Origin of the sequence: Streptomyces sp. NPDC058145, assembly GCF_042884245.1 — a bacterium.
GTDB lineage: Bacteria > Actinomycetota > Actinomycetes > Streptomycetales > Streptomycetaceae > Streptomyces.
In genome coordinates this window covers 1-54,892 of the sequence record NZ_JBHVUH010000007.1, presented here as the reverse complement: position 1 = coordinate 54,892, position 54,892 = coordinate 1, and the positions used below count along the sequence as shown (strand labels likewise).

Annotated in this window: 56 protein-coding genes (1 of these 56 cut by a window edge); 23 read left to right on the top strand and 33 right to left on the bottom strand. The window is 73.8% G+C overall.

What is annotated here, in order from left to right:
• Both ACFVVO_RS17130 and ACFVVO_RS17125 read right to left on the bottom strand, forming a co-directional pair.
• Positions 1-56, bottom strand: the 5' portion of a protein-coding gene (locus ACFVVO_RS17130; protein ID WP_390055689.1) for a hypothetical protein. 862 nt of this gene lie to the left of the window's left edge; 56 of the gene's 918 nt are visible here — the first part of the coding sequence; it begins with the start codon at positions 54-56; the stop codon falls past the left edge of the window.
• The gene (locus tag ACFVVO_RS17125) at positions 53-448 is read right to left on the bottom strand and encodes a hypothetical protein (protein ID WP_390055687.1); all 396 of its coding nucleotides are present in this window, start codon (positions 446-448) and stop codon (positions 53-55) included. Before ACFVVO_RS17125 ends, ACFVVO_RS17130 begins: the two co-directional genes overlap by 4 nt.
• Positions 449-593: 145 nt before the next feature.
• Between ACFVVO_RS17125 and ACFVVO_RS17120 the strand changes: the two genes are divergently transcribed.
• On the top strand, positions 594-4,439 hold the full coding sequence (locus ACFVVO_RS17120) for a CHAT domain-containing protein (RefSeq protein ID WP_390055685.1): 3,846 nt from the start codon (positions 594-596) through the stop codon (positions 4,437-4,439).
• Positions 4,440-4,529: 90 nt separating this feature from the next.
• Here ACFVVO_RS17120 and ACFVVO_RS17115 read toward each other — a convergent pair whose 3' ends face one another.
• Positions 4,530-5,414: a LysR family transcriptional regulator gene (locus ACFVVO_RS17115; protein ID WP_390055683.1), complete on the bottom strand. Its 885-nt coding sequence runs from the start codon at positions 5,412-5,414 to the stop codon at positions 4,530-4,532.
• Positions 5,415-5,534: 120 nt separating this feature from the next.
• Between ACFVVO_RS17115 and ACFVVO_RS17110 the strand changes: the two genes are divergently transcribed.
• The 7 genes from ACFVVO_RS17110 to ACFVVO_RS17080 all read left to right on the top strand — a co-directional run bounded on the left by ACFVVO_RS17110 (position 5,535) and on the right by ACFVVO_RS17080 (position 12,058).
• A complete protein-coding gene (locus ACFVVO_RS17110; protein ID WP_390056252.1) occupies positions 5,535-6,206 on the top strand; it encodes a succinate dehydrogenase in 672 nt (223 codons plus the stop codon).
• A 2-nt stretch (positions 6,207-6,208) separates the two neighbouring features.
• Positions 6,209-8,158 (top strand): fumarate reductase/succinate dehydrogenase flavoprotein subunit, encoded by a 1,950-nt coding sequence (locus tag ACFVVO_RS17105; protein ID WP_390055681.1) that lies wholly within the window; start codon positions 6,209-6,211, stop codon positions 8,156-8,158.
• Complete coding sequence (locus ACFVVO_RS17100) at positions 8,155-8,904, top strand: succinate dehydrogenase/fumarate reductase iron-sulfur subunit (RefSeq protein WP_390055680.1); 750 nt, start codon at positions 8,155-8,157, stop codon at positions 8,902-8,904. Before ACFVVO_RS17105 ends, ACFVVO_RS17100 begins: the two co-directional genes overlap by 4 nt.
• Positions 8,905-9,139: 235 nt before the next feature.
• Positions 9,140-9,910 (top strand): GNAT family N-acetyltransferase, encoded by a 771-nt coding sequence (locus ACFVVO_RS17095; protein ID WP_390055678.1) that lies wholly within the window; start codon positions 9,140-9,142, stop codon positions 9,908-9,910.
• Positions 9,910-10,785, top strand: a complete 876-nt coding sequence (locus ACFVVO_RS17090; RefSeq protein ID WP_390055676.1) for a lysophospholipid acyltransferase family protein — start codon at positions 9,910-9,912, stop codon at positions 10,783-10,785. Before ACFVVO_RS17095 ends, ACFVVO_RS17090 begins: the two co-directional genes overlap by 1 nt.
• A gap of 97 nt (positions 10,786-10,882) precedes the next feature.
• Positions 10,883-11,446: a hypothetical protein gene (locus ACFVVO_RS17085; protein WP_390056250.1), complete on the top strand. Its 564-nt coding sequence runs from the start codon at positions 10,883-10,885 to the stop codon at positions 11,444-11,446.
• Positions 11,447-11,476: 30 nt separating this feature from the next.
• Positions 11,477-12,058, top strand: a complete 582-nt coding sequence (locus tag ACFVVO_RS17080) for a hypothetical protein (protein ID WP_390055675.1) — start codon at positions 11,477-11,479, stop codon at positions 12,056-12,058.
• Positions 12,059-12,106: 48 nt separating this feature from the next.
• Here ACFVVO_RS17080 and ACFVVO_RS17075 read toward each other — a convergent pair whose 3' ends face one another.
• Positions 12,107-14,452, bottom strand: coding sequence for an ATP-binding cassette domain-containing protein (locus tag ACFVVO_RS17075; protein ID WP_390055673.1), 2,346 nt, complete (start codon positions 14,450-14,452; stop codon positions 12,107-12,109).
• A gap of 27 nt (positions 14,453-14,479) precedes the next feature.
• A complete protein-coding gene (locus ACFVVO_RS17070) occupies positions 14,480-14,668 on the bottom strand; it encodes an antitoxin (protein WP_390055671.1) in 189 nt (62 codons plus the stop codon).
• A gap of 152 nt (positions 14,669-14,820) precedes the next feature.
• Here ACFVVO_RS17070 and ACFVVO_RS17065 point away from each other — a divergent pair, with 152 nt between their 5' ends.
• On the top strand, positions 14,821-17,298 hold the full coding sequence (locus ACFVVO_RS17065; RefSeq protein WP_390055670.1) for an ATP-dependent Clp protease ATP-binding subunit: 2,478 nt from the start codon (positions 14,821-14,823) through the stop codon (positions 17,296-17,298).
• A 4-nt stretch (positions 17,299-17,302) separates the two neighbouring features.
• Here ACFVVO_RS17065 and ACFVVO_RS17060 read toward each other — a convergent pair whose 3' ends face one another.
• Together ACFVVO_RS17060 and ACFVVO_RS17055 are read right to left on the bottom strand one after the other, a co-directional pair.
• Positions 17,303-18,307, bottom strand: coding sequence for an MsnO8 family LLM class oxidoreductase (locus ACFVVO_RS17060; protein ID WP_390055668.1), 1,005 nt, complete (start codon positions 18,305-18,307; stop codon positions 17,303-17,305).
• Between the two features lie 45 nt (positions 18,308-18,352).
• Positions 18,353-18,748 (bottom strand): (2Fe-2S) ferredoxin domain-containing protein, encoded by a 396-nt coding sequence (locus ACFVVO_RS17055; protein WP_390055666.1) that lies wholly within the window; start codon positions 18,746-18,748, stop codon positions 18,353-18,355.
• Positions 18,749-18,808: 60 nt separating this feature from the next.
• Here ACFVVO_RS17055 and ACFVVO_RS17050 point away from each other — a divergent pair, with 60 nt between their 5' ends.
• Positions 18,809-19,300 (top strand): hypothetical protein, encoded by a 492-nt coding sequence (locus tag ACFVVO_RS17050; RefSeq protein WP_390055665.1) that lies wholly within the window; start codon positions 18,809-18,811, stop codon positions 19,298-19,300.
• A gap of 36 nt (positions 19,301-19,336) precedes the next feature.
• Here the strand turns inward: ACFVVO_RS17050 and ACFVVO_RS17045 are convergent, their stop codons facing one another.
• On the bottom strand, positions 19,337-19,555 hold the full coding sequence (locus ACFVVO_RS17045) for a dodecin (RefSeq protein WP_390055663.1): 219 nt from the start codon (positions 19,553-19,555) through the stop codon (positions 19,337-19,339).
• Positions 19,556-19,816: 261 nt separating this feature from the next.
• Between ACFVVO_RS17045 and ACFVVO_RS17040 the strand changes: the two genes are divergently transcribed.
• Positions 19,817-21,070, top strand: coding sequence for an extracellular solute-binding protein (locus ACFVVO_RS17040; protein ID WP_390055661.1), 1,254 nt, complete (start codon positions 19,817-19,819; stop codon positions 21,068-21,070).
• A gap of 1 nt (position 21,071) precedes the next feature.
• On the opposite strand, the gene egtD is transcribed toward ACFVVO_RS17040, so the two are convergent.
• From egtD to egtA, 4 genes are read right to left on the bottom strand one after another with little or no spacing between them, the layout of a single operon-like run.
• Positions 21,072-22,034 carry an L-histidine N(alpha)-methyltransferase gene (gene egtD, locus ACFVVO_RS17035; protein WP_390055659.1) on the bottom strand — a complete coding sequence of 321 codons (963 nt, stop codon included), beginning with the start codon at positions 22,032-22,034 and terminating at the stop codon, positions 21,072-21,074.
• Positions 22,031-22,846 carry an ergothioneine biosynthesis protein EgtC gene (gene egtC, locus ACFVVO_RS17030; protein ID WP_390055658.1) on the bottom strand — a complete coding sequence of 272 codons (816 nt, stop codon included), beginning with the start codon at positions 22,844-22,846 and terminating at the stop codon, positions 22,031-22,033. Before egtC ends, egtD begins: the two co-directional genes overlap by 4 nt.
• On the bottom strand, positions 22,846-24,183 hold the full coding sequence (gene egtB, locus ACFVVO_RS17025; protein WP_390055656.1) for an ergothioneine biosynthesis protein EgtB: 1,338 nt from the start codon (positions 24,181-24,183) through the stop codon (positions 22,846-22,848). The genes egtC and egtB overlap by 1 nt, the downstream gene beginning before the upstream one ends.
• Positions 24,180-25,496, bottom strand: a complete 1,317-nt coding sequence (gene egtA, locus ACFVVO_RS17020; RefSeq protein WP_390055654.1) for an ergothioneine biosynthesis glutamate--cysteine ligase EgtA — start codon at positions 25,494-25,496, stop codon at positions 24,180-24,182. The genes egtB and egtA overlap by 4 nt, the downstream gene beginning before the upstream one ends.
• 274 nt (positions 25,497-25,770) lie before the next feature.
• Here egtA and ACFVVO_RS17015 point away from each other — a divergent pair, with 274 nt between their 5' ends.
• Complete coding sequence (locus ACFVVO_RS17015) at positions 25,771-26,625, top strand: TIGR02452 family protein (protein ID WP_390055653.1); 855 nt, start codon at positions 25,771-25,773, stop codon at positions 26,623-26,625.
• Positions 26,626-26,675: 50 nt separating this feature from the next.
• Here ACFVVO_RS17015 and ACFVVO_RS17010 read toward each other — a convergent pair whose 3' ends face one another.
• Both ACFVVO_RS17010 and ACFVVO_RS17005 read right to left on the bottom strand, forming a co-directional pair.
• Entirely contained in the window at positions 26,676-27,122 is a 447-nt protein-coding gene (locus ACFVVO_RS17010; protein WP_390055652.1) for a type II toxin-antitoxin system PemK/MazF family toxin, read from the bottom strand.
• A gap of 156 nt (positions 27,123-27,278) precedes the next feature.
• The gene (locus ACFVVO_RS17005) at positions 27,279-27,692 is read right to left on the bottom strand and encodes a cupin domain-containing protein (protein WP_390055650.1); all 414 of its coding nucleotides are present in this window, start codon (positions 27,690-27,692) and stop codon (positions 27,279-27,281) included.
• 97 nt (positions 27,693-27,789) lie between these two features.
• Here ACFVVO_RS17005 and ACFVVO_RS17000 point away from each other — a divergent pair, with 97 nt between their 5' ends.
• The gene (locus ACFVVO_RS17000) at positions 27,790-28,485 is read left to right on the top strand and encodes a helix-turn-helix transcriptional regulator (RefSeq protein WP_390055648.1); all 696 of its coding nucleotides are present in this window, start codon (positions 27,790-27,792) and stop codon (positions 28,483-28,485) included.
• Positions 28,482-28,910, top strand: a complete 429-nt coding sequence (locus tag ACFVVO_RS16995) for a hypothetical protein (protein WP_390055646.1) — start codon at positions 28,482-28,484, stop codon at positions 28,908-28,910. The genes ACFVVO_RS17000 and ACFVVO_RS16995 overlap by 4 nt, the downstream gene beginning before the upstream one ends.
• 68 nt (positions 28,911-28,978) lie before the next feature.
• Here ACFVVO_RS16995 and ACFVVO_RS16990 read toward each other — a convergent pair whose 3' ends face one another.
• From ACFVVO_RS16990 to ACFVVO_RS16970, 5 genes are all read right to left on the bottom strand, one after another.
• The gene (locus ACFVVO_RS16990; RefSeq protein ID WP_390055644.1) at positions 28,979-30,466 is read right to left on the bottom strand and encodes a flotillin family protein; all 1,488 of its coding nucleotides are present in this window, start codon (positions 30,464-30,466) and stop codon (positions 28,979-28,981) included.
• Positions 30,467-30,599: 133 nt separating this feature from the next.
• Positions 30,600-30,818 carry a hypothetical protein gene (locus tag ACFVVO_RS16985; protein ID WP_199212964.1) on the bottom strand — a complete coding sequence of 73 codons (219 nt, stop codon included), beginning with the start codon at positions 30,816-30,818 and terminating at the stop codon, positions 30,600-30,602.
• 82 nt (positions 30,819-30,900) lie between these two features.
• Positions 30,901-32,322: an amidase gene (locus ACFVVO_RS16980; protein ID WP_390055642.1), complete on the bottom strand. Its 1,422-nt coding sequence runs from the start codon at positions 32,320-32,322 to the stop codon at positions 30,901-30,903.
• A 142-nt stretch (positions 32,323-32,464) separates the two neighbouring features.
• The gene (locus tag ACFVVO_RS16975) at positions 32,465-33,451 is read right to left on the bottom strand and encodes an alpha/beta hydrolase (RefSeq protein ID WP_390055640.1); all 987 of its coding nucleotides are present in this window, start codon (positions 33,449-33,451) and stop codon (positions 32,465-32,467) included.
• Positions 33,452-33,629: 178 nt separating this feature from the next.
• Positions 33,630-34,193, bottom strand: coding sequence for an NAD(P)H-dependent oxidoreductase (locus ACFVVO_RS16970; protein WP_390055638.1), 564 nt, complete (start codon positions 34,191-34,193; stop codon positions 33,630-33,632).
• A 104-nt stretch (positions 34,194-34,297) separates the two neighbouring features.
• On the opposite strand from ACFVVO_RS16970, the gene ACFVVO_RS16965 reads away from it, so the two are divergent.
• Positions 34,298-34,978, top strand: a complete 681-nt coding sequence (locus ACFVVO_RS16965) for a TetR/AcrR family transcriptional regulator (RefSeq protein WP_390055636.1) — start codon at positions 34,298-34,300, stop codon at positions 34,976-34,978.
• Between the two features lie 32 nt (positions 34,979-35,010).
• On the opposite strand, the gene ACFVVO_RS16960 is transcribed toward ACFVVO_RS16965, so the two are convergent.
• Positions 35,011-36,150, bottom strand: a complete 1,140-nt coding sequence (locus tag ACFVVO_RS16960) for an FAD-dependent oxidoreductase (RefSeq protein ID WP_390055634.1) — start codon at positions 36,148-36,150, stop codon at positions 35,011-35,013.
• 24 nt (positions 36,151-36,174) lie between these two features.
• Complete coding sequence (locus ACFVVO_RS16955) at positions 36,175-36,837, bottom strand: TetR/AcrR family transcriptional regulator (RefSeq protein ID WP_390055633.1); 663 nt, start codon at positions 36,835-36,837, stop codon at positions 36,175-36,177.
• Positions 36,838-36,979: 142 nt separating this feature from the next.
• Between ACFVVO_RS16955 and ACFVVO_RS16950 the strand changes: the two genes are divergently transcribed.
• Positions 36,980-38,026, top strand: a complete 1,047-nt coding sequence (locus ACFVVO_RS16950; RefSeq protein WP_390055631.1) for a LacI family DNA-binding transcriptional regulator — start codon at positions 36,980-36,982, stop codon at positions 38,024-38,026.
• 93 nt (positions 38,027-38,119) lie between these two features.
• Here the strand turns inward: ACFVVO_RS16950 and trxA are convergent, their stop codons facing one another.
• Positions 38,120-38,494 (bottom strand): thioredoxin, encoded by a 375-nt coding sequence (trxA, locus tag ACFVVO_RS16945; RefSeq protein WP_390055630.1) that lies wholly within the window; start codon positions 38,492-38,494, stop codon positions 38,120-38,122.
• A gap of 151 nt (positions 38,495-38,645) precedes the next feature.
• Here trxA and ACFVVO_RS16940 point away from each other — a divergent pair, with 151 nt between their 5' ends.
• A complete protein-coding gene (locus tag ACFVVO_RS16940; protein WP_390055628.1) occupies positions 38,646-40,076 on the top strand; it encodes a dihydrolipoyl dehydrogenase family protein in 1,431 nt (476 codons plus the stop codon).
• A gap of 8 nt (positions 40,077-40,084) precedes the next feature.
• Here the strand turns inward: ACFVVO_RS16940 and ACFVVO_RS16935 are convergent, their stop codons facing one another.
• Positions 40,085-40,729 (bottom strand): peptide deformylase, encoded by a 645-nt coding sequence (locus ACFVVO_RS16935; RefSeq protein ID WP_390055626.1) that lies wholly within the window; start codon positions 40,727-40,729, stop codon positions 40,085-40,087.
• A 133-nt stretch (positions 40,730-40,862) separates the two neighbouring features.
• Between ACFVVO_RS16935 and ACFVVO_RS16930 the strand changes: the two genes are divergently transcribed.
• A complete protein-coding gene (locus ACFVVO_RS16930; protein WP_390055624.1) occupies positions 40,863-42,266 on the top strand; it encodes a PepSY-associated TM helix domain-containing protein in 1,404 nt (467 codons plus the stop codon).
• Positions 42,267-42,479: 213 nt separating this feature from the next.
• On the opposite strand, the gene ACFVVO_RS16925 is transcribed toward ACFVVO_RS16930, so the two are convergent.
• From ACFVVO_RS16925 to ACFVVO_RS16890, 8 genes are all read right to left on the bottom strand, one after another.
• Entirely contained in the window at positions 42,480-42,827 is a 348-nt protein-coding gene (locus tag ACFVVO_RS16925; RefSeq protein WP_390056248.1) for a tetratricopeptide repeat protein, read from the bottom strand.
• Between the two features lie 252 nt (positions 42,828-43,079).
• A complete protein-coding gene (locus tag ACFVVO_RS16920) occupies positions 43,080-43,967 on the bottom strand; it encodes a universal stress protein (RefSeq protein WP_390055622.1) in 888 nt (295 codons plus the stop codon).
• A gap of 58 nt (positions 43,968-44,025) precedes the next feature.
• Positions 44,026-44,322 (bottom strand): hypothetical protein, encoded by a 297-nt coding sequence (locus tag ACFVVO_RS16915; RefSeq protein ID WP_143634692.1) that lies wholly within the window; start codon positions 44,320-44,322, stop codon positions 44,026-44,028.
• 108 nt (positions 44,323-44,430) lie between these two features.
• Positions 44,431-45,300 carry a carbohydrate ABC transporter permease gene (locus tag ACFVVO_RS16910; RefSeq protein ID WP_390055620.1) on the bottom strand — a complete coding sequence of 290 codons (870 nt, stop codon included), beginning with the start codon at positions 45,298-45,300 and terminating at the stop codon, positions 44,431-44,433.
• On the bottom strand, positions 45,297-46,262 hold the full coding sequence (locus tag ACFVVO_RS16905) for a carbohydrate ABC transporter permease (protein WP_390055618.1): 966 nt from the start codon (positions 46,260-46,262) through the stop codon (positions 45,297-45,299). The genes ACFVVO_RS16910 and ACFVVO_RS16905 overlap by 4 nt, the downstream gene beginning before the upstream one ends.
• Entirely contained in the window at positions 46,256-47,605 is a 1,350-nt protein-coding gene (locus tag ACFVVO_RS16900) for an ABC transporter substrate-binding protein (RefSeq protein ID WP_390055616.1), read from the bottom strand. Before ACFVVO_RS16900 ends, ACFVVO_RS16905 begins: the two co-directional genes overlap by 7 nt.
• Positions 47,602-48,582, bottom strand: coding sequence for a GNAT family N-acetyltransferase (locus tag ACFVVO_RS16895; protein ID WP_390055614.1), 981 nt, complete (start codon positions 48,580-48,582; stop codon positions 47,602-47,604). Before ACFVVO_RS16895 ends, ACFVVO_RS16900 begins: the two co-directional genes overlap by 4 nt.
• A gap of 22 nt (positions 48,583-48,604) precedes the next feature.
• Complete coding sequence (locus ACFVVO_RS16890) at positions 48,605-49,801, bottom strand: exo-beta-N-acetylmuramidase NamZ domain-containing protein (RefSeq protein WP_390055612.1); 1,197 nt, start codon at positions 49,799-49,801, stop codon at positions 48,605-48,607.
• 208 nt (positions 49,802-50,009) lie between these two features.
• Here ACFVVO_RS16890 and ACFVVO_RS16885 point away from each other — a divergent pair, with 208 nt between their 5' ends.
• Both ACFVVO_RS16885 and ACFVVO_RS16880 read left to right on the top strand, forming a co-directional pair.
• Complete coding sequence (locus ACFVVO_RS16885) at positions 50,010-50,384, top strand: sensor histidine kinase (RefSeq protein WP_390055610.1); 375 nt, start codon at positions 50,010-50,012, stop codon at positions 50,382-50,384.
• Between the two features lie 323 nt (positions 50,385-50,707).
• Complete coding sequence (locus ACFVVO_RS16880; RefSeq protein WP_390055609.1) at positions 50,708-51,568, top strand: universal stress protein; 861 nt, start codon at positions 50,708-50,710, stop codon at positions 51,566-51,568.
• Between the two features lie 83 nt (positions 51,569-51,651).
• On the opposite strand, the gene ACFVVO_RS16875 is transcribed toward ACFVVO_RS16880, so the two are convergent.
• Complete coding sequence (locus tag ACFVVO_RS16875; RefSeq protein ID WP_390055607.1) at positions 51,652-52,194, bottom strand: pyridoxamine 5'-phosphate oxidase family protein; 543 nt, start codon at positions 52,192-52,194, stop codon at positions 51,652-51,654.
• Between the two features lie 402 nt (positions 52,195-52,596).
• Between ACFVVO_RS16875 and ACFVVO_RS16870 the strand changes: the two genes are divergently transcribed.
• The 3 genes from ACFVVO_RS16870 (at position 52,597) to ACFVVO_RS16860 (ending at position 54,426) form a co-directional block, all read left to right on the top strand.
• Positions 52,597-53,289 carry a response regulator gene (locus tag ACFVVO_RS16870; protein ID WP_390055606.1) on the top strand — a complete coding sequence of 231 codons (693 nt, stop codon included), beginning with the start codon at positions 52,597-52,599 and terminating at the stop codon, positions 53,287-53,289.
• A gap of 138 nt (positions 53,290-53,427) precedes the next feature.
• Positions 53,428-54,060, top strand: coding sequence for a hypothetical protein (locus ACFVVO_RS16865; protein WP_390055604.1), 633 nt, complete (start codon positions 53,428-53,430; stop codon positions 54,058-54,060).
• A gap of 135 nt (positions 54,061-54,195) precedes the next feature.
• Complete coding sequence (locus ACFVVO_RS16860; protein WP_390056246.1) at positions 54,196-54,426, top strand: universal stress protein; 231 nt, start codon at positions 54,196-54,198, stop codon at positions 54,424-54,426.
• A gap of 46 nt (positions 54,427-54,472) precedes the next feature.
• On the opposite strand, the gene ACFVVO_RS16855 is transcribed toward ACFVVO_RS16860, so the two are convergent.
• A partial coding sequence (locus tag ACFVVO_RS16855) for a C40 family peptidase (protein ID WP_390055602.1) occupies positions 54,473-54,892 on the bottom strand: 420 nt, incomplete at its 5' end.

Genomic DNA, 54,892 nt, shown 5'->3' with positions numbered 1-54,892 from the left:
AGCGCCGCCCAGCGGCCCGCCACCTGCTTGCCCAGCTCGGCGAGGATCGTGATCACAGCCGGATCTTCCGGGAGACCAGCGGGATGCCGGTCAGTCCGCAGGAAGGCGGCGGGGTCCGCGACGCACGCCGCCGCTCCTGCGGTTCGAGACGCGAGCAGGCGGCCTCGGCGGGGCAGCCCCAGACGGTGACCACGGGATGCGCACGCCCGCCCCGCAGCGGATCCAGGCCGCGCGGTCCCACCGTGAGCCCGTCGATGCCGTGCCGGGCGAAGGCGTCGTCCAGGGCGTCCAGGTCCGCCGTGACCGTGGGAGCGCGGCTGCCGGACCGGGCGGCCTCACCCAGCCGGGTCAGCGCGTCGCCCACCCCGTAGCGTTCGGCCCGCTCCCGCAGCCCGTCGTCCCCCGCCTGTGCGCACAGCCGCGCCAGCCGCTCCGCGATCTCGTCCATCGACGGCTCCTCGAACTCCCTCGCGCCACAGCCGTTCCCGTGGCCGGCGGGGTTCAACGTACCCGTCACCCGATGTGGTGGGCACGGGACGGACGGGAACCACGGGGGGAGCCGAGTCGTTGGGCGGGTGTACGGGGGTGATGTGATGGACGATCTGGAGCGGTACCTGCGGACCGGGGACGGCCGGGACCTGCCGCACCTGCCCCCCGCCGAGCTACCGCCGCCGCCCGGCGCGGACGCGGCGGACACCGCCCGCCTCGCCCTGCTCCGCTGGTTCCGCCATCTCCATCTGCCGGGCGTGCGCGGCCTGATGGAGTACCGCGCCGCGCTCCTGCTGGCCGGCACGCTGGACCACGTGCCGGAGGGTCTGCCCCCGCTGCCCGCCGCACTGCGCGAGAGCATGCGGAAGCCGGTTCCGGCGCGCCGTGGCCGGCGGTGGCCGCGGCGCGGCGACCGGGTGGCGCCCGGCGGCGACCGGAGGGCGCCCGGCGGCGACCGGAGGGCGCCGGGCGGCGAGGAGGAGCCGGTCGCCCTCGGCCCGGCCCGCATCGACCAACTTCTCTTCCTCATGGCCAGGTTCGAGGAGGAGCACGACTTCTCCGCCCTCGACACCGCACTGGACCTCCAGCGGCGCTGGCTCAAGGAGAAGGGCACGTCGGCGCGCGAGCGGGCCGCTCTGCTCACCGACCATGCCCACCTGCTCCTGCTCGTCGGCGAACTCGGCGCCCACCCCACCTGGCCGGCGGAGGGCGAGCTGGCCGCCGGCCTCGCCGTGGAGACCACGGCCCGGCACCAGGCGCGGCACGATCCGCACCTGGCCAACCGGCTGACGATCAAAGCCCGTTGCGCGATCACACGGTTCGACCTCGAAGCCGACCCATCCGGGCTGGAGCGCGCCGTGCACGACCTGCGCCGGGCCGTCGAGGCGGCCGGCCGCTGCGCCCCCGTGCCCCTGCACCCCGCACGCCACCTGGTGACCACGCTGACCCGGTGGTACGAGGTCACCGGCTCGCCGCAGACCCTCACCGAGGCGCTGACGGCGGCCCGCGACCTGGTGCGGGCCACGCACCCGGACGACCGCCGGGGCCCGGAGCACCGGGAGTGGCTGGGACAGTTGGAGGCGAAGGCGGTGCCCCGGCTCGGCGCGCAGGCGGTCGCCGCCGTGCTGGGTGAGCCTCCGGTGCCGTACGCACCCGACACCGAGCGGCACCACCGTGCCTGGTGGAGCACCGCCGAGGACGCGGACGCCCCGTGGACCGAGCGGCGAACGGCGGCGCTCGCCCTGGTCGCGGCGGTGCCCGGCCATGACCAGGACCGTCCCGGCGCCCTGCTGCTGGCAGCCCAGACCGAGATGCACGTCTGGCTGGACGGCGGCGACGAGGCTTCGCCCGGCCGGGCGCACCTGTGGGCCGTGTGGGCGGCCGACGCCATACCGCCGGAGCACCGGCTGGCCGGGCGGGCGCTGACCGTGCTGGCCGAGTCCACCCTCTACCGGGCGATCGAAGCGTCCTCCGAGAGCGACGAGCGACTCGTCGAGGAGGCGCTGGCGCACGCCCGGCGGGCCAGATCCGTGCTCCTGTCCGACGAACCGGACACCCCCCTCCTGCTGGAGCGGCTGGCGGTGCTGCTGGTCCGGGTGGCGAACCTGCTGTCGGACGGCACCCTCCTGGCGGAGTCGGTGGACATGCGCAGGCAGGCCCTGTCCCTGACCCCACGGACGGAGCCCTTCCGCCCGTTCCGCATGTCCAACCTGGCGGGCGCGCTGCGTGAACTGGCCGAGTACGAGGAGGACGCGGAGCTGGCCGACGAGGCACTCGTCGTCGCCCGCGAGGCCGCCGACGCGCTGGCCGAGGACCACCCGCGCAAACACGAGCTGCTGCTGAACCTGGCCGATCACCACATGCACGGGCGGGGCCGCGGGGAGCGTGCCGTCGGCCGGCTGACCGAGGCCGAGCGGCTCTACCGCGACGGCCTGGCCCGGTTGCCCGCGGACCACCCCGACCTGCCCCGCTTCACCAGCTCCATCAGCCAGGTGCGGCACATGCTGCACCGGGAGACGGGTGAGAGGGCGATCCTCGAGGACGCGGTCGGCCTGGCCCGGGACGCGGCGGCCCGTACCCCGGCCGACGACCGGTTCCACAGCGAGCGCCTCCTCCTGTTCGCCCGCGCCGCGACGGCGCTGTACGACCTGATCGAGGCGGACGGGCACCTGGACGCTGAGCTGCGCGCCGAAGCACTCGCCGCCTGGGACGGGGTCGCGGCGGACGCGCAACTGTCGACCATGCTGCTGTTCGAGGCCCAGGAGCAGCGCGCCCGTCTCGCCCGGGCCCTGGGCGACCCCCAGCACGCCCTGCGGGCACTGGAGGCCGCTCTCGCCGAGGTCCCCGGACTGGCCCGGCGCGCCTACGCCGGTCCGGTCCGCAAGAGCATCGCCCGCAGAGCACCCGAACTGGCCGTGCAGGCCGCGGTGGCGGCCATCGAGGCCGGCCGCCCCGGACACGCGGTCGAACTGCTGGAGAACGGCCGCGCGATCCTGTACGGGCAGGCGATCACGTCCTGGCGGCACCGGGCGGAACTGCGCGCGATCGACGTGAAGGCCGCCGATCGCCTGGAGGAGATCGACCGGCGCCTGGCCAACGCGGACTTCTTCGCGAACGTCGGGCGGATCGAGGTCAACGCGGTCACCCAGCACCGCTTCGGCCGCACCACGACGGACTCGACACGCAGCTGGGACCCGCGCCCCGGTTACGCGGCGCAGACCCGCGGACTCGCCGCCGAACGGGACCGCATCGTCGACGGCCTGGCCGCGGACCCACGATTCGCCGAGCTGACGGGCCGACGGCCACTGACCGCCCTGCGCGCCGCGACCGCCGGAGCCACCGTCGTGCTCGTCCTGGCCCACGAGTCCCGGGGCGAAGCCCTGCTCGTGCCGGCCGACCCCGCGGAACCCGTCGAGCACATCGCGCTGCCGGGCCTGACCGACGCGGCGGCATACGAGCACATCGCCGCGCTGACCACGGCCCTGCGGGACGCGGTGGACCCGACCGCCGGACCCGACCTCCGCGAGGCCGCGCAGTCCGAACTGCACGACGTCCTGGGCTGGTTGTGGGACGAGGTGACCTCGCCCGTCCTGGCCCGGCTGGACACGGCCGGGCCGGGACGGGCGAAGCCGCGGCTGTGGTGGTGCCCGGTGGGACCGGTGGTGCGGCTTCCCCTTCACGCGGCGGGCCGTCACCCGCGCTCGGCCGCCGAGGTCGAGGGCCGTGCCCGGAACCCCGCGGCCGGCGCCCCGCTCACCGTCATCGACCGGGTGATCCCCTCCTACGCCCCCACCCTCGGGGCGCTGGCCCACTCCCTGCGGGACACGCCCGGCCCACCGGCCGACGGACTGGGCCCGAGCTCCCTCGTCGTCGCCGTGCCGAACAGCCGGCACGGCCCACCGCTGCCCCTGGCCGAACGGGAGGCCCGCACCGTCCTCGCCGCGCTTCCCGGCGCGCGGCTGCTGATCGGCGAGGAGGCCGACCTGGCCACGGTGACGGCCGCGCTGCGCGACCACACCCTGGTCCACTTCGCCTGCCACGGGGACAACGACATCTCCCTCGGCCTGCTGCGCGGTGGCGGCCTGCACCTCGGGCGCGGGGAGACCCTGACCGCCGGCCAGATCCAGGACACCCCCCTGGAGCACGGCGCGCTGGCGATCCTCTCCGCGTGCAGCACGGCCCAGGCACACCCCCGGCTTCCGGACGAGCCGATGCATCTGGCGGCGGCCTTCCAACTGGCCGGATTCCGGGGGGTCATCGGCACCCTGTGGCACGCCCCGGACACCCCCGGGATGTCCCGGGAGCTCTACGCCGCCCTCACCGCGGGCGGCACCGCCCCGCCGGACACCGCGGCCTCGGCCCGGGCGCTCAACCGGGCCCAGCTCACCGTCCGCGACGCCTACCCGGCCGCCCCGACGCGCTGGGCGGCCTATCTGCACTCCGGCGCCTGAGCACCCGCTACCGAGCGGCGGCACCCGAGGCACCGGCGACCGAGCGCCGGCACCTGATCAACGGCACCCTGCCACCGGCGGCCCCCGGACTCACCGCTCCAGCAGCATCCGCTGGAGCTCCCGGGCCGCCCGGGGCGGGGCGACGTCGCTGCGGTGGGCCAGCGCGATGGTCCGGTGCAGTCCCGGCCGCGCCAGCGGGGTGACCCGCAGCCCCCGTCCGGCCCGGGTGGCGACCATCCGGGGCACCACGGCCACCCCCAGCCCGGCCCGCACGAAACCCAGTACCGCGTCCATCTCGCCGCCCTCCACGGCGAAGTCCGGCTCGAACCCGGCCGAGCGGCACGCCGCGACGGTCAGCTCCCGCAGGTCGTACCCGTGCCGGAACATCACCAGCCGCTCGCCCTCCAGACCGGCGACGTCGACGACCCGCCCGCCCCGGCCGGGCGCCCGCGCGTCCGGCGACGACACCACCACCAGGTCCTCCCGCAACAGCTCCACCGTGGTCAGGGCGGGCGACGGCGTGGGCAGCGGCAGCACGACCAGGGCGAGGTCCAGGGCGCCACGAGCGAGCTGCCGCACCAGGTCGTGCGAGCCGCCCTCCTCGATCAGCAGCTGAATCCCGGGGTACCGGTCGTGGAAGGCGCGCAGCACGTCCGGCAGCAGTCCGGTGCACAGGCTCGGCGTCGCGCCCAGCCGCACCCGCCCCCGGCGCAGCTGCACCAGCTCCTGCACCTCGTGCCGGGCCGTGTCCGCGTCGGCGAGGATCCGCCGGGCCAGCGGCAGCAACGCCTCGCCGGCGTCGGTCAGCGTGATGTTGCCCCGGGCGCGCAGGAACAGGTCCGCGCCCAGCTCCCGCTCCAGTGCCTTGATCTGCTGGGACAGCGACGGCTGGGCGACGTGGACCAGATCGGCGGCCCGGGTGAAGTGCCGGGTCTCGGCGACGGCCACGAAGTACTGGAGTTGCTGGAACTGCATGGCTCCAGGATAGCTGTTGCCTATGGAATCAAGCCGGACCATGTCTTGGACCGATCGGTCCCTTCGGCCCTAGCGTTTCGGAACATGGCTCTGGCAACGCGGACGGACCGACGGCCGTCCATGGCGCGCACGATGTGGGACAGCACGGTCGGCAAGAAGACGGTCATGGCCGTCAGCGGGCTGATCATGCTGCTCTACCTGGTCACGCACATGATCGGGAACCTGAAGATCTACTTCGGGGCGGGCGAGTTCAACCACTACGCCCACTGGCTGCGCACCGTCGGCGAACCCTTCATGCACTACGAGTGGACCCTCTGGCTCGTCCGGATCGTCCTGGTCGTCGCCGTGGTCGCCCACGCCACCTCCGCCTACCAGCTCAGCCGCCGGGACATCAGGGCGCGGCCCAGGAAGTACGTGCACAGCAGGCCGCGGGCCAGTTACGCCACCCGCACGATGCGCTGGGGCGGCGTCATCCTCGGCCTGTTCATCGTCTGGCACCTGCTGGACCTGACCACCGGCACCGTGCACTCCGGCGGCTTCCAGCAGGGGCACCCGTACCAGAACGTCGTGGACACCTTCTCCACCTGGTACGGCGACGTCGTCTACATCGTCGCGATGCTCGCGCTCGGCCTGCACATCCGGCACGGCTTCTGGAGCGCGGCCCAGACCCTCGGCGTCGGCAGCCGCTCCCGCGACCGCGCCCTGAAGACCCTCGCGAACGTCCTCGCGCTGCTGCTCACGGCCGGCTTCATCGCCGTACCCGTGGGCGTGATGACCGGAGTGGTGAGCTGATCATGACCTCGTACACCGACTACACGACCGGCGAACCGGCCGCCGACACCAAGGCGCCGGCCGGCCCGATCCACGAGCGCTGGGACAAGCGGCGCTTCGAGGCCAAGCTGGTCAACCCCGCCAACCGGCGCAAGCACACGGTCATCGTCGTGGGCACCGGTCTGGCCGGCGGCTCCGCGGGCGCCACCCTCGCCGAACAGGGCTACCACGTCGTCCAGTTCTGCTACCAGGACTCTCCGCGCCGCGCCCACTCCATCGCCGCGCAGGGCGGCATCAACGCGGCGAAGAACTACCGCAACGACGGCGACTCGGTCCACCGCCTGTTCTACGACACCGTCAAGGGAGGCGACTTCCGGGCCCGCGAGTCCAACGTGCACCGCCTCGCCCAGGTCTCCGTCGAGATCATCGACCAGTGCGTGGCCCAGGGCGTGCCGTTCGCCCGCGAGTACGGCGGCCTGCTGGACACCCGCTCCTTCGGCGGCGTGCAGGTGTCCCGGACGTTCTACGCCCGCGGCCAGACGGGCCAGCAACTGCTGCTGGGCGCCTACCAGGCGCTGTCCCGGCAGATCGCGGCCGGGAACGTGGAGATGCACCCGCGCACCGAGATGCTCGACCTGATCGTCGTCGACGGGCGGGCCCGCGGCATCGTCGCCCGGGACCTGATCACCGGGCGGATCTCCACGTACTTCGCGGACGCCGTCGTTCTGGCGAGCGGCGGCTACGGCAACGTCTTCTACCTGTCGACGAACGCCATGAACTCCAACGCCACCGCGATCTGGCGGGCCCACCGGCGCGGCGCCCACTTCGCCAACCCCTGCTTCACCCAGATCCACCCCACCTGCATCCCGCGCACCGGCGACCACCAGTCCAAGCTGACGCTGATGAGTGAGTCGCTGCGCAACGACGGCCGGATCTGGGTGCCGAAGGCCAAGGGCGACGACCGTCCCGCGAACAGGATCCCCGAGGACGAGCGCGACTACTACCTGGAGCGCATCTACCCGTCCTTCGGCAACCTGGTCCCGCGCGACATCGCCTCCCGCGCCGCGAAGAACGTCTGCGACGAGGGCCGCGGCGTCGGCCCCGGCGGACAGGGCGTGTACCTCGACTTCGCCGACGCCATCAAGCGCATGGGCCGGGGGGCGGTCGAGGCCAAGTACGGCAACCTCTTCGACATGTACCAGCGGATCACCAACGAGGATCCGTACGAGGTGCCGATGCGCATCTACCCGGCCGTGCACTACACGATGGGCGGCCTCTGGGTCGACTACGACCTGCAGACCACCGTCCCCGGCCTGTTCGCCGTCGGCGAGGCCAACTTCTCCGACCACGGCGCCAACCGGCTCGGCGCCTCGGCGCTGATGCAGGGCCTTGCCGACGGCTACTTCGTGCTCCCGGCCACCATCAACGACTACCTGGCGCGCAACCCGCACCAGGACCCGGTGACCGGCGAACACCCGGTGGTTCAGGAGGTGCTGGCCGAGACGGAGGACCGGCTCAATCTGCTCCTCGCCGTCGGCGGCGACCGCACCCCCGACTCCTTCCACCGTGAACTCGGCGAACTGATGTGGGAGTTCTGCGGCATGGCCCGCACCGACTCCGGGCTGCGCAAGGCCCTGGAGCGCATCCCACAGATCCGCGACGAGTTCTGGCGGCGCATCAAGGTGCCCGGTACCGGTGAGGAGTTCAACCAGTCGCTGGAGAAGGCCAACCGGATCGTCGACTACCTGGAGCTCGCCGAACTGATGTGCCTCGACGCGCTGCACCGCGCCGAGTCCTGCGGCGGCCACTTCCGAGAGGAGTCGCAGACCCCCGACGGCGAAGCGGCGCGCAGGGACGACGAGTTCGGCTACGCGGCCGCCTGGGAGTTCACGGGCACCGGCTCCGCTCCCGTCCTGCACAAGGAAGACCTGGTCTTCGAGTACGTCCACCCCACCCAGCGGAGCTACGCATGAAGCTCACCCTGCGCGTCTGGCGGCAGAAGAACGCCGACGCCGACGGAGCGATGTCCACGTACGAGGTGGACGGCATCTCCTCGGACATGTCTTTCCTGGAGATGCTCGACACCCTCAACGAGGAGCTCATCCTCAAGGGCGAGGACCCGGTCGCCTTCGACCACGACTGCCGCGAGGGAATCTGCGGCGCGTGCTCGCTCGTCATCAACGGCGACGCGCACGGCCCGGAGCGCACCACCACCTGCCAGCTGCACATGCGGTCCTTCAAGGACGGCGACGTGATCGACATCGAACCCTGGCGGGCCTCGGCCTTCCCGGTGATCAAGGACCTGGTCGTCGACCGGTCCGCGTTCGACCGGATCATCCAGGCCGGCGGCTACATCACGGCACCGACGGGCTCGGCGCCGGAGGCCCACGCCACGCCGGTGCCCAAGCCGGACGCCGACCTCGCCTTCGAGCACGCGGAGTGCATCGGCTGCGGGGCCTGTGTGGCCGCGTGCCCCAACGGCGCGGCGATGCTGTTCACCTCCGCCAAGGTCAACCACCTGGGCGTCCTGCCGCAGGGCGCGCCCGAGCGGGAGACCCGGGTGCTGGACATGGTGGCGCAGATGGACGCCGAGGGCTTCGGCGGCTGCACGCTGACCGGTGAGTGCGCGACGGCCTGCCCGAAGGGCATTCCGCTGATGTCCATCACCGGCATGAACAAGGAGTGGCTGCGCGCCACCCGCAAGGCGGCCAAGCGGTAGCGCGGACCGCAGGACGTTCGCCGTACAGGGGCGGACGGGCGGGGCCGGGAATGGTGCTCATCCCGGCCCCGTCTGGTTTCCCGGCCGGTCGCTCTCCCGCGCCGTTCAACAACCCCACACCCGCGCTCCCGCCACCGGTCACACACACGCCAACCGGCATCGGAAGAACAGGAGCGGCAGCCCGGAACGCCGGACTGCCCCGCTGCCGACCCCGGCCCGTGACAGGGAGTGAGCCATGACCGGCGTCACCACGCTCGACCGTCCTCCGCAGCCCGCGGCCCCCACCCGCTACACCGTCACCCTCGCCCGCGACGAGGACGACGTCCGCGCCGCCCAGCGGCTGCGGCACGACGTGTTCGCCGGGGAGCTCGGCGCCCTGCTGACCACCCCGCAAGCGGGCCTCGACGTCGACCCGTTCGACGCGTACTGCGACCACCTGCTCGTCAACGACACGGTCACCGGCCAGGTCGTCGGCACCTACCGGCTGCTGCCGCCGGAACGGGCCGCGGTCGCCGGACGGCTCTACTCCGAGGGCGAGTTCGACCTGACCGCGCTCGACGGCCTGCGGCCCGGGCTGGTGGAGGTCGGCCGCTCCTGCGTTCACCCCGACCACCGCGACGGCACGGTCATCGGCCTGATCTGGGCCGGGATAGCCCGCTACATGGTCGACCGGGGCCACGAGTGGCTGGCGGGCTGCTGCTCCGTACCGCTCGCCGACGGCGGCACCCAGGCCGCCGCCACCTGGGAGCGGGTGCGCGCCAAGCACCTGGCGCCCGACGAGTACCGGGTACGCCCGCTGCTGCCGTGGGTGCCGGCCGCCGCGGCGCCGGCCGGACGCGGCGAACCGCCCGCCCTGCTGCGCGGCTACCTCCGGCTCGGCGCCTGGGTGTGCGGGGAGCCCGCGCACGACCCGGACTTCGGGGTCGCCGATCTGTACGTGCTGCTGTCGATGCGCCGGGTCAACCCGCGCTATCTGCGGCACTTCCTCTCCCTCGTGCCGGCCTGATGAGCGCCTGGCTGCCCACCGCGCCCTGCACCCCGGCCGCGTGCCTGGAGCCGGCCGGGTCCACCGTGGCCGTGCCCCGGGCCGTGCTGCGGCTCGCCGTGCTCGCCGCCCTGGTGCTCGCGGGGATCGCGCTGTCCCCGCTCGGCGGCCGGCTCCCGGCCGGCTGGATCAGGCGCTGGTGCCGGGCGGTCGTACGGGCCGCGGGCGTCCGGATCCGGCTCACCGGCTCCGCGCCCGCCGAGGGAGGCGTCCTCCTGGTCGCCAACCACGTCTCCTGGCTGGACATCCCGCTGCTCGCGGCGGTGCGTCCGGCCCGGATGCTCGCCAAGTCCGAGATACGGCGGTGGCCCGTGGCGGGCCGGCTGGCCGCGCTGGGCGGGGCCCTGTTCATCGAGCGGGACCGGCTGCGCGCCCTGCCGGAGACCGTCGCGCGGATCGGCACGGCACTGCGGGCCGGTGCCGCCGTCGCGGTGTTCCCGGAGGGCAGCACCTGGTGCGGCCGCGCCCGGGGGCCCTTCCGCCGGGCCGTCTTCCAGGCCGCGCTCGACGCCCGGGTGCCCGTGCAGCCGGTGCGCCTGAGCTATCGCGGCGCCGGGGGAGGGGCGGCCACGGCGGCCGCGTTCGTCGGGGAGGACACCCTGTTCGCCTCGCTGTGGCGGGTGGCCTCCGCCCATGGCCTGGTGGCCGAGGTGGAGGTGCGCCCGCTCATCCCGGCCGGCCGCCACCACGACCGGCGGACGCTCGCCAGGGCCGCCGAACCCCAGTCGTCCGCCGAACCCCCAGTCGTCCACCGAACTTCAGCCGTCCGCCGAACTTCAGCCCTCCACCGGCCACCGGCCGCGCCCGGCGCTGGTCGCCTGATCGGTGCTATGTAACAAAAGGGGTATATGAGGCTTTATGGGGCACTCGGGAACGAGTACATCACTACTCACCGAGGAGCGTGCGCCCATGTACACGGGAACGCTTCTGGCCATGTCCACGGGGTCGCTGCTGGCGATCATCATCCCGATCGTGGTGGCGCTCGTGGTCATCGGCCTGATCGCCATGGCCGTCTCCCGGATGCGCCGCCGGCACCTCCGCGAGCGCTTCGGCCCAGAGTACGAACGCACCGTCGAGGGATCCGGTGACCGGCGCGCCGCCGAACGCGAGCTCAGGGACCGCGAACGGCGGCACGACGCCCTGGAGATCAGGCCGCTGCCACCCGTCTCCCGTGACCGCTACTCACGGGAATGGGGCGACGTCCAGCGGGAGTTCGTCGACCGGCCGCAGGACGCCGTGCACGACGCGGACCGGCTGGTCAGCTCGCTGATGCGCGAACGCGGCTACCCGACCGAGGACTTCGAGCAGCAGACGAGGGACCTCTCGGTGGAGCACGGCCGCACCCTGGAGCACTACCGCGCCGCCCACGAGGTGGAGTCCCTCAGCGCACAGCGGCAGGCGACGACCGAGCAACTGAGGGGTGCCATGGTGCACTACCGCGCCCTGTTCGACGAGCTGCTCTCCGACGGCGGCGGCCGGGCCCACGCCCGGACCTGACGCCCCGCACGACCCGCATGGAGGAACACCGTGCACAGCAATGAGGAAACGCGCCGCACCACGGGCGGCCTGTCCACCGGGGACCTGGCGCAGCCGGCCGGGACCCCCACCGGAGGCGAGACGAGCGAAGCGGGGGCGACGTCCTCGCGAGCCCCCATCTATCCAGGTGAGGGCACCGAGCGGACCGCGGGCGGCGAGAGCGGGGCCGGCGGCCCCGCCGGTGACGCCGACGTCCAGGCCCCGGACCGGTCCGAGGCCACCGAAGCAGCGGCTGAGCCCCGTGGTGACGCCAATGCGCACGCCGCCGAGCCCACCCACGCGCCCGGTGCCTCCGAGGACGAGACCCCGCAACTGCTGACGGACGGTGAGGAGCAGGGCTTCCGCGACCGCTGGCAGACGATCCAGGGCAGGTTCGTGGACGACCCCCGGGAGGCCGTGCACGACGCCGACGCCCTGGTCGCGGACGTCATGCGGACCCTGGCCACCACCTTCGACCAGCACAAGAAGGGTCTGGAAGGCCAGTGGAGCCAGGGCGAAAAGGTGGACACCGAGGAACTGCGCGGGGCGCTGCGACGCTACCGCTCCTTCTTCAACCGGCTGCTCAGCACCTGAAGTCCGGCGACCGGCTGCTCGGCACCTGAAGTCCGGCGACCCGCTTGCTCAGCGCCCGTCGCCCCCGCGCAGCGCCCGGGCCAGATGGGTGGCCGTCGCGCTGCCCTCGGTCCGGGCCACCTCGGCCGGGGTCCCGGCCGCCACGACGCGCCCGCCCCGGTCGCCGCCGCCCGGCCCCAGGTCGATCACCCAGTCGGCGGCCGCGACGACCGTCATGTCGTGCTCGACCACGACCACCGTGTGACCCGCGTCGACGAGCCGGTGCAGCCGGTCCATCAGCACCTCGACATCGGCCGGGTGCAGCCCGGTCGTCGGCTCGTCCAGCAGGTACAGGGTGTGGGCGCGGCGGCCGCGCTGCAGCTCGCTCGCCAGCTTGATCCGCTGGGCCTCCCCGCCGGACAGCTCCGTGGCGGGCTGGCCCAGGCGCAGATAGCCGAGGCCCACGTCGAGCAGCGTGCCGAGGCTGCGGGCGACGGCCGGGGTGTCCGCGAAGAACTCCGCGGCGCTCTCCACCGTCAGGTCCAGCACCTCGGCGATGTTCCGCCCCCGGTAGGCCACTTGCAGTGTCTCCGGGTTGTAGCGGGCACCCGCGCAGTCCGGGCAGGGGGCGTACGTGCTCGGCAGGAACAGCAGCTCGACACTGACGAACCCCTCGCCCTGGCAGGTCTCGCAGCGCCCTCCGGCCACGTTGAACGAGAACCGGCCCACCCCGTACCCGCGGGCCCGCGCCTCGTCGGTGGCGGCGAACACCTTGCGCACGACGTCGAACAGGCCCGTGTAGGTGGCCAGGTTGGAGCGCGGAGTGCGCCCGATCGGCTTCTGGTCCACCCGGACGAGCCTGCCGACCGCGTCCGCTTCCTCCGTGAACTCGCCGACGAGTGTCGACTTCCCCGAACCGGAGACACCGGTGACGGCGGTGAACGCGCCGAGCGGGAAGGCGGCCGTCACGCCGCGCAGATTGTGCCGGGTCACGGGGCCCAGCGTCTGCCAGCCGCGCGGCTCGCGGACCGCCCGCGCCGGACCGGGCGGCCCGGCGAACAGGTAGCGGGCCGTCGCCGAGTCCGCCACCGGGGCGAGGCCCGCCACCGGGCCGCTGTACAGCACCCGGCCGCCGTGCTCGCCCGCGCCGGGGCCCACGTCCACCACCCAGTCGGCGCCCCGCACCACCTCCAGATGGTGCTCCACCACGAACACCGAGTTCCCGGCCGCCTTGAGCCGCTCCAGCACCGTGATGAGCGCCTCGGTGTCCGCCGGGTGCAGCCCGGCCGAGGGCTCGTCCAGCACGTACACCACCCCGAACAGCCCGGACCTCAGCTGGGTGGCCAGCCGGAGCCGCTGCAGCTCGCCCGCCGAGAGGGTGGGCGTGGCCCGGTCCAGGCTGAGGTAGCCGAGGCCCAGTTCGACGACCGGCGCGATCCGTGAGTTCAGGTCCTCGGTGAGCACGCGGGCGGTCTCGGTGCCGTCGTGCGGCAGTCCGGCCAGGCCGGTCAGCGGCAGTGCCGCCAGTTCGGCGATGGTCCGGCCGGCGAAGGTCACCGCCAGCGCCTCGGGCCGCAGCCTGCTGCCCCCGCACGCCGGACATGGGGCGCTGGTCAGGAATCGCTCCGCCTTGGCCCGCAGGGTCGCGGACCTGGTGTCGGAGAACGTCTTCATGACGTACCGGCGGGCACTGGTGTACGTGCCCTGGTACGGCCGCTGGATCCGGTCGGCGTCCCGCACCGGATGGACGGTGACGACCGGCTGCTCGTCGGTGAAGAGGATCCACTCCCGGTCCCCGGCGGGCAGCTCGCGCCAGGGCCGCTCGACGTCGTACCCGAGGGCGCCGAGGATGTCGCGCAGGTTCTTGCCCTGCCAGGCGCCCGGCCAGGCGGCGATCGCGCCCTCGCGGATGGACAGCGAGGGGTCGGGGACCAGCAGCTCCTCGGTGGTGCGGTGCACCCGGCCGAGGCCGTGGCACTCCGGGCAGGCGCCCGCCGCCGTGTTGGGCGAGAAGGCGTCGGAATCGAGCCGCTCGGCACCGGGCGGGTACGCACCGGCGCGCGAGAACAGCATGCGCAGCGAGTTGGAGAGATTGGTGACCGTGCCCACTGAGGAGCGCGAGGTGGGGGCGGAGCGGCGCTGCTGCAGCGAGACCGCCGGCGGCAGCCCCGTGATCTCGGCGACCCGGGGTGCCCCGACCTGGTGGATCAATCGCCGCGCGTACGGCGCGACCGACTCGAAGTAGCGCCGCTGCGCCTCGGCATAGACGGTGCCGAACGCCAGGGACGACTTGCCCGAGCCGGACACGCCGGTGAACACGGCCAGCACATCCCGGGGGATGTCCACGTCGACACCCTTGAGGTTGTGCTCGCGGGCACCGCGGACGCGGACGCGGGGATCATGGGTGCTGTGCATCGGGGCGATGGTAGTCCGCCCCGTTCGTCAGGTCTGCGGGGGCCGGTCCTGGGGCTTGCCGAACTCGTCCCGCATCTTGTCCTGGGCGGTGTCGACCTGGGACTGGTACTTGTTCCCGGTCCGCTGGTCGATGTAGTCGCCGCCCTTGTCGACGCCCTTGTTGGCCATGTCCTCGTGGCCCTTGAGCATCCCTTTGATCTTGTCCATGAAGGACATGTCAGCGCTCCTTGTCGTCGAGGCTTCCTCCCCAAGCCTTACCGGACCCGCCCGGTAACGCATCTCGGGGCGTCCTCACTCCATACCGTGCATACGTGCAGCATATATGCGATTTTGGGGCAAATGTCTGCCCGTCGCAGAAAGGGCCGCCCATGAGCACCCCCGGTTTCGGTTTCGGACGCAGTCCGTTCGAGGAGTTCGACGAGCTGATGTCCCGCTTCTTCGGCGGGACCGGCGGCCCGGCCGCGTCCGCCCGCCGGTCCCAGCGCGTCGACATCGGCAGCCTGCTGTCCGAGCGGGCGCGGGACCTGGTGGCCGGGGCCAGGGACATCGCCGCCGCCGAGGGCGGCGACGAACTCGACGCCCGCCACCTGCTGGCCGCCGCCACCGAGCACGACTCCACCCGGCGGCTGCTCACCGCCGCCGGCGCCGACCCCGACCGCATCCGCGAACGGCTCGCCGCCCCCGCCGCGAGCGCGAAGAGCGAGCCCGCCACACTCACCCCGGCCGCCAAACGTGCCCTGCTCGACGCCTACCGCATCTCGCGCGCCGAGGGCGCCTCCTACATCGGCCCCGAGCACCTGCTGCGCGCCCTCGCCGCCAACCCGGAGTCGGCGGCCGGACAGGTCCTCGGCGAGGGCGGCTGGGAGCCGGCCCCGGTGCCCGCCGAGAGCGCGGCCGAGCGCAAGGAGCCGAGCAGCACGCCCACCGTCGACGAGTACGGCCGCGACCTCACCGAGGACGCCCGCGGCGGCCGCCTCGACCCGGTGATCGGACGGGACGAGGAGGTCGAGCAGACCATCGAGGTGCTCTCCCGGCGCAGCAAGAACAACCCGGTCCTGATCGGCGACCCCGGCGTCGGCAAGACCGCGGTGGTCGAGGGCATCGCACAGCGCATCGTCTCCGGCGACGTGCCGAAGACCCTCGCCGGCAAGCGGCTGGTCTCGCTGGACCTGGCCGGCATGGTGGCCGGCACCAAGTACCGGGGCGAGTTCGAGGAACGGCTGAAGAAGCTCCTCGACGAGGTCAGCCGGCACAGCCACGAACTGGTCCTGTTCCTGGACGAGTTGCACACCATCGTCGGAGCCGGCGGCGGAGGCGAGGGTGCCTTGGACGCCGGCAACATGCTGAAACCGGCTCTGGCGCGCGGGGAGTTGCACCTGATCGGCGCGACCACCGTGGACGAGTACCGCAGGCACATCGAGAAGGACGCCGCGCTGGAACGCCGTTTCGCCCCCGTCCTGGTCGGCGAGCCCGGCGTCGACGACACCATCGAGATTTTGCGCGGACTGCGCGACCGCTACGAGGCCCACCACCAGGTGCGCATCACCGACGAGGCGGTCGTCGCCGCGGCCGAGCTGTCCGACCGGTACATCACCTCCCGCTTCCTGCCCGACAAGGCCATCGACCTGATGGACCAGGCCGCCGCCCGGGTCCGGCTGCGCGCCAGGACCCCGCTCGCGGACACCAGGGAGACCGAGGACCGGCTCGCGGCCCTCAACCGGGAGAAGGACCAGGCGGTCGCCGACGAGGAGTACGAGCGGGCCAGGGACCTGCGCGACCGGATCAAGGAGACCGAGGCCGAGCTGGCCGGCGCGAACAAGGCGGAGGAGCAGGCCCCGAAGGTCACCGCCGAGGACATCGCCCAGGTCGTCTCGCGCACCACCGGCATCCCGGTCGCCCAGCTCACGGCGGAGGAGCGGGAGCGGCTGAGGAAGCTGGAGGAGCACCTGCACGAGCGGGTCGTCGGCCAGGACGAGGCGATCACCGCCGTCGCCCGCGCGGTACGGCGGGCCCGGGCCGGCATGAGCGACCCGAACCGGCCCGTCGGCAGTTTCCTCTTCCTCGGCCCGACCGGTGTCGGCAAGACCGAGCTGGCCCGCGCCCTCGCCGCCGCCCTGTTCGGCGACGAGAGCCGCGTGATCCGCCTCGACATGAGCGAGTTCCAGGAGCGGCACACCGTCTCCCGGCTGGTCGGCGCCCCACCCGGGTACGTCGGACACGAGGAGGCCGGCCAGCTCACCGAGGCCGTGCGCAGGCAGCCGTACGCCGTGCTGCTGCTGGACGAGGTGGAGAAGGCGCACCCCGACGTCTTCAACACCCTGCTGCAGCTCCTGGACGACGGCCGGCTCACCGACTCCCAGGGCCGCACCGTCGACTTCAAGAACACCGTGGTCATCATGACGTCGAACATCGGCGCCGACCGCATCCTGGCCGCCGGCACCGAGGACTACGCCAAGGTCCGCGAGGCGGTCATGCCGGTGCTCCAGCAGCACTTCCGGCCCGAGTTCCTCAACCGCATCGACGAGATCATCGTCTTCCGCGGCCTGGAGCGCACCGAGCTGCGCCAGGTCGTGGACCTGCTGCTGGAGCACACCCGGCGCCGCCTGCACGCCCAGGACGTCACCATGGAGGTCACCGACACGGCCGCGGAGCTGCTGGCGAACCTCGGGTACCAGCCGGACTTCGGGGCCCGCCCGCTGCGCCGCACCATCCAGCGCGAGGTGGACGACCGCCTCGCCGACCTGCTGCTCTCCGGCGGGCTGACCGCGGGCGACCGGGCGGTGGTGGACGCGTCCGACGGCTCGGTGGTGGTCCGCGCGGAGCGGCCGGCCGGAGTGGCGGACTGAGCCCTCAGCGACCGGGCGCGAACAGGGCGGCGAGGCGCCGGTAGGAGTCCAGCAGCGCGGCACGGTCGTACGTGCTGGTGGTGACGAGGACCTCGGCGGCGCCCGTCTCCTTCAGCACCGTCTCCAGCTCGTCGGCGACCTGGTCGGCGGTGCCGGCCAGCTGGCCGGCGAGCGCGGACTCGTAGAGGTCCCGCTCCTTCGCGGGCATCGCGCGCGCTTCGATCTCCCCGGCCGGGACCAGCGGCGGAAAGGTGCCGTGGGTCCGCGCGTACGCCGTGGCCCAGGCCTCCGGGACCAGCAGCCGCCGCGCGTCCTCGGCGGTCCCGGCGACCGCGACGGTCCCGGAGATCACGACGTAGGGCGCGGACGCCCAGGGCGAGGGGCGGAACAGCGAGCGGTACTCGTCGATGCCGCGCATCATCCGCTCGCGGCGCCGCAGGTCCCCGATGACCATCGGCAGCCCGGCGCGGGCCGCGATCCGCGCACCCTCGCCCATGGCCAGTACGAACGGCGGGACCCTCAGGCCCTCGGCCGGGCGGGCGTGGACCCCGGTGGGGGAGGTGCCGGCGAACCAGCCGAGCAGTTCGCCGAGCTGGGCCGCGAAGTCCCCGGCGGCGTCCTTGTCCCGGCCGAGCGCCCGGCGCACCCCGTCCGTGAAGCCGACGGAACGGCCGAGCCCCATGTCGATCCGGCCCGGGAACAGCGCCTCCAGCACGCCGAACTGCTCGGCGACGACGAGGGGCTGGTGATTGGGCAGCATCACCCCGCCGGTGCCGACCCGGACGGTGCGCGTCGCGGCGGCCACCGCGGCGGCGAGCACGGTCGGCGCGGAGCCCGCGACCCCGGGCACGCCATGGTGCTCCGACACCCAGAAACGGTGGTAGCCGAGCGCCTCCGCCTCCCGCGCCAGCGCGACGGTGTCCCGCAGCGCCTCGGCGGGCGGACGCCCCGCGCGGGTACGGGAGCGGTCGAGGACGGAGAACCTGGTCCGGGCGATCACTGCACTCACGCAGGGTTCAACACCGCCGGGGCGCCAGGATTCCCGGTCCGGCCCTCACCGCCCCGACCGGGTCCGCGCCCCCCGTGGGGCGCGGATCATCTGCAACTCCAGTGCGAGCGGCGGCTCGGCCGCACCGGGGCCGCCCGCCCGCGCCCACTCGGCGATCTCCGCCGTGCAGTCGTCGTCCAGGGCGAAGCCGATCCACACCGGCCTGCCGCCGCCCCGCCGGCCCTCCGCCGACGGCCCCACGACCAGGACGTTCGCCTGGTCGCACGGACCGAGGCAGTCGCTCGTGCGCACCTCGAAGCCGCCCTCGGCGGCGGCCGCCCGCAACCGGTCGAGCTGACCGCCCGGATCGGTGCCGGGCTGCTTGGCCGGATTGCCGCAGCAGCAGCCCCGGCAGACGACGACGGTGCAGGGACGGGCAAAGAGGCGGGGCACGGAAGGCATGGGAGAAGCATGCGGCCCTCGGCCCGGCCCAGTTGACGCCGGGGTGGCTAAGGTGACCGGGTGACAGACAGCAGCGCGCGTCCGGTCGCCGTGTTCGACCTCGACAACACCCTGGCCGACACCGCCCACCGCCAGCACTTCCTGGAGAACCGCCCGCGCGCCTGGGACGCCTTCTTCGCCGCCGCGCCCGCGGACCCGCCGCTCGCCGAGGGCGTGACGCTCGCGCTGGAGACAGCCCGTGAGTGCGAGATCGTGTACCTCACCGGGCGGCCCGAGCGGTGCCGGCGCGACACCCTGGACTGGCTCGCGGCCCACGGGTTGCCCGAGGGCCGCGTGCACATGCGGAGCAACGCCGACCGCAGGCCCGCCCGGTTCACCAAGCTGGAGATCCTGCGCCGGCTCGCCCGGGAGCGGCGGGTGCGGGTCCTCGTCGACGACGACGAGCTGGTGTGCGACGACGCCGAGCGCGCCGGATTCACCGTCGTACGGGCCCGCTGGGCCGACCGGTCCGCCGCGCTGGAGGACGCCCAGGAGCGCGAGGGGCGTACCTGAGGGACCGTGAGGGGGGTGTCCGAGGGCCCCGGGCGGCTACTCGGCGCCGTCCTCGATGCGGAAGCCCACCTTCAGGCCCACCTGGTAGTGCTCGATCTGCCCGTTCTCGATCTGGCCCCGGACCTGGGTCACCTCGAACCAGTCGAGGTTGCGCAGGGTCTGGTCGGCACGCGCGATGGCGTTGCGGATGGCCTGGTCGAGGCCCTCGTGCGAGGTGCCGACGATCTCGGTGACCCGGTAGGTGTGGTTCGACATGCGGGGGGCTCCTCTCCGCCGTGAGGAGCCGCGCGGCGGCGTGCCTCACGTCCGGCGCGACCGGTGTGTCACGCCGTACTCCACCGTGCCGTATCCCCGCCCGGCGCGCGAGGCGTCGCCTCCGTACTCCCGGTAGCCCTTGACCTGTGCATTGGTCCATACCAAAATCCAGCACACCCGTGCGAACGCGTGCGTTCGTCCCCCCATGTCGGGCCCCTTTCCCTGTCCGCACCGCCCAGGCCAGACAGAACAGGACCCCTCGTGAGACGTCGTCTGCTCGCCCTCCTCTGCGTCACCGGCTCCCTCGTCAGCGCCTGCGGCGTCCTGCCCGGGCACGACCGGCAGACCGTCACCGTGTGGCTGATGAAGGACAGCGCCTCCCAGGACTTCCTGCGGCGCTTCACCGAGGACTTCGAACGCACCCACGACGACCTGCGGCTCGACATCCGCATCCAGGAGTGGACCGGCATCGTGGAGAAGGTCCGCGAGGCGCTCAAGGACGACGCGGAGGACGGCCCCGACGTCATCGAGGTGGGCAACACCCAGGTTCCGCTCTACGTCGAGGACGGCCGGCTGACCGACCTGACCCTGGAGTCGATGCGCGACTGGGGCAAGGAGCGCTGGCTGCCAGGCCTCGCCGAACCCGGCAAGGACGGCAACAACCAGTACGGCGTGCCCTGGTACGCGGCCAACAGGGTGGTCGTCTACCGCAAGGACCTCTTCGAGCGGGCCGGCGTCACCACCCCGCCGAAGACCCGCGACGAGTGGCTCGCCGACACCCGGAAGCTCAACTCGGCCGGAAATCAGGGCATCTATCTGGCCGGGCAGGACTGGTACACCCTCTCCGGATTCATCTGGGACGAGGGCGGTGAACTCGCCGAGAAGAAGGACTACGACTGGCGGGGCACCCTGAACACCCCCGCCGCGCTGCGCGGCATGGACTTCTACCGCCGGCTCCAGGCGCTCGGCGAGGGGCCGGTGGACTCCGACGAGGAACACCCGCCCCAGGCCGGGGTGTTCGCGGGCGGCAAGGTCGCCCAGATCATCGGGGTGCCGGGGCTCGCCCAGTCGATCGTGCGGGAGAACCCCGGCCTGAAGGGCAAGCTCGGCTTCTTCCCGGTGCCCGGCAGGACCGCCGCCCGGCCCGGTGTCGTCTTCACCGGCGGCTCCGACCTCGTCGTACCGCGCAACACCGGCGACCAGTTCGCCGCCACCGCCGTCGTCGGGGCGCTCACCGGCGCCAAGTGGGACACCGAACTCGCCCGCACCATGAACTACGTGCCCAACAAGACCACCCTGGCGGACGCGGTGGCCGGCGAGGAGGGGGTCGCCGCCATGGCGGCGGGCGCCGCGCACGGCCGGGCGACCCCCAACACCCCTCAGTGGGCCGCGGTCGAGGCCGACAACCCGATCAAGGGGTACATGACCCGGGTGCTCGGCGGGGCCGACCCGGCGAGCGAGGCCCGCCGGGCCGACCGAAGGATCACCGAGGCCCTGGCCACCAACCTGGGCTGACTCAGCGCACCACGCTCAGCGACAGCGCGAACCGGTCCTCGGCATCCGTCCACCAGTGGGTCAGTTCCAGGCCGGTGGCCGCCAGTTCGGCGGCGATGCCGTCCCGGCGGAACTTCGCCGACACCTCGGTGCGCATCTCCTCGCCCGCCGCGAAGTCCACGGCCAGGTCCAGCGCGGGCACCTTGACGGTCTGCGCGGTGCGCGAGCGCAGCCGCATCTCGATCCACTCCTGGTCCGGGTCCCACACGGCCACGTGGTCGAAGGCGTCCGGCTCGAAGTCCGCGCCCAGTTCACGGTTGACGACCGCCAGGACGTTCTTGTTGAACGCGGCCGTCACCCCGGCCGCGTCGTCGTACGCCCGGACCAGCACCCGCTCGTCCTTGACCAGGTCCGTGCCGAGCAGCAGGCCGTCGCCCGGGGCGAGCAGGGAGCGCACGAGGGCGAGGAACTTCGCCCTCTCGGCGGGCAGCAGGTTGCCGATCGTGCCCCCGAGGAAGGCCACGAGCCGGGGCCCGGGTGTCTCGGGCAGTTCCAGCGGGGCGGTGAAGTCGGCGATCAGCGCGTGCACGTCGAGTCCGGGCCGCTCCTCGATGAGCGCCTGCCCGGCCTGGGTGAGGGCGCTCTCGCTGACGTCGACCGGGACGTACGCCGCCAGCGAGGTGAGCGCGTCGATGAGGTGACGGGTCTTCTCCGAGGAGCCGGAGCCCAGTTCGATCAGGGTGCGGGCGCGGCTCGCGGCGGCGATCTCACCGCTGCGGGCGACGAGGATCTCGCGCTCGGCACGCGTGGGGTAGTACTCGGGCAGATCAGTGATCCGCTCGAACAGCTCGCTGCCCAGGGCGTCGTAGAACCACTTCGGCGGCAGCGTCTTGGGGGTGACGGTGAGGCCGTTCCGGACGTCGGCGCGCAGCGCGGCGTCCGTCGCGTCCTCGGGGAGTGTGCGGGTGACGTGCAGGGGACTCAACGGCAGGGCTCCTTCGGGGATGGGGGTTCTCCCGCTCGAACGGAGCTGAGAGCGGGGGAGGACGCCGGATCCTCGAGTGGGGCGAGGAGTACTCCGGCGCGGCTCGCGGTGAGCACGGTGCGGTCGGGGACCTCCTGCCAGAGCGGGTCGTCGTCGTACGGTTCCGAGGCGACGACCGTGCCCAGGCCGGGCTCCGTGCGGTACCAGAGGCTGTCGCCCCAGGCGGTGGCGGCGATGGTCTCGCCGTCGGTGAGCAGCAGATTGAGGCGGGACGCGGGGGCCGCCGCGGCGAACCGGCGTACGGTGTCACCGAGGGCCTCGGCGGGGTCGTCGCCGGTGCGCAGCCGGTGCAGGACCAGCGCCCAGACGAACGCCGAGTCGGTGCGTGCCTGCAGCGACAGCAGCTCGACCGGGGGCAGTTCGGACACCAGGGGTGCCGCCGAGTCCGGCCAGCCGGCGATCGCGCCGTTGTGGCTGAACAGCCAGCGTCCGGCGGCGAAGGGCGCGGCCGCCGCCTCGGCGTCCGCGCCCGCGAGGGTGGCGTCGCGCACGGCGGCGAGCACCGCGCCGGCGCGCACCACCCGGGCCAGGTCGGCGAAGGACAGGTCCGCCCAGATCGGCCCGGCCCGCCGGTAGCGGGCCGGCGCGGGATCGTCCGGGGCGTACCAGCCCACCCCGAAACCGTCGGCGTTGACCGTTCCGTACCGCTGCCGGCGGGGCTCCCACGACTGCCGGTACAGGCTGTGCGGAGGCTCCACCAGGATTCGTCCGAGCGGCTGTTGCGGCCCGAGGTAGGCCAGGTGACGGCACATCAGACGGCCTCCGAGCGGGCGGTGCGGAACCCGGAGAAGATCTGCCGCCGGATCGGGTAGTCCCAGTTGCGGAACGTGCCCCGGCAGGCCACCGGGTCCACGGCGAACGAACCGCCGCGCAGCACCTTGTACTCGGCGCCGAAGAACACCTCCGAGTACTCCTTGTAGGGGAACGCCGTGAAACCCGGGTACGGCAGGAAGTCGCTCGACGTCCACTCCCACACGTCACCGATCAACTGCCGGACACCGAGCGGGGACTCGCCGTCCGGGTAACTGCCGGCGGGGGCGGGCCGGAGATGACGCTGGCCCAGGTTGGCGTGCTCGGCGGCCGGGTCGGCGTCGCCCCACGGGTAGCGCCGGGAGCGGCCGGTGGCCGGGTCGAAGCGGGCGGCCTTCTCCCACTCCGCCTCGGTCGGCAGCCGGCGTCCGGCCCAGCGGGCGTAGGCCTCGGCCTCGTACCAGCACACGTGCAGGACCGGCTCGTCGGCCGGCACCGCCTCGGTGACGCCGAAGTGCCGCCGCAGCCACTGGCCGCCGTCCCGGCGCCAGAACAGCGGGGCGGTGAGGCCGTGCCGCCGGATGTGCGCCCAGCCCTCCGGGGTCCACCAGCGCTCGGTGCCGTAGCCGCCGTCGTCGATGAACGCCTGGTACGCCGCGTTCGTCACCGGGGTCGTGTCGATCCAGAAGGGCGCCACGTCCACCGGGTGCGCCGGGCGTTCGTTGTCCAGCGCCCAGGGCTCGGCGGAGGTGCCCATGGTGAACGGGCCACCGGGCACCAGGACTTCGGCCGGACCGGTGAACAGCGGGGCCGGTCCGGGATCGGGCGCGGTCAGGACCCGTGGGCCCGTGCGGAGCTGATGGGTGATCAGCATCGTCTCGTCGTGCTGCTGTTCGTGCTGCGCGATCATGCCGAAGGCGAAGCCCGCCTCGGTCAGCCGGCTGCCGTGGAAGTCCGCGGCCTCCAGCAGATCGAGGGCGCGGCCGCGCACGTCGGACGCGTAGCCCCGGGCCTCGGCGGGCGGCAGCAGCGGCAGTGAGGGGCGTTCGGCGCGCGAGTGCTCGAAGGCGTCGTACAGGCCGTCGATCTCGGGCCGCAGCGCCTCCCGGCCGCCGACCGCCCGCAGCAGCCACAGCTCCTCCTGGTTGCCGATGTGGGCGAGGTCCCACACCAGAGGCGACATCAGCGGGGAGTGCTGGGTGGTGAGGTCCGGGTCCTCGACGCAGTCGGTCAGCAGTGTGGTGCGTGCGCGGGCGGCGGTGAGCGAGGCGACCGCGCGCTCGCGCAGCGCCTCGGTGTCCGCCTCGGTGGCCGTGGCCTCGGTCTCGGGGGCGGTCATGTGCGGATGTCCTTCCTCCCGTGGGCCGCGCGGCGGTCGGTGCCGCGCAGACGGTCCAGCAGGTCGTCGGCCGGGCAGCGGCCCCGCGCGACATGGCGGTCCAGGTACGCGGCGACGGCGTCGACGACCGCCGGCGCGGCGCCGAGCCGGGGCAGGGCCAGGAGCGCCGCCGAGAAGCAGTCGACGGCGGCCTCGCGCAGCTCGGGATCGGTGAGCCCGTGCCGGGCCGCGTCGATCCACAGCGGATTGTGCGGGGCCGGCAGGTTCATGGCCCGCTCGGCCAGCGGTTTGACCGCCTGGTGCGCGGCCTCGGCGGCCTCGGGGTCGTCGAACAGCGCCGCGGTCACCGCGAGCGGCACGATCCAGCCGTCGTCGCCCGGCTGCGCGTCGATCATGCGCAGCTCCAGGTGGCCGCGCGGCCTCACCGGCGGGAACAGGGTGGTCAGGTGGTAGTCGAGATCCGCCCGGGTGGGCGGCCGGGGGGTCCGCGAGCGGGTCCACTCGCGGAAGGTGAGGCCCTCGGGAACGTCCCACGGGCCACTGTCGCGGCGGACGCACATCACCGGGGAGTCCAGCACGTGCCGTGCCCAGGCGCCCCTCGGTTCCCCGTCCGGCGGGGGAGCGCCCGCGCGGCCCGCGCCGATCTCCGTCCAGTGCAGCTGCCGGGTGGACCGCCAGCCGGTGGGCCGTCGTCCGACCAGCGGGGAGTTGGCGAACGCGGCCACCAGGACCGCGCCGAGCTGGTGGGCCAGCCACCAGCGCTGTTCGAGACCCAGGACGCCCCGATCCTCGTGTCCGGCGTCCACGCACACCTGGACGGAGGCCGATGCGCACATCATGTGCCGGCCGGCCGTGCCGGTGCGGTCGAGACAGGCCTCCATGGCGTCGTAGCGCGGTTCGCGCAGGAACCGGCGGGGTGCGCGCCAGGGGTCGTGGCCGACGCCGAGGAGCCCGAGTCCGTCCTTCGCGAGGACGGCACGCACGGTCTCCAGATCGGCGGAGACGGTGTCCACGCACTCCATCAGGGAGGCGGCGGGCGGCGAACTCAGCTCCAGCTGCCCGCCGGGCTCGATCGTGAGGGGCGAGCGCAGCGGCACGCTCCGCAGGGTGGCGTAGGCCGCTTCGAGTCGTTCGGGTGTGACGGGGAGCTGCGGCTGCCGCAGCTCGTGGACGAGCCATTCCACTTCGACCCCGAGGGTGCGGGGCGGCCCGGTCTTGAAGCAGATGCCCCTGACCAGGGCCTCCACCTCGGCTTCGGTGATGGCGTCGCGGTGCTCCGTACAGTCACCGCGATCGCTCTTCGAGTCGGACATGTCGGGATCCTCCTGAGATTCCACCATGCCACCGGCCCGGCCCACGCTGGGCCTGGACAGGCACCCGTCCACCCAAGACCCTTGAGCCGATTCGCACAAGGGTGCCCATCGGGACGTTCCGGATCGGTAACCTCCGTTTCCTTCCGCGCTCCCCGGCCGTTCCGGGCCCGGGAAACTCCGTTGCACCGCATCCCAGCATCACCCAGGATGCGTGCATGAGCACGACGGGGGAGACCGCGCGGGCCGCGGTCGCGGCGCCCACGGGGGTGGCGCCGTGAGCGCGCGCCTGCGCGGTGTGGCAGCGGAGACCGAACGGATCGTGGCGGCGGGGGCGTACCGCGCACCCGACGGCCGGGAGGTGCCGCTGGCGGCCGCCGTCGCGGCCGCCCGGGCGGGCACCCGGCTGTACGGACCCGGGCCGGTACCGGTGTCCGTGGCCGCGGACGCCGAGCCCGTCTTCGAGGTCACGGGTGAGAGCAGCACGGAGGCCGCCCGCCGGCTGGCCGACGCGCCGGTCGCCGTCCTGAACTTCGCCTCGGCCCGCAATCCGGGCGGCGGCTACCTGAACGGCGCCCAGGCCCAGGAGGAGGCCCTGTGCCGCGCCTCGGCGTTGTACACCTGCCTGCTCGAGGCCCGCGCGTTCTACGACCACCACCGCGCCCACCGCGACCCGTTCTACACCGATCGGGTGATTCACTCCCCGGCCGTGCCGGTGTTCCGCGACGACCGCGGCGCGCTTCTTCAGCGGCCGTGCCGTGCGGGGTTCCTCACGGCGGCCGCTCCGAACGCGGGTGTGGTACGGCGTACGGCCCCCGAGCGGGCCGGTGAACTGCCGGCCGCCCTCGCCCGGCGGGCCGAGCGTGTCCTGGAGACCGCCGCCGCCCAGGGGTACCGGCGGCTGGTGCTCGGCGCCTGGGGCTGCGGCGTGTTCCAGAACGACCCGGCACAGGTCGCCGAGGCCTTCCGGGCGCTGCTCGGAGCCGGTGGGCGGTTCGCGCGAACGTTCGAGCACGTGGTGTTCGGCATCCTGGACCGCACCCCGGGGTCCACCGTCCGGGAGGCCTTCGCGCGAGCGTTCCCGGAGCGCGCGCGTCCGCTCACCGGCCATGGACCGTCAGGTCGCCATTGAGGCACCGTCGGGTCACCGGCCAGGACCGTGAGGTCACCGGCCAGGGGTCGTCAGGTCCAGCCGTACCGCTCGTGCAGCCGCTGCCGGACGAGATTGAAGCGCATCCGGTCCAGCGCGCACGCCTCCCGGCGCATGCCGTCCTCGTGCAGCCTCAGTACGCGGTCCACGTCCACCCACGAGTCACGGCCCGAGCGGTCCCAGGGGCCGCCGCCGATCGCCACCCACTCACGGTCGCCGTCGTGCCGCTTGCTGGACAACTGGACGGCGAGGAAGGTGCCCGCCGTCTCCCGGGCGACCACCAGCACCGGCCGGTCCTTGCCGCGGCCGTCGTTCTCCTCGAACGGCACCCAGGTCCACACGATCTCGCCCGGGTCGGGGTCGCCGTCGTGGGCGGGAGAGTACTCGGTACGCACCCGGCCGGCCCCGCGCGGGTCGGCCTCGGTGGTGGCGTGGGGGCCGAAGCGCCCCGGGACGTTCTCATCGGTAGGCGTGCTCACGGAGAGCACCCTAGGGCCTGTCGTGAGCACGTCGGGACCGTGGGGCCCGCGCCGGGCGGGCTGCGGGCCACGGCGAACGGGATCGCGCGGCGGGGGAGTTCCCGGCCCGGGCCGCGGTGGAGTACATGATCGCCTGGGCCAGGCGCGCCAGGCGCGTCACGCGGGTGCGCCGCCGCGCGACTGGATCTGCATGCCGGGCCGGCGGCGGTGCACGGTCAGGTAGGCGAGGCCCGAGGCGCCGGCGGTGATGCTGCGCGTGGAGCCGTGCGGCAGCCACAGCAGGGCGCCCTCGGCGAGCGGCTCGGGTTCGTCACGGGCGCCCTTGCCGAGCACACCGTTCCCGGAGACGACCAGGACCAGCACGTCCAGGTTCGGCTCGGTGTGCGTGTCGACACGGGCACCCGGGGCGAGCCGGACGACGTTGGCGTCGAGCTGGCGTCCGCCCTCGGCCAGCTTCCACAGCACTCCCGACGGGACCGGCGGATCGGCGGCCAGGGCACGGGCGTCGCACAGGACGCGCGGGTCCGGCCCCGCGCTCCAGCCGGAACCGGTCTCGGACGACGGCGTCATGCGTACCCCTCGCTGTCTCGGCTTCCACGACCCACCCTACAATTACTCCAGGTAGGTTTCGTGAAAAATACGCGCAGGTGGAAGTGGGTGATCGGCCATGACCGCACGACAGAGCCCGCGCCGCCAGGAGGTGCTGGACGTGCTGCGGGCCGCCCCGGCACCGCTCGGGGTGGCGGCGGTGGCCGAGCGGATGGGCGTCCACCCCAACACCGTGCGTTTCCACCTGGACGCGCTGGTGGCCGAGGGACTGGTCGAGAGCGGCACCCAGGCGCCCTCGGGGCCCGGCCGGCCCCGTACCGCCTACAGCGCGCGGCCCGGCATGGACCGCGGCGGTGGGCGCGGCTATCCGCTGCTGGCGAGGATGCTGCTCAGCCGCTGGGCGTCCGCCGACCCCGCCGAGGCGCGCGCGGAGGCGGTGGAGACCGGCCGGGCCTGGGGCCGGTTCCTGGTGGACCCGCTGCCGCCCTTCGAGCGGCCGACCGCCGAGCGCTCGGCGGCCCGGCTCGTCGGCCTGCTGGACGACATGGGCTTCGCCCCGCGACCGGAGGGCGCGCCCGGACCCGACGGGCCGCCGGCCCGGATCCGGTTGCGGCACTGTCCCTTCCTGGAACTCGCCGAGGAGTACGGCCGGTTGGTGTGCCCGCTCCATCTCGGCCTGATGCAGGGCGCGTTGACCGGGCTCGGCGCGCCGCTGACCGCCACCGTCCTGGAACCCTTCGCCGAACCCGACTCCTGCCTCGCCCACCTGGGCAGGGCGACCGCCGCAGAGCAGAGAGAGGCAACCCCCCGATGAACACCGCGTCGGCCGCCACCGCGAGTGCGGTGGTGTTCGTCTGGCTCGGAATGGTGCTGGCGATCTCCTTCCTGGAGGCGCCACTGAAGTTCCGCGCGCCGGGCGTGACCATACCCATCGGCCTGGGCATCGGCCGGCTCGTCTTCCGGGCCCTGAACGCGGTCGAGACCGCCCTGGCCGTGGTCGTGATCGCCGCCGTCGCCATGGGCGGCGCCACCGCCGGGGCCGTGGGGCTGACCGCGGCCGCCGCCGTACTGCTCGCCGCCCAGCTCGCCGTCGTCCGGCCGCGCCTCAACCGCAGGTCCGACCGGGTGCTCGCGGGCGAGGACCTGCCCCGCTCCCGCGGCCACCTCTGGTACGTGGCCCTGGAGTTGGCGAAGGTCGTGGCCCTGTTCGCCCTGGGCGTCGCGCTGCTCAGGGGATGACAGGGGCGACGCGGCGGCCGGGGCCCCTGGTGAGGGACCCCGGCCGCCGACGGCCCCGAGCGGGACCGCTAACCCTCCTGCTCCACCGGCACCTTCTGCGGCGCGGGCGGCACCGCCCCGTTGAGCGACGGTGAAGTGCCCTGCGTGCCGGGCCCGTTGGGGTTCATCGACGAGAGCAGCTGGCGGGCGAGGCCGAGGCCGGTGCCGCCCATGGTGAGCGCCTTGGCGAACAACTCGGCCATGCCGTCGGCACCGTTGAGCAGCACCATGTTGTCCACGTTGCCGAACGCGGACGCGCCCGCCTGGACGATCTCCGGCCAGTTCTCGGCGAGTTGCTGCGCGACGACGGCCTCCTGGTTCTCCGCCAGGGCGGCGGCCCGCGCCTTGATGGCCTCCGCCTCCGCGAGGCCCTTCGCCTTGGTCGCCTCCGCCTCGGCGAGACCCCTGGCCTGAGAGGCGGCGGCCTCCGCCTCACCGGTGGCCCGGGTCGCCGAGGCCGAGGCCGCGCCCCGGGTCTTGGTGGCCTCGGCCTCGGCACCCGCGGCCGTCTTGACCCGGGTGGCCTCGGCGGCCGCCGCGAGTTCAGTCTCCTTCGCCTTGGCCTGGGCCGCCGAGATCCGCGCGTCGCGCTCGGCCTCGGCCAGCGTCCGCTTCTCGTACGCCTGGGCGTCGGCCGGCTTGCGGACGTCCGCCTGGAGTTGCTGCTCGCGCCGGTGCGCCTCGAGTTCGGCGACCCGGGTCTCCTGGACGACGACCTCCTGCCGGGCGGCCGCGTCGGCGAGCGGACCGGCCTGGCGGGCCTTCGCCCCCGCCTTGTCCCGCTCGGCCTGGTAGCCGGCCTGCAGGATCTCGCTGTCCCGGGTGGCCTCCGCCATCCGGGCGAACGACTGCTGCTCCGCCTCGGTGGCCATCCGGTTGGCCTCGGCCTGCGCGATGCGCGCGTCCCGCTGCACCGCCGCCGCGTGCGGCATGGCCAGGTTCTGGATGTACCCGGTCGGGTCCTCGATCTCGTGGATCTGCAGCGAGTCGACGATCAGGCCGAGCTTCTCCATCTCCGTACCGCACGCCGCCCGGGTCTGGCCGGTCAGCTTCTCCCGGTCGCGGATCATGTCCTCGACGGTCAACCCACCCACGATGGAACGCAGATGACCTGCGAAGACGTTGTGCACCCGCTCCGACATCAGCCTCTGCTGGTCCAGGAAACGGCGGGCCGCGTTCGCGATCGACACGAAGTCGTCGCCCACCTTGAAGATGACCACGCCCCGCACCTTCAGCGGAATGCCCTGGTGGGTCACGCAGTCCACCTGCAGCTCGGTCTCGTTCAGATCCAGGGAGAGCTTGCGCACCGCCTGCACACCGGGCAGCACCAGCGTGCCGCGCCCGGTGACGATGCGGAATCCCATGCCCTCCTCGAGTCCCTCGGTGCGGTGCTTGGACCCGGAGATGACGAGCGCCTCGTTCGGCTCGGCGACCCGCCACATCATCTTGAACAACCCGATCAGCACGAGAACGGCAACGACGACCGCTCCCGCAACGACGCCGACGACCATCGGCATTCGCCCCCTTTGCATGGTGCCCTTTCGGCACCGAACGAAGGGAGTGTGCGCCCGCGGCGACGCACCGAGAAGACATCGGCGCGTCCTTGTCGCAATCTTGATGCATACGCCCCTCACCTGGGGCGCCGTACGCTCAACTGTCGTAGGCGGCGGTGACGTACACCGTCCTCGGCGGCAGGTGCTCCACCACCATCACCACCGTGCCCCGCTCCAGGCGGCCCGTGCCGTCGGCGGCGTACGCGAGGAAGTGCTCGGCGCCGCCGCGCACCCGGACGATCACCTCACCGACCAGACCGGGCCCGATCGTTCCCGTCACCCGTCCCATGAGCCCGACCATCGACGCGTCGTCCATGGTCACAGGGTACGGGCGGAACGCGCTTCCGCCTCCGGGCGGTTCGGGCCCGTCCGCCCGAACCGCTCGCGCGCGCCGGCCGTCAGGCCACCCGGGCGTCCGGCTCCGCCACCGGCGGCCACAGCTCGTGCCAGCGCAGCTCCGACTCCAGCTGGGCGGCGACGGAGACCAGCAGCGGCTCACTGGCGGCGGGCCCGAGCAACTGGGCGCCCACGGGCAGGCCCTGACCGACGAACCCGGCGGGCACGTTGACGCCGGGCCAGCCGAGGACGTTCCAGGGCCAGGCGTACGGACAGGCGGCGATCATGGCGCGGTCGGTGGCCAGCCCGCCGAGCCCCGAGAGGGCGCCGATCGCGGGCGGGGGAGCGGCCGTCGTCGGGGCGAGCAGCACGTCGTACGAGTCGAAGAAGGCGCCGATCCGCCGGTGCAGGACCGCCTCCGCGCGCCGGGCGGCCCGCAGCGGGGCGCCGCCGAGCAGCCGGCCCAGCCGGGCCGCGCCCCGGGTGCGCGGATCGAGCAGCGCCAGGTCGGGGGCCTCGCGGACGTAGTCGGCGATCCCTGCGGTGGCCCGCGGTACGAAGGCCAGCCCGATCTGCCCGTAAGGCGGGTCGGCCTCCTCCACGGTGTGCCCCAACGCGGCCAGTCTCTCCGCCAGTTCGAGGACGCGGGTCCGCACCTCGGGGCGCAGGCGGGCGGGTACGGCGGTGAACGGGGGCTTCAGCGACAGCGCGATGCGCAGCCGGCCGGGATCGCGGCCGACCGCCTCCGACACCGCGAGCGCCGGCGGCCGGTGCGGATCCCCGGCGTGGTTGCCGCTGGCCGCGTCCAGCAGCAGGGCCGCGTCGGCGACCGTGCGGGCCAGCGTGCCGTTCACCGTGATGCCGTGGAAGGCCTCGCCGCGCGGCCAGGTCGAGATGCGCCCGCGCTGTGGCTTGATCCCGATCAGATGGGTCCAGGAGGCCGGGATCCGCACCGATCCCGCGCCGTCCGAGCCGAGCGCGGCCGGTACCAGGCCGGCGGCGACCGCGGCCGCCGAGCCGCCGGACGAGCCGCCGGGCGTGTGTCCTGTGTGCCACGGGTTACGGGTCTCCCCGAACGCCGGCCCCTCGGTGAACGGCCACTGCCCCAGCTCACAGGTGTTGGTCTTGCCGACGATCACCGCCCCGGCAGCCCGCAGCCGCCGTACCGCCTCCCCGTCCGCCGCGGCCGGCGGGAACTCGCCCCGGCAGCCGAAGGCGGTGGGCTCGCCCGCCACGTCCATGTCGTCCTTGACCGCCACCGGCACCCCGAGCAGCGGGCGGCGCACTCCGGCCGCCAACTCCCGGTCGGCGGCGTCCGCTTCGGCGAGCGCGGCCTCGGCGCGCACCACCCGGAAGGCGTTCAGGGTCGGCCGGGTGGCCTCGATCCGGGCCAGGGCCAGCTCCACCAGCGAGCGCGAGGTCACCTCCCCGGCGGCGAGCGCGCGGGCGGACTCCGCGAGTCCTGCGGCACGGTCGGGCGTCATTGCGGGGCACCTCCGGGAGCCTGCGGACACGATGTCTACCGAACGGTAACCTCAGCACCGGGGCGGTCGTACAGCTTTCGCACAGGTGACATCCGGTCATCTTCGGGCGAGCGGGACGGGCCCGCGCACTGCCGGCGCGCCCTCAGCCGGCAAGCAGCCTGCGCAGCCACACGAGCCGGGCCGCCCGCGCCGCCCTGGACAGGGAGGCCTGCGGGGCGACTCCGTCGAAGCCGTGGAAGCCGCCGGGCCAGACGTGGAGTTCGGCCACGCCGCCGCAGCCCCAGATGCGGGAGGCGTAGTCGACGACCTCGTCGCGGAAGGTCTCCGCGGAGCCGACGTCGAGGAAGGCCGGGGGGAGGCCGGACAGGTCCGCCGCGCGGGCGGGCGCGGCGTAGGGGGAGACGCCGGGGCCGCCCCGGCGGTCGCCGAGCAGCGCCGTCCAGGCGGTGTCGTTGGCGGTGCGGTCCCAGACGCCGACGCCCGCCATCTGATGACTGGAGACCGTGTCGTTGCGGTCGTCGAGCATCGGGTACATCAGGAGCTGGCCGATGACCGGCGGGCCCTGGCGGTCGCGCAGCAGCAGGGCGAGCGCGGCGGTCAGGCCGCCGCCCGCGCTGGCCCCGGCGATCACGATCCGGTCCGGGTCGCCGCCGATCTCCTTGGCGTGCCCGGCCGTCCAGAGCAGGCCCGCGTACACGTCCTCGACCGGGGCCGGGTGCGGGTTCTCGGGCGCGAGGCGGTACTCGACCGAGACGACGACGGCGCCCAGTTCCCGTGCCCAGCTCAGCGGGGCCTCCACCCCGGCCCGGTTGTGGCCGAGGATCATGCCTCCGCCGTGCACGTGGTAGATCACCGGCAGCGGGGTGGCGGGGGCGGCGGCGGGGCGGCAGATGAGGAGGGAGACGTCCGGCGCGCCCCCGGGACCCGGCACCGAGCGGTCCTCCACCTCGAAGGCGCCGCCCATCGTGACGTCGAACAGTTCGGCCAGCTCCTTGCTCGCGCCCCGCCGGGCGCCGGGGATCTCGTCCGGGGTGAGGCCGGGCGGGACCGTGTCACCGGCCGGCTCCAGCACGGCGGCGAGCTCCGGATCGAACGGGGGCGGCGGGGACGGGGACTGGACCGGGGGCATGACTTCTCCTCACCTGACTCGGCGGGGCGCGTGCTGAGCGTCCCTGCGACACGTATGACCCGTACGCCTGTTTCGAGTCCTGGGTGTCCACCGGACGGCGGGTTCCCCTTCCGGGCCGCCCGACCACGCCAAGGGGCCGGAACCCAGCGGTTCCGGCCCCTTCGCGGGTACGTACGGCTCAGGCGGCCGCGACCTCGCCCACGGTGCCGTGCAGGCGGGCGACGACCTCGGTCAGCTGCGCGGCGACCTCGGCGTCGTCGACCGGGTGGGTCTCGGCGAAGCGGGTCACGGAGCCGGGGATGGACAGCTTGATGTCCTCGATCACCTTGCCGCCGGCGATGCCCGCGGCCTTGCGGGTGTCGTCCTGCGCCCACACGCCGCCGTACTGGCCGAAGGCGGTGCCGATCACGGCGACGGGCTTGCCGCCGAAGGCGCCGGCGCCGTACGGGCGGGACAGCCAGTCGATGGCGTTCTTCAGGACGGCCGGCATCGTGCCGTTGTACTCGGGGGAGAAGAGCAGGAAGGCGTCGGCGGCACCGGCGGCCTCACGCAGCGCGGCGGCGGGCGCCGGGACGTTGCCCTCGACGTCGATGTCCTCGTTGTAGAAGGGGACCTCGGCCAGGCCCTCGAAGAGCACGACCTCGGCGCCCTCGGGAGCGAGCTTGACGGCCGCCTCGGCGAGCTGACGGTTGTGCGAACCGGCGCGAAGGCTGCCGACGAGAGCGAGGATGCGAACAGACATGGGGGTACTCCAAAGGGGGCTGGAACATCGCCGTTAAGATCCGGACCGAGGTCCGCTTAGCTTTTCTATCAGGCTAACCGGACCGCGGTCCAGTTTTGTTCCCCATGCTTTACGCTGTCTTCATGTCCGCCGCCCTGCCTCCCTTCCCCAAGCCCCAGGAGCCTTACGACACGCCTCAACTGCTGGAGGTCGAGTCGGGTCCCGGCGAGCCCTGCCTGCGCGCCGACGCGGCCCGCAACCGGGCCCGGCTGCTGGAGGCCGCCGCCCGGCTGATCGCCGAGCACGGGGTCGCCGGGGTGACCATGGAGGCCGTGGCGGCGGCGGCCCAGGTGGGCAAGGGCACGGTGTTCCGCCGCTTCGGCGACCGCACCGGGCTGCTGACGGCACTGCTCGACCACTCGGGCAGGCGGCTCCAGGCCGACTTCCTCTGCGGACCCCCGCCGCTGGGCCCCGGCGCGCCGCCCCTCGAGCGGTTGCGGGCGTTCGGCGTGGCGGTGCTGTACCGCTCGGCCGAGCAGCTCGACCTCCAGCTCGCCGCCCAGCCGGAGCCGGACCGCCGGTTCTCCCACCCCGCGGTCCAGGCACTGCGCACGCACGTCACGATGCTGCTGCGGCAACTCGTGCCGGACGCCGACTGCGATCTGCTCTGCCTGACCCTGCTGGCGTACCTCGATCCCGCCCAGGTCCACCATCTGACCCGGCAGTGCGGGATGCCCATGGAGCGGCTGGAGGTCGGCTGGATCGACCTCGTGGCCCGGGTGACGGGCACGGAGCGGCCCGGCTGAGGCGCGCCCGGGCCGGGCGGGCCGGGACTGGATCAGCCGTCGTGGCCGGCGAACATCGCCAGCAGTCCGTGCGGCGCGTCGGCCCGGAACAGCGTCGCGCCGCCGCGCGCCGACTCCGCCGCTGACGCCTCGGCGCGCGGGAACATCCGCTCCTCGTAGGCGGCGAGCGCGGCCTCCGTGTCCCCGGGATGCGTGGCGATGGCGAGGCCCAGCTCGGCGCCGTCGAGCAGCGCCAGGTTGGCGCCCTCGCCGGCGAACGGCGACATCAGGTGCGCGGCGTCGCCGAGCAGGGTGACGCCGGGCGTCCGGGCCCAGCGGTGGCCGACCGGAAGGGCGTGGATCCGCCGCGGCACCAGCGCCCCGTCCGCCTCCGCCACCAGCGCCCGCAGGCTCTCGTGCCAGCCGTCGAACTCCTTCAGCACGGCCGCCTTCGCCGCCTCGGCGTCGGTGAAGTCGATCCCGTCGAGCCAGTCCTCCGGCGCCTCTACGGCGGCGTATATGTGCAGGCTGCCGTCGCTCTCACGGTGCCCGAGGAAGCCCCGGCCCGCGCCCAGCGCGAACAGCATGCCGCCGCCGACCACTCCCGCGGCCTCCAGATGCCGGGCATCGGCGTCCAGCAGGTCCGCCTCGACGAACGACACTCCGGTGTACGCGGGCCGCGCGGGGGAGAGCAGGTGGCGGACGCGGGACCAGGCGCCGTCCGCGCCGATCAGCAGACCGGTGGTGAAGGCGCCGCCGTCCGCGAGCGCCACCTCGTGCCGGCCGTCGCCGAGCCGGCGAGCGCCGGTCACCTGCGCGCCCCAGCGGAGGGTGCCCTCCGGCAGGGAGTCCAGCAGCAGGTCGCGCAGCTCGCCGCGGTCGATCTCGGGGCGCCCACCGGTGTCGTCGTCGGACTCCTCCAGGTGGACGGTGCCGTCCTGGCCGAGGACCCGCAGGGCCTGGCCGCCGGGGTGCACCCGGGTCAGGAACGCCTCGTGCAGCCCGGCCGCGCGCAGCGCCTCCTGGCCGGAGTCGTCGTGGATGTCGAGCATGCCGCCCTGTGTGCGCGCGGCCGGTGAGGCGTCCGCGTCGAAGACGGCCGCCTCGATGCCGTGCACATGCAGCACCCGGGCGAGCGCGAGGCCGCCGAGTCCGGCGCCGACGACGGCGACGGGGTGGTGGGGGATGGTCATGGTGGTCTCCTCAGGGGCTCGGGGTCAGTCGGGTACGGCGGTGCGCCGGATGCCGTCGATCAGCGCCCGGAAGGCCCAGGACATGCGGGCCTCCGGGGCGCCGGACAGCAGCTCCCCGGCGGACGCGGCGATGTGCGGATGGGTGTCCTCGGACGCCCCGCGAAGAGCGCTGTCCAGTGCCTGCCAGTCGCCGGGGGACTTCTCGCCGGCGTGCTCGGCGGCGGTCGCGGTGGCGTGCTGGAGGAGCAGGTCGACGCCCCAGGCGGCCCGGTCGCGCGGGACCCCGCCCTCGGCGAGCAGGGCGAGCAGCGTCTCGATCAGGTTCAGGTAGTGCGGGCCGCTCGGCCGGGCGGTCAGCGCCGAGCGGGCGAGGTCCGGGTGGTCCAGGAGCATCCGTGTGCAGTCGGTGAGCACCCGTTCCAGCCGCTCGCGCCAGCCGCCCCCGGACGGGGCGGATCCGACGGTGCCGAGCAGCTCGTCGAGGACGGCCGCGTGCAGCTCGTCGGTGTTGCGGACGTAGACGTACAGCGAGGCGGGACCGGTGTCGAGCTCCTGGGCCAGCCGCCGCATGGTCACCTTCCGCAGCCCTTCGGCCCGCAGGACCGCGACCGCGGCCGCGACGATGCCCTCCCGGCTGAGCGCCGGCTTGGCGGGGCGTTCTCGGCGGGAGCGGGGGGTTTCTGTCATGCCGTCACACTAACGAACATGTTCGCTGCGAACAAGTTCGTAACGAACATGTTCGTTGAGCCTGCCCTCGTCGTGCCGCGCGTTGGTCGAACGGTGAACGACGTTCCCCCGCCCGCACCCCCCATCCGGCCCCTCTGCCAAGATGCGGTCTGTCATGGTGCAGATACCGAACACGCCGCCGTCCGCGGTGCCCGCGCCGCACTCGGTCCCGACGAGTGCCGACGTGGCCCGGCTGGCGGGCGTCTCGCGCGCGACCGTCTCCTACGTCCTCAACAACACCAGTGCCGTCCGGATCAGCGAACCGACGCGCCGCCGCGTCCACGAAGCCGCCCGGGAACTGGGCTACGTGCCCCACGCGGCCGCCCGCAGCCTGCGAGCCGGACACAGCCGCATGGTCCTCATGCCCGCCCCGACGATCCCGGTGGGCCCCCTCTACAGCCGCTTCCTCACCGAACTGCAGTCCGCCCTCGGCCGCCTCGACTACACCGTCGTCCAGTACGGCAGCGTCGGCCTCCATGGCGACGAAGCCGCCCGCGCCTGGGCCGAGTTGCGTCCCGTCGCCGTCCTGGTGCCCGGCGCGGGGCTCGGCCCGCGGGGTGTCGCCGTGCTCAGGCGCTCCGGTGCCCGGGCCGTGGTGACCCTCGGTCCCGAGCGGGTCGAGGGCGCCCACGCCCTGCTCATGGACCACGAGGCCGTCGGCCACTGCGCCGGCGCCCATCTGCACGCCCGCGGGCGCCGCCGGATCGGCGTGATCGTCCCCGAGGAAACCGGCCTGGAGGCGTTCTCCCGGCCCCGGCTCGCCGGCGTCCGGCAGGCACTGCGCGGCACGGACGCGACCGTGACCGCGCTGCCGCTCGCGTACACGGAGCAGGCCGCCGCCCAACTGGCCGCCCGCTGGCGCGAGTCGGGCCTCGACGCGGTGTTCGCCTACAACGACGAGTACGCGATGCTGCTGATGCGCGCCCTCCAGGACGAGGGCGTCCGCATCCCCGAGGACGCGGCCGTGGTCGGCGCCGACGACCTGATGCTCGGCCGGCTGCTGCGCCCGCGGCTCAGCACCGTCCATGTCGAGCTGCCCTCCGGCCGGGACCTGGCGGAACTCGTCGACCGCGCGGTCCGCGAACCCGGCGGCGAGCCCGAGGTGCGCAGGGTGCTGGGCGCCTCCCTCGTCCCCCGCGAGTCCGGCTGACCGCGCCGCCGGCCCGGCCTCCCTCCCGTGCGGACGCGTACGGCCCGCGGCGCGACACGCGCCACGGGCCGTACCGGGACCGGCCGCCGGGGACTACTCGCCCTGCTGCTCCTGGGCCGCGATGCCCTTGCGGACCTCGTCCATGTCCAGCTTCCGGGCCTGCCCGATGACGTCCGTCAGCGCGGCCTCCGGCAGGGCGCCCGGCTGGGCGAAGATCGCGACCTGGTCCCGGACGATCATCAGGGTCGGGATCGACTGGATGCCGAACGCCTGCGCCAGCTCGGGCTGGGCCTCGGTGTCGACCTTGCCGAAGACCAGGTCCGGGTTCTCGCCGGCGGCCTTCTCGTACACCGGGGCGAACTGACGGCACGGCCCGCACCAGGACGCCCAGAAGTCGATGAGGACGAACTCGTTCTCGGTGACGGTCTGGTCGAAGTTCTCCTTGGTCAGCTCCACAGTGCTGCTCATGGCCTGGTTCCCTCTTCCTGGTGTGGGGTGTGCCGACGGCGGAAACACGGCGGTCCGGCCGCCTATTCCGCGAGTGTGCCGGGTGGACACGGGCGTGTCCCGCGCGCCTACCCGTGTGGCCTCCGTGCCAACCACCGACCAGACTGACCCCATGACGGAAACGGAATCCATCGCGTACGACGTCGTGGTGCTCGGGGCCGGGCCCGTGGGGGAGAACGTCGCCGACCGCACCCGTGCGGCCGGCCTCACCACCGCGGTCGTGGAGAGCGAGCTGGTCGGCGGCGAGTGTTCGTACTGGGCCTGCATGCCCAGCAAGGCGCTGCTCAGGCCGGTGATCGCCCAGGCGGACGCGCGCCGCCTGCCCGGACTGGAGCAGGCGGTCCAGGGCCCCCTCGACACGCCGGCCGTCCTCGCCCGGCGGGACGAATACACCTCGCACTGGCAGGACGACGGCCAGATCCGCTGGCTCGAGGGCACCGGCGCCGACCTGTACCGCGGCCAGGGCCGGCTGGCCGGCCCCCGCACGGTCACCGTGACCGGCCCCGACGGCACGGTCACCACGCTCACCGCCCGGCACGCCGTCGCCGTCTGCACCGGCACCAGCGCCCGGCTGCCCCACCTCCCGGGCCTGGACGGGGTCAAGCCGTGGACCAGCCGCGAGGCCACCAGCGCCAAGGCTGCTCCCGGCCGGCTGATCGTCGTCGGCGGCGGAGTCGTCGCCACCGAGATGGCCACCGCCTGGCAGGCCCTCGGTTCCCGGGTCACCCTGCTGGTGCGCGGCAAGGGCCTGCTGAGCCGGATGGAGCCGTTCGCCGGGGAACTGGTCGCCGACGCGCTCACCGAGGCGGGCGTGGACATCCGCACCGGTACCTCCGTCGAGTCCGTCTCCCGCGAGAACGGCACCGTCGTGGCCGTCACCGGAACCGGAGACCGCGTCGAGGCCGACGAGATCCTGTTCGCCACCGGGCGCGCCCCGCGGACCGAGGACATCGGCCTGGACACCGTCGGCCTGGAACCCGGCTCCTGGCTCGACGTCGACGACAGCCTCCGGGTCACCGGCACCGACTGGCTGTACGGGGTCGGCGACGTCAACCACCGTGCCCTCCTCACCCACCAGGGCAAGTACCAGGCCCGGATCGCGGGCGCCGCGATCGCCGCGCGTGCCGCGGGCGCGGAACCGCCGGACGAGCCCTGGGGCGCGCACGCGGCCACCGCCGACCACCACGCCGTACCCCAGGTCGTCTTCACCGACCCGGAGGCAGCCGCCGTCGGGCTCTCCCTGGCCGAGGCCGAACAGGCCGGTCACCGCGTCCGCGCCGTCGACGTCGAGCTCTCCTCGGTCGCGGGCGCCGGCCTGTACGGCGACGGCTACACGGGCCGCGCCCGCATGGTCGTCGACCTGGAGGAGGAGATCCTGCGCGGGGTCACCTTCGTCGGCCCCGGCGTCGGCGAACTCATCCACTCCGCGACCGTCGCGGTCGCCGGCCGGGTCCCGGTCGGCCGGCTCTGGCACGCCGTCCCGTCGTATCCGACGCTGAGCGAGGTGTGGCTGCGGCTGCTGGAGGCCTACCGGGACAACTGAGCCGCAGGTCAAGGCAGTTCGAAGCCCAGCGCCTCGGCCGCCGCCTGCGGTGCCGGCTGTGCCCACAGGGCCGCCACCGCCTCGTTCGTGGACAGCGAGCGCGGCTGCGCACGGTCGAGGTAGAGGACGCCGTCGAGGTGGTCCGTCTCGTGCTGGACGATACGGGCGGGCCAGCCGGTGAACACCTCGTCCAGCGCGCGGCCGTGCTCGTCCTCGCCGCGCAGCCGCACCTCGGCGTGCCGGGCCACCACGGCCTGCCAGCCCGGCACGCTCAGGCAGCCCTCGAAGAACGCGGCACGGGCGCTGCCCACCGGCTCGTACGACGGGTTGACCAGAACGCGGAACGGCTGCGGCACCCGGCCCCGGATCCGTGCCACCTCCTCCGGCACCGGCGCCGGGTCCTCGATGACCGCGATCCGCAGCGGAATCCCGACCTGCGGGGCGGCCAGGCCCACGCCGGGCGCCGCGTGCATGGTCAGCTTCAGCGCCTCGACGAAGCGGGCCAGCAGGGCGGGGCCGAGCTGGCCGTCGTAGCGCTCGGTGCCGCGCCTGAGGACCGGGCGGCCGGCCGCGACGACGGGCAAGGGGCCGCCGGCGGCGAGGAGTTCCTCGACCCGCTCGGCGAGCGGTGCCTGATCACTGGGAGGTGCCATCGCGTCAGAATGCCATGCTCATTCGTCTTTCGTGTGGCACAGGTCACCAACAACCCGGGGAACCCGGTGCTCTTCCGGCCCGACTACTGGACCGTCACCGCTGGAGAACCCGCCCCCCGAAAGAAGCCCGCCGATGTCCACCGCTCCCTCGCCCACCAGGGACGAGGCCCGCAACCCGGCCCCCGTCCCTGGCCGCTGGGCCCCGCTGCGTCCGCTCGTCCTGCGTCTGCACTTCTACGCCGGACTGCTCGTCGCCCCGTTCCTGCTGGTCGCCGCCGTCACCGGGCTGCTCTACGCGGGCTCCTTCCAGGCCGAGGAGATCATGTACCGCCATGAGCTGACGGTGCCGGCCGGCGAGCGGGAACTGCCCGTCTCCGCCCAGGTCGCCGCCGCCCGCGAGGCCCACCCCGAGGGCGCCGTCGCGGCGGTACGGCCCGCACCCGAGGCCGGATCGACCACCCGGGTGCTGCTCTCCGGCGTCAAGGGCGTGGATCCCGACCACACCCTCGCCGTGTTCGTGAACCCGTACACCGGCGAGATCCGCGGAGCGCTCGAACAGTACGGCTCGACCGGCGCCCTGCCGCTGCGCACCTGGATCGACGAACTCCACCGCGACCTGCACCTCGGCGCCACCGGCCGGCTCTACAGCGAACTCGCGGCAAGCTGGCTGTGGGTGATCGCGGGCGGCGGACTGGTGCTGTGGTTCTCCCGGCGGCGGGCGCTGCGCAGGCTGCGCGGCACCGGCGGCCGGCGCCGCACCCTCGGCCTGCACGGCACGGTCGGCGCATGGACCGCCGCCGGGTTCCTGTTCCTGTCGGCGACCGGCCTGACCTGGTCGACCTACGCCGGCGGCCACATCGGCGACCTGCGCACCTCGCTCGGCCAGGCGACGCCCACGCTGTCGGCGGCCGTGAGCGGCGGCGAGCACGCGGGCCACGGCGCGGCGACCGGCGCCGGCGGCACGGCGGAGCACGGCGTGGGCCTGGACCGGGTGCTCGCGGCGGCCCGGGCCGAGGGCCTGAGCGACCCGGTGGAGATCGTCCCGCCCGCCGACGCCGGCAGCGCGTACGTCGTCAAGCAGGTGCGGCGCGGCTGGCCCGAGAAGCAGGACTCCGTCGCCGTCGACCCCGCCACCGGCGAGGTCACCGACGAACTGCGCTTCGCCGACTACCCGGTGCTCGCCAAGCTGACCCGCTGGGGCATCGACCTGCACACCGGCGTCCTGTTCGGACTCGCCAACCAGCTCGCCCTCGCGCTGCTCGCCGTCGCCCTGATCCTGCTGATCGGGTGGGGCTACCGCATGTGGTGGCAGCGGGGTCGGGGCTCCGCCTTCGGCCGCCCGGTCCCGCGCGGCGCCTGGGGCCAGGTGTCGCCGTACGTCCTCGTACCGGCGCTGGCCGCGATCGCCGTCCTCGGCTACTTCGTGCCGCTGCTCGGCATCCCACTGGCCGCCTTCGTCGCCGTGGACGTGGTCCTCGGTGAGATCGCGCACCGACGTGGACGGCGCACGTACCGGAGCGCGCCCGGCGTGAGCTAGTGCTGTGGCCGGAAAGGTTCACCGGCTCGCGACGCCCTGCACGGCACCTCGCCGCGTTGTCGCATCACCCGGGTATATCCGGTACGCGGGTGATGCTCCGCCTTGCGAGGCACCGCACCGGACGCCGCGAGCTTCCCGGCAGACCTTCCCGGCCACAGCACTGGCGCGAAGGGCCCGGTTCCCGCACGGAACCGGGCCCATGGGCGGCGCCGTTCACTCCTCGGGGAAGTCGCCCGCGAGCGCCGCGGCGATCCGCAGATGCGGGGCCGCCTCGTCGTGCCGGGCCTGCCGCTGGAGCGTACGTCCCAGCATCAGCCGGGCGTAGTGCTCCACCGGGTCCCGCTCCACGATGATCCGCAGCTCGGCCTCCGCGCGGCGCAGCTGGGCCGAGTGGTAGTAGGCGCGGGCCAGCAGCAGCCGGGGCCCGGTCTGCTCCGGCACCTCCTCGATCAGCCCCGTCAGCATCCGCGCCGCGCCGGCGTAGTCCTCGGCGTCGAAGAACAACCGCGCGCGCTCCCAGCGCTCGGCCGGGGTGCCGTGGTCGTAGTACGTGGTCTCCACTCGCGTCTCCACTGATGACCTCCTCGGCGGCCACAACGGAACGCGATAGTTCAATATTCCACTATCTGTGATCCGCCGCCCGCCCGCGCGCGGCCCGGTGCGGGGGCGGGTGTCCCGCCACCGGACACCCGCCTCCTGCCGGATCCGGCATCCGGCCTCCTGCCGGACACCCGGCCGCCGGCCCGGCCGAGGTGGCCGCTCCCGCCATCGCCCGGGTGACAGGCGGTTGTGACGGGGCGCCGCGCACCACCGTCAGGGACGCGACCCCGCTCCCCGCACCACCGCCACCGGACAGTGCGCGTGGTGCAGCACGGCCTGGCTGACCGAGCCCAGCAGCAGGCCCGTGAAACCGCCCCGCCCGCGCGCGCCGACCACCAGCAACCGGGCGGAGCGGCTGGCCTCGATCAGCGCCTCCCGCGTGCCGCCGCGCACCACCTGATGCCGCACCGGCACGTCCGGATGCCGTTCCTGGCGGCCGGCGAGAGCCTCGGCGAGCAGCCGGTCCTCCTCCCCGGCCAGCGCGCCCGGCGGGTTCGCGTACGGCGCCGACGCGTCCTCCGGCGCGGGCAGCGGCGCGTTCCAGGTGGTCCAGGCGTGCAGACCCACCAGCTCGCTGCCCCGCAGCTCCGCCTCGGCGAAGGCGAAGTCCACGGCCGCCGCGCCCGCGGCCGAGCCGTCCACCCCCAGCACGACCGGGCCGTCGCCGCTCGGCTGCTCGCGCACCACGAGCACCGGGCAGTGGCCGTGCGCCGCCATGTGCACCGCCGTCGAACCGATCAGCAGGCCGACGAACCCGCCCATGCCCCGGGACCCGACGACCACCAGCTCCGCGTTCCGGGACTGCGCCTCCAGCACCGTCAGCGGTTCACCGGTCACCACCACGTGGTCGACGACGACCTCGGGTGCCGCCGCCCGGGCGCGCTCCACCGCCTCGGTCACCAGGCGGTCGACCATCTTCCGGACCCCGCCCTCCGACGGCCCCAACGGCGACGGACCCAGGGGTACGTGCATCGCGGGCCACAGGAACGCGTGCACCACCCGCAGCCCGGTCCCGGGCAGCCGTGCCTCCCGCGCCGCGGTGTCCACGGCGGCGAGGCTGGAGGCCGACCCGTCGGCACCGACGATCACCGGACCACTCATCGCCAGGTCTCCTCAATGTGGCGGACACCCGCGCGGGCGGCGCGGTCCCCGTCGCCGCTCAGGGGCGTGCCCACTGCCGGTCGTAGCGCGGGACCGTGGCGCCGCCGCCCGCCCGGACGGCCTCGACCACCGCCTGGTGCAGGTCCCGGCTCTCGGGCTGCGAGGAGCAGGGCACCGGACTACCGGTCAGCGTGTACCACAGGGAGGTGCCGGTGTACTGGACCTGTACGACGGCCTGCCTGGCGTCCCACGTGGTGTGCACGGTCAGATCGCCGGTGACGATCCCGGCCTCGTCGGTACGGACGCCTCCCGGCCCCGTGAAGACGCCCTGCGTCGTCCAAGATGTCTGGACCATGATTCCGGCCTCCCTCGTGAACGCGGGCGCGGCTCTTCCCTCGGCGGCCCGCCTCCGCACGGATCCAGTGTGTGCCCACTCCCGGCGGACGTCCTGTCGGGAGGCCCGTCACTTGAGGCCGCTGAGCATGACCCCGCGGATGTAGTACTTCTGCAGCAGCAGGAAGACGATCAGCACCGGCAGGATGCTCAGCACCAGGCCGGCCATGACGATGGGCATCGTGCGGGACGGGTCCACGTAGTCCTGCAGGAGCTGGATGCCGACGGGCAGGGTCATCACGTCCGGGTCGGCGGTCGAGACGAGCAGCGCCCAGATGTACTCGTTCCAGGCGTCCACGAAGGTCAGCAGCCCGAGCGTCACCACGACCGGCTTGGTCTGCGGCACCACGATCCGCCACCACACCGCGAACTCGCCGGCCCCGTCGATGCGTGCGGCCTCCAGCACCTCGTCCGGGATCGAGACCATGAACTGGCGCATCAGGAAGATCCCGAAGCCGTTGACGAGGAACGGCATGGTGAGCGCCACGATGCTGACGGTCAGGCCCGCCCCGCCGCGCCCGAACAGGTCGTTGCCGCCCGCCAGCGGCCAGTGCACCAGGATCAGGAAGTGCGGGATGAAGAAGAGGAACGGCGGGAACATCATCGTCGACAGCACGAGGCGGAAGACGAAGTCCCGGCCGGGAAAGCGGAGTTTGGCGAGCGCGTACCCGGCGAGCGACGAGGTGACCAGCACAGATCCGGTGATCACGGCGGTGGCGACGACGCTGTTGCGGAAGAGCACCGGCAGGTCGAGCTGCTCGACGGCCGCCCGGTAGTTGGACAGGTCGAACGCCTTCGGCAGGAACCGGTACGGCAGTGTGCCGGACTCGCCGGGTCCCTTGAAGGACGTCATCACCATGTCGAGGAACGGCACCATGGTGAGCACGGCGCCGCTCACCACCAGCAGATACGACAGCCACGGGAAACGGCGGCGGATCACGCGTCCTCCCCTTTGCGCCGGAAGAGCAGCAACTGCAGCAGGGTGACCGCGAGGACCACCAGGAACAGCACGAAGGCGGCGGCGCTCGCGATGCCCCAGTCGCCGTAGCTGAAGGCCTGCCGGTACATCTCCAGCGCGGCGACGGCGGTCGCGTCGCCCGGGCCGCCCTTCGTCATCACGATGATCAGCGCGAACGACTGCAGACCGGTCAGGAACTGGGTCACGCAGACGAACAGCAGGGACGGCCGCAGCAGCGGCAGGGTGATCCGGAGGAAGACGGTGACGGGCCCGGCGCCGTCGAGCGCGGCGGCCTCGTGGTACGACCCGGGGATGGACTTCAGACCGGCGGTCAGGACGAGGATCGCGGTGCCGACCGAGGCCCAGGCCTGGACGACCACGACCGAGGGCAGCGCGGTGCCGGGGTCCTGCAGGAACGCCACCGAGCCGATCCCGAGGGCGTTGAGTACACCGTTGACCAGCCCGCCCGGCTCGTACATGTACTTCCACACGTTGCCGACGGCGACGACGGTCGTGACGATCGGCAGGAAGTACAGGGTGCGCCACAGCCCCTGGAACCGCAGCTTGTCGATGCAGGTGGCGACGAGCACGGAACCGGTGAGCGCGAGCGCCACGGTGCCCAGCGCGTACAGCAGCGTGTTGGTGAGGACCGGCGTCAGGAACGTCGATCCGTCCGCGAAGAGGCCGGCGAAGTTGTCCACACCGACCGGTTCGATGTCGCCGAGGTCGAACCCGGTCCAGCGGGACATCGACAGCAGCAGCGCGAAACCGAGCGGCAGGAACAGGAAGACCGCGAAGAACAGCAGCGTCGGCGCCAGGAAGAGATAGGCGACGGCGGTCTGGCGGCGCCGGGCCCGCCCGCGGTGTCCGGCAGCGGTGGGTCCGGCGTGCCGGGTGTCCCGATCCGCCTGCCCGGCCGTCTCCGGCGCCAGCGTGTTCACCATGAGCGCGACACCTCCTGGTCGACCTGCCGGCGGGTGGTGCGCAGCGCCTCGTCGACCGACCGCTGACCGGTCCACAGCGCCTCGATGTTCTTGCGCAGCAGCGACTTGGCCTGCTGCGCGCCCGGCACGTTCGGCTCGGGCACCGCGTATGCCAGCGCCTCCAGGAACGGGCGCAGATTCGGATCGCCGCCCCCGCTCAGCAGGGTCCGCATGTCGTCGGCGCGGCCGGTCAGGGAGCCGACCGACACCTGCAGGGCGCTCATCCGAGTCGCCGCCGCACCCCTCCCGGCGCCCCGCACGCCCACCTTCTCGGTGTTGAGCCAGCGCAGGAACTCCCAGGCCTCGCGCGGGTGTTCGCTGGCCGCGTTGACGCCCAGCATGAAGCCGGTGGAGAGAGTGGCGCGCCTGCCGTCCGCCTCGGGCACCGGCACGGGCGCGACGCCGACGTCCCGGTAGCCGGCGCCCATCAGCTCCTTCAGGCTCCCGGTCCACCAGCCGGCGCTGATCACCATGGCCACCTGCCCGGACGGGAACGCCTTGTAGACGTTGACTCCGGGCGCGCTGGCGCCCGTGACGACGAGCCGCTGCTCCAGGCCGAACACGGCCCGGCCGGCCGCCGAGTCGATGGCGGTGCTCCGGCCGTCCGCGGAGACGAACCTGCCGCCGGCGGAGTTGAGCAGGGCGAGGGTCTGGCCGACGGTGGTGGAGTCGTCGTAGGTCGACAGGCCGAACCCCTGCACCAGCGTGTTCCCGTACCGGTCCCGCCGGGCGGTGCGGCGGGCCGCCTCCTCCAGCTCCCGCCAGGTGCCCGGCGGTCCGCCGAGGCCGGCCGCGCGCAGCAGCCGCTTGTTGTAGTAGAGCGCGTAGGTCTGCACCTCGGTGGGATAGCCGTAGACCTCGCCGCCCACCGACGCCGCGCGGACCGCCGCCTCGCCGTAGCCGCGTCCGATCTCCTCGGCGTGTTCGGGCGGTGCGGGCCGCAGGACGCCGGCCCGGACGAGCTGGCCGTTCCACAGGCAGTACGGGTGGAGGATGTCGGCGCCCTGGCCCGCGGCCTGCCGGACCATGAACGTGGTCAGCAGGTCCGTGAACTCCACCGCCTTGGTGCGCACCTTGACCCGGTCGTGCGTGGCGTTCCACTCGTCGACCGGGCCCTGCAGGGCCTGCTTCAGCTCCCCGCTCGCGTAGTGGGAGAGCAGGGTGAGCTCGATCGGGTCCCCGGGCCGGCCGGTGCCCCGGTGCGGGGCGGCGCACCCGGAGGCGAGCAGCGCCGAGGGGAGCGCGAGGGCGAAGTGGCGGCGGCTCAGCCCGCCCGCTGCCCCGGGGCGGCGGGCCGGTCTCATCGGGCGGCCTCCCGGCGCAGCACCCGGAACACGCGGGTGCCGCTGAAGCCGGCCTTGCGGTACAGATGGCCCGCCGGGGACCTGGCGCCGGTCCACAGGAACCACGCGGAGTGCGCGCGGCGCGCCCGCATCCGCTCCAGGACCAGGTGCAGCAGCACCTCGCCGAGTCCGGTGCCGCGCATCTCCTCCCGGACACCGATCGGGCCGAAGCGCTCGTCCACCGCGTCGAACGCCCCGTGCATCGCCCAGCCGGACATGCGCCCGGCGGGGTCCCGGGCGACGACGATCCGGTCGAGCGGCGTGCCCGCGGTCAGACACGCCCGGATCGTGCACGCCCAGTCCGGGCCGAAGTGGCCGCCGGCGAGCGCGAGGAGGTCCACCAGGTCGTCGTCGGACGGAGTGGTGAACCGGTGGCCGCGGGCGGTCAGTTCGCCCAGCCGGCGCGCGACGTCGTCGGGGAGGCGGTAGCCGACCAGGCCGCGGTGCATCGCCGTCGCCTCGTACAGCGTGCGGAACCCCAGGGATTCGAGCAGCGCGGCGGCCCGTGGATAGGCCTCGGCGTCCAGGCCGGGGAGGACGTAGTCGGGGGTGTACGAGGAGAAGTCCACCCGGGTGCGGCCGTGGCCGTGCAGCCAGTCCAGGGCGTCGGTCAGCAGCCGGCGGCCCAGGCCGCGCCCATGGGCGGCCGGGTCGATGAAGAAGAAAGGGATCCAGCCCTGCTCCGGCTCCAGATCGGTGCCGGCCAGCGGCGTCAGCCGGCGCACCGCGTAGGCGGCGCCCACGACACGGCCGCCGTCGACGGCGACCCGGAGCCCCTCCGGATCGAAGTTGGGGTCGAGCAGTACCAGGGAGCGGAAGCGGTCCGCGGTGATGGCGTCGGCGGGCGCGCTCCGGCGCCACGTCTCCACCAGCGGTGGTCCGTCACCGGCGCGGAAGCCCCGGATCGCGGTCCGTGAGGTCGTCGTGAGATCGGTCATCGCGGGGGCGTCCTTCCCGGTGTCAGGAGTAGAGCAGCACGTCGTCGCCGGCCCACCGGCCCGGCTCCGTCGGCGGATCGCACAGCGGCAGCGGGTCCTCGCCCGCGTCGACGGCGCGCCGCAGCCGGTCGGACCCCCACAGCAGGTCGATGAAGGGGCGGCGGCCGGTCCCCGGCGGACCGCCGTCCGGGTCACGCCAGGCGAAGTCGTCCGGGTACAGCCGGCGCAGCGTGGCGAGCATCGCGACGCCGGTGCGCACCGGAGCGAACGCCACGGGGTCGGTGAGGTGAAGCTGCACTCCGCGCAGTGTCCGTCCGGCGTGCTTGTTGAAGGCGGGCACGAACCGCAGATCACGGAAGCGCACGCCCGGCAGGGCGAGTTCGGCGAGCGCGGGCGCGAACCGCGCGTCGATGTACGGGGCCCCGACGATCTCGAACGGCTGCGTGGTGCCCCGGCCCTCCGAGAGGTTCGTGCCCTCGAACAGACAGGTGCCGGGATAGCAGGCGGCGGTCCGGGGGGTCGGGATGTTCGGCGACGGCGCGATCCACGGGAGCCCGGTGTCCTCCGCCCTCATGGCGCGCCGCCAGCCGGCCGCCTCGATCACCGTCAGGTGGGCCGCTCGGCCCGCCGCCCGTGGCACGGCCGAGACGTTGAGGAAGCGGGCCAGTTCACCGCAGGTCAGGCCGTGCCGGACGGGTACCGCCGCGCGCCCGACGAAGCCGGCCCACGCCGGGTCGAGCAGCGGACCCTCGCTGACGGTTCCGCCGAGGGGGTTGGGCCGGTCGGCGACCACGAACCGCACGCCCGTACGGGCCGCCGAGACCATCAGGTCGAACATGGTCCAGACATAGGTGTAGAACCTGGCCCCGATGTCCTGCAGGTCGTACACCAGGGCGTCCACGCGGCTGTCGCGCAGCAGTTCGTCGAGGCGTTCGCCCTCGCACCGGTAGGTGTCGTGGACCGGCAGTCCGGTGTCGGCGTCCTTGCCCGCGGCCTCGCTCTCGCCGGCCTGGCCGGTCCCGTGCAGCCCGTGCTCGGGACCGAACAGGGCGGCCAGCCGCGCGCCCGACTCCAGCAGCGCGGGCGCGGCTGGACGCAGATCGGGCAGCACACCGGTGTGGTTGGTCACCAGCCCGAGCCGACCGGGCCCGGCGAGCCCGGGCGACGCGTGCAGCCGTGCGATCCCGGTCGTCACCGCGACGCGGTCGTCCGTGCTCATCCCTGGGCCCCGTCTGCCGGTGACATCTCGAAACGATTGCCCGAAATCTACTGGTATGGCATGGAAATTAGCAATGATCTGTCACCGGGTCGCGCCGTCCCGTCCAGCGGTCCCACGTAGCAGGCCGCGCTGTTCTGCGACCTGGCCGTTGGGTCATCCTGTCTCCCATGGTCGGAGGAGTGGACGGGGGCACCGGCATGGAGGAGCGGTGGCGGCGGAGCGCTCCGGCCCGGTTGCCCCGCTGCGCATGACCGGTCTGCTGGACACCGAAGTGCCCGACACGCACGCCGGCCACGCCCTCGCCGTGCTGCGCGAAGCCCTGTACAACACGGCCCGGCACGCCGGGGCCACCACGGTGGAAGTGACCGCCGAGGTCTCCGAACGGGCGCTGCGGCTGACCGTCGCCGACAACGGCCGCGGCATCGCCCCGGCCGTCACCCGCCGCAGCGGCCGCGCGAACCTGCGCGGCCGCGCCGAGGAACTCGGCGGCACCTTCGACGTCACCGGCCGCGACCCGGCCGGGACGCTGCTGGCGTGGACGGTGCCCCTGCCGGCCCGCGCCGGGACCGCCCAGAAGCGCTGACCCGCCCGCGCGGCATCGCGCGTCGGCGGCGGAGCGGGGACCGAACGTCCCCGCGGCGAGGGCCTGATGGCACCGCGACGGGCGCCGCGCGGGCACCCCGCAGCTGACGGAACGGGTGCGGCGGCGGTTCCGGGAGCAGGCCTCCGGGCGCTGTGACCCGCTCGTACATCCGCCCCGGCGGCCCGCGTTGCAGGCGGGGCCGCCGGGGTACCTGCACGTCCGGCGCCGGGGCCGCCCGGCCCGCACGGCGGGACCAGTGGCCCCCTCCGGCCTCGAGCGCCGCACCGCAAGACTCGAGTTCGCATCCGAGAAGGAGGTCGAGCATGCCCCGCACCATCACCGCCGGCGTGGACGGTTCCCCCGGCTCCCTGGCCGCGGCCGACTGGGCCGCCCAGGAGGCTGGGCGCCGGGACGTCCCGCTGCGTGTCGTCCATGCCGCCCGGCAGTCCGCGGAGGAGGACAGCGCGCTGACCGAGGCCGTGGCGCGGATCGCGCGCCGCCACCCGGACCTGTCCGTCGACAGCGACCGTGTCGCCGCCGAGCCGGTCTCCGCGCTGCTCACGGCGGCCGAGGACGCCGAGCTGGTCGTACTCGGCTCACCCGGTGCGGGCGGCGTCGGCGGCCTGCTGGGCGGGTCCGTAGCGCTCGCCGTCGTGGCACGGAGCCGGCGGCCCGTCGTCCTCGTCCCGGGCGGACACCGGCCGGACCATGACCGGCCGGACCATGACCGGCCCGGCGCTCCCGGCGCGACCGCGACCCCCGACGTCGTCGTGGGCCTGGAGCTGACGGACCCGCACGACGTGGTGCTTGAGTTCGCGTTCGACGCCGCCAACCGCCGCGCTGCGGGGCTGCGGGTGGTCCACGGCCGGCGGGAACCGGACGCCGACGACCGGGGCTGTGACGCCGGCGCCGTGCCGGGGGCCGAGATGACCGCGGTGACGGGCGGGCACATCCTGCCGGACGTACTGCGGCCCTGGCAGGAGAAGTTCCCCGGGGTCGAGGTCGCCGAGCAGGCCGTGATCGGCACGGCCGGGACCCATCTCGCCGAGGCCTCCGGTGACGCGGCCCTGGTCGTGGTCGGCCACGCCGGACGCCGGACGCCCCTCGGCGCCGCCGTCGGGCCGGTCACCCAGGCGCTGCTGCAGCAGGGCTCGGCACCGGTGGCGGTGGTCCCGCACGGCTGAGCCCATGTGGGAAGGGCCCGCCGGCTTCGGTCGCGGGCCCTTCCCACGTGTCCGGCGGACGGCCGGGGCGCCCTCAGACGTCCTCAGACGCCGTCCGCGTCTCCGGCGTGGCCGGCACCGGACGTGCCGCCGTCACCGGCGGTGAGAGGGTAGTCGGCCGTGAGCCGGATACCGGTGACCAGATCGGGGCCGATGCGCACGGCGTGGTCCATGGTGTGCCCCATCCAGGGCACCAGCAGCGCCTGGTAGCGGGCCAGTTCGGCGGGATCGGTCACCAGCCGGGCGTAACCGGTGGCCACCACGCTCCAGCCGAGGTGGGTGTCCGGGTCGATGACGTCGGCCTCGTAGGCGACGACGACACCGGCGCCGTCGGCCTCCTGGGCGCGCGCGGTCAGGGCCGCGCCGTCGTGGGTGCGGATGACGATGTCGCCGCCGTCCAGGACGTGGTTCACCGGGCGCACCGTCGGCAGCGCGTGCCGGGTGAAGACGATCCGGCCGAAGGGGACGCTGGCCAGCAGCCGCAGGGCCTCGTCGCGGTCCAGCTCGATGCTCCGGCGCGGCCCGGGAGAAAGGGAGGGGACCTTGCCGGTGGTCGTGGCGGGCTTCCGTGCGGTCTCGTTGGTCACTGCCGTGTGTCTCTGGTCGAGGGCCGGGAGGTGAACGGGCGGCCGTTCGCGGCGGGACGCCTGAGCGCACGCCGCGGACGGATGCCATCACCTCATTGGAATCGTGCGGGAACCTCTCACGCCAGGGCCGTTCGGCCCCCGTCCGCGCGGCGTGTGCCCTTGTGCAGTCAAGTGCTCGGCCCCTTATCGACCGCCGGTGGCGGCAACGGAGTTCCGCGCGGGCCGTCCCGGGCCCGGGGCCGTCGAGTCCCCCGGGCGGGCCGAAGGTCCCGCCGCCCCGGGCCGCCGGGTCACCGGGTGGCTGCCGTGTCCGGGCCGGGTGCGGGAGACTGGGGGAGGGCCGGGACCCTGCCGGTCCCGGCCCGCGACGACGAGGTACCCCGGAACAACAGGAGGCGATCGATGGCGGACAGCGAGCGGCCCGGCCCCGGCGACCCGATCCGGGTCTTCCTGATGGACGACCACGAGGTGGTACGGCGTGGCGTGCGCGACCTGCTGACCGACGAGCCGGACATCGAGGTCGTCGGCGAGGCCGGCACGGCGGAGCAGGCCCTGGTACGCGTCCCCGCGCTGCGTCCGCAGGTCGCGGTGCTGGATGTCCGGCTGCCCGACGGTGACGGTGTGAGCGTGTGCCGGGAGTTGCGCTCGCGCATGCCCGAGCTGGCCTGCCTCATGCTGACGTCCTTCGACGACGAGGAGGCCCTGCTGGACGCCATCATGGCGGGTGCCTCCGGTTACGTCCTCAAGCAGATCCAGGGCTCGGACCTGGTGTCCGCCGTACGCACCGTGGCCCGTGGTCAGTCCCTGCTCGACCCGAGCGCCACCGCCAGGCTGATGGCCCGGCTGCGCGGCGGTCAGGAGCCGGAGGAGGAGCCGGACGAGCTGCCCGGTCTGACCGACCGCGAACGGGAGATCCTGGCCCTGATCGGCGAGGGGTTGACGAACCGTCAGATCGGCCAGCGGCTGTACCTCGCCGAGAAGACGGTGAAGAACCACATCTCCCGGCTGCTCGCCAAACTCGGCGTGGAGCGTCGCGTCCAGGCCGCCGTGATCGCCACCCAGATCCAGGACAGGCGGGGGCGGGAGGGGCGCTGACCGTACAACGTCCCCCCAGGAGAGGGACGTTCGGCCCGCGGAGGGAGACCTTCGGCATCCGGCGCGGCGCCACGCACCCGGCCAGAGTGAGTGTCGTCAGGAAACGACGAGCCGGACATTCCCGAAGGGACCACCACCATGGCCGTGCACGAGCACTCTCACCGGAGCCCGGGCTTCCACCTGTCGGCCCTCCGCCGGCACTGGGCCCGCTCCCTCGCCGCCGGATCCGGCGTGTCGGCACGCGCCGTCCCGCACACCGCGCGGGAGTTCGCCCTGGCGTCGCTGCGGCTGCTGACCGGGTTCGTGTTCCTGTGGGCGTTCCTGGACAAGGTCTTCGGGCTCGGTTACGCCACCGCCTCCGGGAAGGGCTGGATCGACGGCGGGTCCCCGACGAAGGGGTTCCTGAGTTCCGTGGCCGCCGGGCCGATGGAGTCGACGTTCCACGCGTGGGCCGGGGCCGGCTGGGCGGACTGGCTGTTCATGGTCGGTCTGCTGGGCATCGGGGCGGCCGTCGTCGCGGGAGTGGCGCTGCGGCCGGCCGCGCTGGCGGGGACGGCGATGATGGCGCTGATGTGGCTGGCCGAGTGGCCGCCGGCCAAGCAACTGTCGGACGGGTCGCCGAGCATGTCGACCAACCCGTTCGCCGACTACCACGTGATCTACGCCGTGGCACTGATCGCCGTGGCGGCCGCCGGCGCGGGCACCACCTGGGGTCTGGGCCGGCTGTGGGCCCGGCTCCCCGTCGTCCGCGATCACGCCTGGCTGCGCTGACTCCCACGCCGGGACGGCTCCCCAGCGGGACCGCCCCGGCGACCGGCCACCAGGGCCCATCGGCCCGCCCGAGGGACCGGCGGCCCGCCCGAGGGACCGGCGGCCCCTGCCACGACAGACCCCCCGCGGACAACGCTGGACTCGGGACCGAAGGGTCCCCGATCCGGGAAGTGGATCGTCGAGGTCCTGCGGACGGTCGTACGGGAGAAGCCGGGCACCGCGCTGGTGCGGGCCGCGTTCGGCGCGAGCCTGCTCGTCGTGGGCCGCCACCTCACCGGCCGGCCGGCGATCGTGCGTACGGGCCCCGTCACCCTCGCCGCGATACGCCATGTCGGCTGCCCCGTGGCCGTCGTACCGCACCACTGAGCGGCCGGCCGGCCACATGGACGCCGCCGGTCATCGGGTGAGGGGGTCAGACCCGGACGCCGAACATGAACGGTCCGCCGATGGTGTCCATCGACTCGTACCGTACGACCGTGCCGGTGCGAGGGGCGTGCAGCACCTGGCCGTTGCCGGCGTAGAGGCCGACGTGGTGCAGGTCGTTGAAGAAGAAGACCAGGTCGCCGACCTGGAGCTGGCCGCGGGTGAGGCGGGTGCCGATGCCGGACTGGGCCTCGGAGGTGCGGGGTATGGAGACGCCGGCCTGGGCGTAGGCCCAGGAGGTCAGGCCCGAGCAGTCGTAGGAGGAGGGGCCGGTCGCGCCGTAGACGTAGGGCGTGCCTATCTTGCTCTGCGCTGCGGAGAAGGCCGCGGCGGCCCGGCCGGAGGCGGAGGAGTCGTTGCCGAGGTCCACCCGGTCGCTGGAGGAGCGGTTGGCGCGCTGCTGCTCGGC

Coding starts and splice junctions, on each gene's coding strand:
- ACFVVO_RS17125 (WP_390055687.1), bottom strand. CDS start 448: ATGGACGAGATCGCGGAGCGGCTGGCGCGGCTGTGCGCACAGGCGGGG.
- ACFVVO_RS17120 (WP_390055685.1), top strand. CDS start 594: ATGGACGATCTGGAGCGGTACCTGCGGACCGGGGACGGCCGGGACCTG.
- ACFVVO_RS17115 (WP_390055683.1), bottom strand. CDS start 5,414: ATGCAGTTCCAGCAACTCCAGTACTTCGTGGCCGTCGCCGAGACCCGG.
- ACFVVO_RS17110 (WP_390056252.1), top strand. CDS start 5,535: ATGGCGCGCACGATGTGGGACAGCACGGTCGGCAAGAAGACGGTCATG.
- ACFVVO_RS17105 (WP_390055681.1), top strand. CDS start 6,209: ATGACCTCGTACACCGACTACACGACCGGCGAACCGGCCGCCGACACC.
- ACFVVO_RS17100 (WP_390055680.1), top strand. CDS start 8,155: ATGAAGCTCACCCTGCGCGTCTGGCGGCAGAAGAACGCCGACGCCGAC.
- ACFVVO_RS17095 (WP_390055678.1), top strand. CDS start 9,140: ATGACCGGCGTCACCACGCTCGACCGTCCTCCGCAGCCCGCGGCCCCC.
- ACFVVO_RS17090 (WP_390055676.1), top strand. CDS start 9,910: ATGAGCGCCTGGCTGCCCACCGCGCCCTGCACCCCGGCCGCGTGCCTG.
- ACFVVO_RS17085 (WP_390056250.1), top strand. CDS start 10,883: ATGTCCACGGGGTCGCTGCTGGCGATCATCATCCCGATCGTGGTGGCG.
- ACFVVO_RS17075 (WP_390055673.1), bottom strand. CDS start 14,452: ATGCACAGCACCCATGATCCCCGCGTCCGCGTCCGCGGTGCCCGCGAG.
- ACFVVO_RS17070 (WP_390055671.1), bottom strand. CDS start 14,668: ATGTCCTTCATGGACAAGATCAAAGGGATGCTCAAGGGCCACGAGGAC.
- ACFVVO_RS17065 (WP_390055670.1), top strand. CDS start 14,821: ATGAGCACCCCCGGTTTCGGTTTCGGACGCAGTCCGTTCGAGGAGTTC.
- ACFVVO_RS17055 (WP_390055666.1), bottom strand. CDS start 18,748: ATGCCTTCCGTGCCCCGCCTCTTTGCCCGTCCCTGCACCGTCGTCGTC.
- ACFVVO_RS17045 (WP_390055663.1), bottom strand. CDS start 19,555: ATGTCGAACCACACCTACCGGGTCACCGAGATCGTCGGCACCTCGCAC.
- egtC (WP_390055658.1), bottom strand. CDS start 22,846: ATGTGCCGTCACCTGGCCTACCTCGGGCCGCAACAGCCGCTCGGACGA.
- egtB (WP_390055656.1), bottom strand. CDS start 24,183: ATGACCGCCCCCGAGACCGAGGCCACGGCCACCGAGGCGGACACCGAG.
- egtA (WP_390055654.1), bottom strand. CDS start 25,496: ATGTCCGACTCGAAGAGCGATCGCGGTGACTGTACGGAGCACCGCGAC.
- ACFVVO_RS17005 (WP_390055650.1), bottom strand. CDS start 27,692: ATGACGCCGTCGTCCGAGACCGGTTCCGGCTGGAGCGCGGGGCCGGAC.
- ACFVVO_RS17000 (WP_390055648.1), top strand. CDS start 27,790: ATGACCGCACGACAGAGCCCGCGCCGCCAGGAGGTGCTGGACGTGCTG.
- ACFVVO_RS16995 (WP_390055646.1), top strand. CDS start 28,482: ATGAACACCGCGTCGGCCGCCACCGCGAGTGCGGTGGTGTTCGTCTGG.
- ACFVVO_RS16990 (WP_390055644.1), bottom strand. CDS start 30,466: ATGCCGATGGTCGTCGGCGTCGTTGCGGGAGCGGTCGTCGTTGCCGTT.
- ACFVVO_RS16985 (WP_199212964.1), bottom strand. CDS start 30,818: ATGGACGACGCGTCGATGGTCGGGCTCATGGGACGGGTGACGGGAACG.
- ACFVVO_RS16980 (WP_390055642.1), bottom strand. CDS start 32,322: ATGACGCCCGACCGTGCCGCAGGACTCGCGGAGTCCGCCCGCGCGCTC.
- ACFVVO_RS16975 (WP_390055640.1), bottom strand. CDS start 33,451: ATGCCCCCGGTCCAGTCCCCGTCCCCGCCGCCCCCGTTCGATCCGGAG.
- ACFVVO_RS16970 (WP_390055638.1), bottom strand. CDS start 34,193: ATGTCTGTTCGCATCCTCGCTCTCGTCGGCAGCCTTCGCGCCGGTTCG.
- ACFVVO_RS16965 (WP_390055636.1), top strand. CDS start 34,298: ATGCTTTACGCTGTCTTCATGTCCGCCGCCCTGCCTCCCTTCCCCAAG.
- ACFVVO_RS16960 (WP_390055634.1), bottom strand. CDS start 36,150: ATGACCATCCCCCACCACCCCGTCGCCGTCGTCGGCGCCGGACTCGGC.
- ACFVVO_RS16955 (WP_390055633.1), bottom strand. CDS start 36,837: ATGACAGAAACCCCCCGCTCCCGCCGAGAACGCCCCGCCAAGCCGGCG.
- ACFVVO_RS16950 (WP_390055631.1), top strand. CDS start 36,980: ATGCGGTCTGTCATGGTGCAGATACCGAACACGCCGCCGTCCGCGGTG.
- trxA (WP_390055630.1), bottom strand. CDS start 38,494: ATGAGCAGCACTGTGGAGCTGACCAAGGAGAACTTCGACCAGACCGTC.
- ACFVVO_RS16940 (WP_390055628.1), top strand. CDS start 38,646: ATGACGGAAACGGAATCCATCGCGTACGACGTCGTGGTGCTCGGGGCC.
- ACFVVO_RS16935 (WP_390055626.1), bottom strand. CDS start 40,729: ATGGCACCTCCCAGTGATCAGGCACCGCTCGCCGAGCGGGTCGAGGAA.
- ACFVVO_RS16930 (WP_390055624.1), top strand. CDS start 40,863: ATGTCCACCGCTCCCTCGCCCACCAGGGACGAGGCCCGCAACCCGGCC.
- ACFVVO_RS16920 (WP_390055622.1), bottom strand. CDS start 43,967: ATGAGTGGTCCGGTGATCGTCGGTGCCGACGGGTCGGCCTCCAGCCTC.
- ACFVVO_RS16915 (WP_143634692.1), bottom strand. CDS start 44,322: ATGGTCCAGACATCTTGGACGACGCAGGGCGTCTTCACGGGGCCGGGA.
- ACFVVO_RS16905 (WP_390055618.1), bottom strand. CDS start 46,262: ATGGTGAACACGCTGGCGCCGGAGACGGCCGGGCAGGCGGATCGGGAC.
- ACFVVO_RS16900 (WP_390055616.1), bottom strand. CDS start 47,605: ATGAGACCGGCCCGCCGCCCCGGGGCAGCGGGCGGGCTGAGCCGCCGC.
- ACFVVO_RS16895 (WP_390055614.1), bottom strand. CDS start 48,582: ATGACCGATCTCACGACGACCTCACGGACCGCGATCCGGGGCTTCCGC.
- ACFVVO_RS16890 (WP_390055612.1), bottom strand. CDS start 49,801: ATGAGCACGGACGACCGCGTCGCGGTGACGACCGGGATCGCACGGCTG.
- ACFVVO_RS16880 (WP_390055609.1), top strand. CDS start 50,708: ATGCCCCGCACCATCACCGCCGGCGTGGACGGTTCCCCCGGCTCCCTG.
- ACFVVO_RS16870 (WP_390055606.1), top strand. CDS start 52,597: ATGGCGGACAGCGAGCGGCCCGGCCCCGGCGACCCGATCCGGGTCTTC.
- ACFVVO_RS16865 (WP_390055604.1), top strand. CDS start 53,428: ATGGCCGTGCACGAGCACTCTCACCGGAGCCCGGGCTTCCACCTGTCG.